This window comes from Streptomyces sp. NPDC051104, assembly GCF_040682835.1.
Classification (GTDB): Bacteria; Actinomycetota; Actinomycetes; order Streptomycetales; family Streptomycetaceae; genus Streptomyces; species Streptomyces cynarae.
Map to the genome: position 1 here is coordinate 140,946 of NZ_JBFBBS010000009.1, position 54,448 is coordinate 195,393.

At 72.2% G+C, this 54,448-nt stretch carries 54 protein-coding genes and 5 pseudogenes (1 of these 59 running past the window's edge); 30 read left to right on the forward strand and 29 right to left on the reverse strand.

Annotated elements, in window-relative coordinates; translation table 11 throughout:
- Positions 1–144 precede the first annotated feature (144 nt).
- From AB0N14_RS16265 to AB0N14_RS16285, 5 genes are all read right to left on the reverse strand, one after another.
- Entirely contained in the window at positions 145–1,065 is a 921-nt protein-coding gene (locus tag AB0N14_RS16265) for an aminoglycoside phosphotransferase family protein (protein ID WP_366026299.1), read from the reverse strand.
- A gap of 111 nt (positions 1,066–1,176) precedes the next feature.
- Complete coding sequence (locus AB0N14_RS16270) at positions 1,177–2,322, reverse strand: aminopeptidase P family protein (RefSeq protein WP_366026300.1); 1,146 nt, start codon at positions 2,320–2,322, stop codon at positions 1,177–1,179.
- 476 nt (positions 2,323–2,798) lie between these two features.
- Positions 2,799–5,003, reverse strand: coding sequence for a germacradienol/geosmin synthase Cyc2 (gene cyc2, locus AB0N14_RS16275; protein WP_366026301.1), 2,205 nt, complete (start codon positions 5,001–5,003; stop codon positions 2,799–2,801).
- Between the two features lie 616 nt (positions 5,004–5,619).
- Positions 5,620–6,768 (reverse strand): damage-control phosphatase ARMT1 family protein, encoded by a 1,149-nt coding sequence (locus AB0N14_RS16280; protein WP_366026302.1) that lies wholly within the window; start codon positions 6,766–6,768, stop codon positions 5,620–5,622.
- Positions 6,769–6,781: 13 nt separating this feature from the next.
- Positions 6,782–7,234, reverse strand: coding sequence for a hypothetical protein (locus AB0N14_RS16285; RefSeq protein WP_366026303.1), 453 nt, complete (start codon positions 7,232–7,234; stop codon positions 6,782–6,784).
- Positions 7,235–7,486: 252 nt separating this feature from the next.
- Between AB0N14_RS16285 and AB0N14_RS16290 the strand changes: the two genes are divergently transcribed.
- The gene (locus AB0N14_RS16290) at positions 7,487–8,413 is read left to right on the forward strand and encodes a lytic polysaccharide monooxygenase (protein ID WP_366026304.1); all 927 of its coding nucleotides are present in this window, start codon (positions 7,487–7,489) and stop codon (positions 8,411–8,413) included.
- A 47-nt stretch (positions 8,414–8,460) separates the two neighbouring features.
- Here AB0N14_RS16290 and AB0N14_RS16295 read toward each other — a convergent pair whose 3' ends face one another.
- Entirely contained in the window at positions 8,461–9,132 is a 672-nt protein-coding gene (locus AB0N14_RS16295) for a Tat pathway signal sequence domain protein (protein ID WP_366026305.1), read from the reverse strand.
- 646 nt (positions 9,133–9,778) lie between these two features.
- Between AB0N14_RS16295 and AB0N14_RS16300 the strand changes: the two genes are divergently transcribed.
- Positions 9,779–10,462: a DUF6230 family protein gene (locus AB0N14_RS16300; protein ID WP_366026306.1), complete on the forward strand. Its 684-nt coding sequence runs from the start codon at positions 9,779–9,781 to the stop codon at positions 10,460–10,462.
- Positions 10,459–10,878, forward strand: coding sequence for a DUF6114 domain-containing protein (locus tag AB0N14_RS16305; RefSeq protein ID WP_366026307.1), 420 nt, complete (start codon positions 10,459–10,461; stop codon positions 10,876–10,878). Before AB0N14_RS16300 ends, AB0N14_RS16305 begins: the two co-directional genes overlap by 4 nt.
- 119 nt (positions 10,879–10,997) lie before the next feature.
- Here the strand turns inward: AB0N14_RS16305 and AB0N14_RS16310 are convergent, their stop codons facing one another.
- The 3 genes from AB0N14_RS16310 to AB0N14_RS16320 form a co-directional block, all read right to left on the reverse strand.
- The gene (locus AB0N14_RS16310; RefSeq protein WP_366026418.1) at positions 10,998–11,801 is read right to left on the reverse strand and encodes a VOC family protein; all 804 of its coding nucleotides are present in this window, start codon (positions 11,799–11,801) and stop codon (positions 10,998–11,000) included.
- A gap of 186 nt (positions 11,802–11,987) precedes the next feature.
- Positions 11,988–12,473, reverse strand: a complete 486-nt coding sequence (locus AB0N14_RS16315) for a hypothetical protein (RefSeq protein WP_366026308.1) — start codon at positions 12,471–12,473, stop codon at positions 11,988–11,990.
- Between the two features lie 107 nt (positions 12,474–12,580).
- On the reverse strand, positions 12,581–13,123 hold the full coding sequence (locus AB0N14_RS16320) for an ATP-binding protein (RefSeq protein ID WP_366026309.1): 543 nt from the start codon (positions 13,121–13,123) through the stop codon (positions 12,581–12,583).
- Positions 13,124–13,404: 281 nt separating this feature from the next.
- Here AB0N14_RS16320 and AB0N14_RS16325 point away from each other — a divergent pair, with 281 nt between their 5' ends.
- From AB0N14_RS16325 to AB0N14_RS16335, 3 genes and pseudogenes are all read left to right on the forward strand, one after another.
- Positions 13,405–14,280, forward strand: coding sequence for a helix-turn-helix transcriptional regulator (locus tag AB0N14_RS16325; protein ID WP_366026311.1), 876 nt, complete (start codon positions 13,405–13,407; stop codon positions 14,278–14,280).
- Between the two features lie 3 nt (positions 14,281–14,283).
- Positions 14,284–14,520 (forward strand): DUF397 domain-containing protein, encoded by a 237-nt coding sequence (locus AB0N14_RS16330; protein WP_366026312.1) that lies wholly within the window; start codon positions 14,284–14,286, stop codon positions 14,518–14,520.
- A 134-nt stretch (positions 14,521–14,654) separates the two neighbouring features.
- A pseudogene (locus AB0N14_RS16335) lies at positions 14,655–15,460 on the forward strand (SAM-dependent methyltransferase).
- A gap of 296 nt (positions 15,461–15,756) precedes the next feature.
- Here AB0N14_RS16335 and AB0N14_RS16340 read toward each other — a convergent pair.
- Positions 15,757–16,719: an ABC transporter substrate-binding protein gene (locus AB0N14_RS16340; protein ID WP_366026313.1), complete on the reverse strand. Its 963-nt coding sequence runs from the start codon at positions 16,717–16,719 to the stop codon at positions 15,757–15,759.
- A gap of 539 nt (positions 16,720–17,258) precedes the next feature.
- On the opposite strand from AB0N14_RS16340, the pseudogene AB0N14_RS16345 reads away from it, so the two are divergent.
- A pseudogene (locus tag AB0N14_RS16345) lies at positions 17,259–17,360 on the forward strand (multi-component regulatory system-4); the annotation flags it as partial.
- A gap of 26 nt (positions 17,361–17,386) precedes the next feature.
- Positions 17,387–17,548 (forward strand): annotated as a pseudogene (locus AB0N14_RS16350) (ATP-binding protein); the annotation flags it as partial.
- Between the two features lie 58 nt (positions 17,549–17,606).
- Here AB0N14_RS16350 and AB0N14_RS16355 read toward each other — a convergent pair.
- Genes AB0N14_RS16355 through AB0N14_RS16365 form a run of 3 tightly spaced genes read right to left on the reverse strand, consistent with a single transcriptional unit; the run spans position 17,607 to position 20,109 of the window.
- A complete protein-coding gene (locus AB0N14_RS16355) occupies positions 17,607–18,275 on the reverse strand; it encodes an ABC transporter permease (RefSeq protein ID WP_366026314.1) in 669 nt (222 codons plus the stop codon).
- Entirely contained in the window at positions 18,272–18,982 is a 711-nt protein-coding gene (locus AB0N14_RS16360; protein ID WP_366026315.1) for an ABC transporter permease subunit, read from the reverse strand. The genes AB0N14_RS16355 and AB0N14_RS16360 overlap by 4 nt, the downstream gene beginning before the upstream one ends.
- Complete coding sequence (locus tag AB0N14_RS16365) at positions 18,979–20,109, reverse strand: ABC transporter ATP-binding protein (protein ID WP_366026316.1); 1,131 nt, start codon at positions 20,107–20,109, stop codon at positions 18,979–18,981. Before AB0N14_RS16365 ends, AB0N14_RS16360 begins: the two co-directional genes overlap by 4 nt.
- Before the next feature lie 198 nt (positions 20,110–20,307).
- On the opposite strand from AB0N14_RS16365, the gene AB0N14_RS16370 reads away from it, so the two are divergent.
- Positions 20,308–21,315 carry a cytochrome c oxidase assembly protein gene (locus tag AB0N14_RS16370; RefSeq protein WP_366026317.1) on the forward strand — a complete coding sequence of 336 codons (1,008 nt, stop codon included), beginning with the start codon at positions 20,308–20,310 and terminating at the stop codon, positions 21,313–21,315.
- A gap of 5 nt (positions 21,316–21,320) precedes the next feature.
- Here AB0N14_RS16370 and AB0N14_RS16375 read toward each other — a convergent pair whose 3' ends face one another.
- Positions 21,321–21,677, reverse strand: a complete 357-nt coding sequence (locus tag AB0N14_RS16375) for a hypothetical protein (RefSeq protein ID WP_366026318.1) — start codon at positions 21,675–21,677, stop codon at positions 21,321–21,323.
- A 128-nt stretch (positions 21,678–21,805) separates the two neighbouring features.
- On the opposite strand from AB0N14_RS16375, the gene AB0N14_RS16380 reads away from it, so the two are divergent.
- The gene (locus AB0N14_RS16380; protein ID WP_366026319.1) at positions 21,806–22,684 is read left to right on the forward strand and encodes a polysaccharide deacetylase family protein; all 879 of its coding nucleotides are present in this window, start codon (positions 21,806–21,808) and stop codon (positions 22,682–22,684) included.
- Positions 22,685–22,716: 32 nt separating this feature from the next.
- Here the strand turns inward: AB0N14_RS16380 and AB0N14_RS16385 are convergent, their stop codons facing one another.
- The 5 genes from AB0N14_RS16385 to AB0N14_RS16405 all read right to left on the reverse strand — a co-directional run bounded on the left by AB0N14_RS16385 (position 22,717) and on the right by AB0N14_RS16405 (position 27,625).
- On the reverse strand, positions 22,717–23,295 hold the full coding sequence (locus tag AB0N14_RS16385) for an ATP/GTP-binding protein (RefSeq protein WP_366026320.1): 579 nt from the start codon (positions 23,293–23,295) through the stop codon (positions 22,717–22,719).
- A complete protein-coding gene (locus AB0N14_RS16390; protein WP_200418350.1) occupies positions 23,282–23,638 on the reverse strand; it encodes a DUF742 domain-containing protein in 357 nt (118 codons plus the stop codon). Before AB0N14_RS16390 ends, AB0N14_RS16385 begins: the two co-directional genes overlap by 14 nt.
- A gap of 1 nt (position 23,639) precedes the next feature.
- Positions 23,640–24,065, reverse strand: a complete 426-nt coding sequence (locus AB0N14_RS16395; protein ID WP_366026321.1) for a roadblock/LC7 domain-containing protein — start codon at positions 24,063–24,065, stop codon at positions 23,640–23,642.
- An 11-nt stretch (positions 24,066–24,076) separates the two neighbouring features.
- The gene (locus AB0N14_RS16400) at positions 24,077–26,431 is read right to left on the reverse strand and encodes a nitrate- and nitrite sensing domain-containing protein (RefSeq protein ID WP_366026322.1); all 2,355 of its coding nucleotides are present in this window, start codon (positions 26,429–26,431) and stop codon (positions 24,077–24,079) included.
- 183 nt (positions 26,432–26,614) lie between these two features.
- Positions 26,615–27,625: a substrate-binding domain-containing protein gene (locus tag AB0N14_RS16405; RefSeq protein WP_366026323.1), complete on the reverse strand. Its 1,011-nt coding sequence runs from the start codon at positions 27,623–27,625 to the stop codon at positions 26,615–26,617.
- A 176-nt stretch (positions 27,626–27,801) separates the two neighbouring features.
- Here AB0N14_RS16405 and AB0N14_RS16410 point away from each other — a divergent pair, with 176 nt between their 5' ends.
- On the forward strand, positions 27,802–27,981 hold the full coding sequence (locus tag AB0N14_RS16410) for a hypothetical protein (protein WP_366026423.1): 180 nt from the start codon (positions 27,802–27,804) through the stop codon (positions 27,979–27,981).
- Positions 27,982–28,086: 105 nt separating this feature from the next.
- Positions 28,087–28,683, forward strand: a complete 597-nt coding sequence (locus tag AB0N14_RS16415; RefSeq protein ID WP_366026324.1) for an MASE1 domain-containing protein — start codon at positions 28,087–28,089, stop codon at positions 28,681–28,683.
- Here AB0N14_RS16415 and msrB read toward each other — a convergent pair.
- The 4 genes from msrB to AB0N14_RS16435 all read right to left on the reverse strand — a co-directional run bounded on the left by msrB (position 28,629) and on the right by AB0N14_RS16435 (position 32,060).
- On the reverse strand, positions 28,629–29,036 hold the full coding sequence (gene msrB, locus AB0N14_RS16420; protein WP_366026325.1) for a peptide-methionine (R)-S-oxide reductase MsrB: 408 nt from the start codon (positions 29,034–29,036) through the stop codon (positions 28,629–28,631). The genes AB0N14_RS16415 and msrB overlap by 55 nt on opposite strands.
- A 13-nt stretch (positions 29,037–29,049) precedes the next feature.
- Positions 29,050–30,444 carry a UDP-N-acetylmuramate--L-alanine ligase gene (murC, locus tag AB0N14_RS16425; RefSeq protein ID WP_366026326.1) on the reverse strand — a complete coding sequence of 465 codons (1,395 nt, stop codon included), beginning with the start codon at positions 30,442–30,444 and terminating at the stop codon, positions 29,050–29,052.
- A gap of 76 nt (positions 30,445–30,520) precedes the next feature.
- On the reverse strand, positions 30,521–30,994 hold the full coding sequence (locus tag AB0N14_RS16430; RefSeq protein WP_366026327.1) for an indole-3-glycerol phosphate synthase: 474 nt from the start codon (positions 30,992–30,994) through the stop codon (positions 30,521–30,523).
- Positions 30,995–31,196: 202 nt separating this feature from the next.
- A complete protein-coding gene (locus AB0N14_RS16435; protein WP_366026328.1) occupies positions 31,197–32,060 on the reverse strand; it encodes a pyrimidine reductase family protein in 864 nt (287 codons plus the stop codon).
- Between the two features lie 37 nt (positions 32,061–32,097).
- Here AB0N14_RS16435 and zapE point away from each other — a divergent pair, with 37 nt between their 5' ends.
- From zapE to AB0N14_RS16465, 6 genes are all read left to right on the forward strand, one after another.
- On the forward strand, positions 32,098–33,198 hold the full coding sequence (gene zapE, locus AB0N14_RS16440; RefSeq protein ID WP_366026329.1) for a cell division protein ZapE: 1,101 nt from the start codon (positions 32,098–32,100) through the stop codon (positions 33,196–33,198).
- A gap of 186 nt (positions 33,199–33,384) precedes the next feature.
- A complete protein-coding gene (locus AB0N14_RS16445) occupies positions 33,385–33,786 on the forward strand; it encodes a hypothetical protein (RefSeq protein WP_366026330.1) in 402 nt (133 codons plus the stop codon).
- 146 nt (positions 33,787–33,932) lie between these two features.
- Positions 33,933–34,514 (forward strand): carbonic anhydrase, encoded by a 582-nt coding sequence (locus AB0N14_RS16450; RefSeq protein WP_366026331.1) that lies wholly within the window; start codon positions 33,933–33,935, stop codon positions 34,512–34,514.
- 8 nt (positions 34,515–34,522) lie between these two features.
- A complete protein-coding gene (locus tag AB0N14_RS16455) occupies positions 34,523–36,007 on the forward strand; it encodes a SulP family inorganic anion transporter (protein WP_366026332.1) in 1,485 nt (494 codons plus the stop codon).
- 145 nt (positions 36,008–36,152) lie between these two features.
- Entirely contained in the window at positions 36,153–37,211 is a 1,059-nt protein-coding gene (locus AB0N14_RS16460) for an SPFH domain-containing protein (protein WP_366026333.1), read from the forward strand.
- A gap of 37 nt (positions 37,212–37,248) precedes the next feature.
- Entirely contained in the window at positions 37,249–38,136 is an 888-nt protein-coding gene (locus AB0N14_RS16465; RefSeq protein WP_366026334.1) for a PPK2 family polyphosphate kinase, read from the forward strand.
- A gap of 176 nt (positions 38,137–38,312) precedes the next feature.
- Here the strand turns inward: AB0N14_RS16465 and AB0N14_RS16470 are convergent.
- Positions 38,313–38,414, reverse strand: a pseudogene (locus AB0N14_RS16470) (polysaccharide deacetylase); the annotation flags it as partial.
- A 43-nt stretch (positions 38,415–38,457) separates the two neighbouring features.
- Here AB0N14_RS16470 and AB0N14_RS16475 point away from each other — a divergent pair.
- Entirely contained in the window at positions 38,458–38,658 is a 201-nt protein-coding gene (locus AB0N14_RS16475; RefSeq protein ID WP_366026335.1) for a hypothetical protein, read from the forward strand.
- Positions 38,659–38,719: 61 nt separating this feature from the next.
- Positions 38,720–39,439 (forward strand): aminoacyl-tRNA hydrolase, encoded by a 720-nt coding sequence (locus AB0N14_RS16480; RefSeq protein ID WP_366026336.1) that lies wholly within the window; start codon positions 38,720–38,722, stop codon positions 39,437–39,439.
- A gap of 34 nt (positions 39,440–39,473) precedes the next feature.
- On the opposite strand, the gene AB0N14_RS16485 is transcribed toward AB0N14_RS16480, so the two are convergent.
- On the reverse strand, positions 39,474–40,025 hold the full coding sequence (locus tag AB0N14_RS16485) for a YciI family protein (RefSeq protein ID WP_366026337.1): 552 nt from the start codon (positions 40,023–40,025) through the stop codon (positions 39,474–39,476).
- Between the two features lie 373 nt (positions 40,026–40,398).
- Here AB0N14_RS16485 and AB0N14_RS16490 point away from each other — a divergent pair, with 373 nt between their 5' ends.
- A complete protein-coding gene (locus AB0N14_RS16490) occupies positions 40,399–41,703 on the forward strand; it encodes a DUF692 domain-containing protein (RefSeq protein WP_366026338.1) in 1,305 nt (434 codons plus the stop codon).
- 299 nt (positions 41,704–42,002) lie between these two features.
- A complete protein-coding gene (locus AB0N14_RS16495; RefSeq protein ID WP_366026339.1) occupies positions 42,003–42,764 on the forward strand; it encodes a DUF4142 domain-containing protein in 762 nt (253 codons plus the stop codon).
- 45 nt (positions 42,765–42,809) lie between these two features.
- On the opposite strand, the gene hemQ is transcribed toward AB0N14_RS16495, so the two are convergent.
- A complete protein-coding gene (gene hemQ / locus AB0N14_RS16500) occupies positions 42,810–43,541 on the reverse strand; it encodes a hydrogen peroxide-dependent heme synthase (RefSeq protein ID WP_366026340.1) in 732 nt (243 codons plus the stop codon).
- A 4-nt stretch (positions 43,542–43,545) separates the two neighbouring features.
- The gene (gene hemG, locus AB0N14_RS16505) at positions 43,546–45,003 is read right to left on the reverse strand and encodes a protoporphyrinogen oxidase (protein ID WP_366026341.1); all 1,458 of its coding nucleotides are present in this window, start codon (positions 45,001–45,003) and stop codon (positions 43,546–43,548) included.
- Positions 45,004–45,161: 158 nt separating this feature from the next.
- On the opposite strand from hemG, the gene AB0N14_RS16510 reads away from it, so the two are divergent.
- Together AB0N14_RS16510 and AB0N14_RS16515 are read left to right on the forward strand one after the other, a co-directional pair.
- Positions 45,162–46,124: a DUF4349 domain-containing protein gene (locus AB0N14_RS16510; protein WP_366026342.1), complete on the forward strand. Its 963-nt coding sequence runs from the start codon at positions 45,162–45,164 to the stop codon at positions 46,122–46,124.
- A gap of 27 nt (positions 46,125–46,151) precedes the next feature.
- On the forward strand, positions 46,152–47,552 hold the full coding sequence (locus AB0N14_RS16515) for an FAD-dependent oxidoreductase (RefSeq protein WP_366026343.1): 1,401 nt from the start codon (positions 46,152–46,154) through the stop codon (positions 47,550–47,552).
- Positions 47,553–47,603: 51 nt separating this feature from the next.
- On the opposite strand, the gene AB0N14_RS16520 is transcribed toward AB0N14_RS16515, so the two are convergent.
- The gene (locus tag AB0N14_RS16520) at positions 47,604–47,945 is read right to left on the reverse strand and encodes a hypothetical protein (protein ID WP_366026344.1); all 342 of its coding nucleotides are present in this window, start codon (positions 47,943–47,945) and stop codon (positions 47,604–47,606) included.
- 124 nt (positions 47,946–48,069) lie between these two features.
- Here AB0N14_RS16520 and AB0N14_RS16525 point away from each other — a divergent pair, with 124 nt between their 5' ends.
- Positions 48,070–48,888, forward strand: coding sequence for a rhomboid family intramembrane serine protease (locus tag AB0N14_RS16525; protein WP_366026345.1), 819 nt, complete (start codon positions 48,070–48,072; stop codon positions 48,886–48,888).
- A 299-nt stretch (positions 48,889–49,187) separates the two neighbouring features.
- Entirely contained in the window at positions 49,188–49,481 is a 294-nt protein-coding gene (locus tag AB0N14_RS16530) for a hypothetical protein (protein WP_366026346.1), read from the forward strand.
- Positions 49,482–49,550: 69 nt separating this feature from the next.
- Here AB0N14_RS16530 and hemE read toward each other — a convergent pair whose 3' ends face one another.
- Entirely contained in the window at positions 49,551–50,618 is a 1,068-nt protein-coding gene (gene hemE, locus AB0N14_RS16535) for a uroporphyrinogen decarboxylase (protein ID WP_366026347.1), read from the reverse strand.
- Positions 50,619–50,852: 234 nt separating this feature from the next.
- Between hemE and AB0N14_RS16540 the strand changes: the two genes are divergently transcribed.
- From AB0N14_RS16540 to AB0N14_RS16555, 4 genes and pseudogenes are all read left to right on the forward strand, one after another.
- Entirely contained in the window at positions 50,853–51,518 is a 666-nt protein-coding gene (locus AB0N14_RS16540; RefSeq protein ID WP_366026348.1) for a DUF3000 domain-containing protein, read from the forward strand.
- 283 nt (positions 51,519–51,801) lie between these two features.
- The gene (locus AB0N14_RS16545) at positions 51,802–52,464 is read left to right on the forward strand and encodes a response regulator transcription factor (RefSeq protein ID WP_043444816.1); all 663 of its coding nucleotides are present in this window, start codon (positions 51,802–51,804) and stop codon (positions 52,462–52,464) included.
- Between the two features lie 272 nt (positions 52,465–52,736).
- Entirely contained in the window at positions 52,737–54,014 is a 1,278-nt protein-coding gene (locus AB0N14_RS16550; protein WP_366026349.1) for a ribonuclease D, read from the forward strand.
- Between the two features lie 257 nt (positions 54,015–54,271).
- Positions 54,272–54,448, forward strand: a pseudogene (locus AB0N14_RS16555) (Tn3 family transposase) (its annotated part continues 278 nt past the right edge of the window); the annotation flags it as partial.

Below are 54,448 nucleotides of genomic sequence, written 5' to 3' on the forward strand. Positions count from 1 at the left end.
CCGGCGCCCCCACGTTTTCCGCCCCGCGGCCCCGGGCGGCCGCCCGCCCCCGCCCGCGGGCTGGCCCGGGGCGGGGGCCCGGCCGCGGGGGCGCGGTGGCGGCACGGGCCTCCGCGCCCGCGCGGCCGGACGCCCCGCCGACGCCTACGGCGCCGCGTCCCCCGGCAGTTCCGTGACGCGTTCCAGCAGGATCGGCTCCCAGGCGCGGCGCAGGCGGGCCCGGAGGTCCGGCAGGGGGGTGTGGCCCCGGCCCTGGAGTCCCCCGGCCAGGTCGACGAGTGCGTCGCAGCGGGCCAGCCAGAGGCCGCGCAGGCAGGGGCGGGCGCCGTAGCCGGCGAGGGTGGCGGCGCGCACCGCGGCGGGGGCGCCGACGGCCGCGGCGAGTCCTGCGATGTCCTCGGCCGGGTCGCCGATCACCGCGTCGTTCCAGCCGAGGACACCGCGCACCCGCCCGTCGTCGCTGACGACGACGTGGTCCTCCCGCAGGTTGCGGTGCACCAGGACGGCCGCGCCGGGCTGGGGAGCGAGCTGGCGGGCGGCCGGGGCGGCGAACTGGGCGAGCCGGGCGGGGTCGAACTCGTCCCGCTCGGCGAGGCGCTCCGCGGCGTGCGCGGCGGCGGTGCGCACGGCCTCCAGGGAGCGGGGCGGGAAGCGTGGCACGCCGAGCGATTCGGCCTGCCGTACGGGTACCTCGCGCAGCCCCGAGAGCAGGGCCGCGAGGTCCGCCTCTCCGACCGCCGAGACGTCCCGTTCCCTTCCGGTCGAGCCGGGCAGCCGGGCGTCGAGGGTGTAGCCGAGGTCGGCGGCCCACTCCCCGTGCGCCACGCTCATCGGCACCGCCGTCCCGATGTGCGGCCGCACCAGGGCCCGCAGCCGTAGTTCACGACGCTGGCGGGCGGTGGCGTCCCGGTCGGCGGCCAGCCGCAGCACATGGCGCGTGCCGACCCACCAGGTGGCGTGCCCGCCCTCGGCGACGGGCGTCACGTCCGGTCCGTCGCCGTCGTGGAGCAGGGTGCGGACCAGTCGGCGTACGGTCTCCGCCGTCGGTGTCGGTGCCTCGGTCATGATCGCGCCGTTGTCGTCTCGGTGGGCCTGCTGCGGGTTCTGCTGCCGGGTCGGGCTGCCGTCGCGGCCTCGCGGTCGCGTCGGCGGGCGGCCACTGCCTCCTTCACTCCTTCAGTCGACCGTCGCCATCTCACGGGGCGTGTTGTTCAGGCGGCGTCCGCCGTCCTCGGTCACCGTCACGATGTCCTCGATACGGACCCCGAAGCGGCCGGGCAGATACACACCGGGCTCCACGGAGAAGCACATGCCGGGGACGAGGGGCTGCTCCTCCCCCTCGATCATGTACGGCGGCTCGTGCGTGGTGACGCCGATGCCGTGCCCGGTGCGGTGGATGAAGTACTCCCCGTACCCGGCGTCGGCGATGACCGCCCGGGCCGCCCGGTCGACGTCCTGGCAGGCCGCGCCGGGCCTGACCGCGCGGAAGCCCGCCTCCTGGGCGGCGCGCACCAGGTCGTGCACCCGGCGCTCCTCCTCGGTGGGTTCGCCGACGTGGACCGTGCGGGTGGTGTCGGAGCCGTAGCCGTGCTTGAGGCCGCCGAAGTCGAGGACGACCATGTCGCCGCGTTCGATGACGCGCTCGCCGGCCTCGTGGTGCGGGTCGGCGCCGTTGGGGCCCGAGGCGACGATGGTGAAGTCGACCTGGGAGTGGCCGAAGTGCCGTAGCAGATCGGCGAGGTCGGCGGCGACCTCCCGCTCCCGACGACCGGCGAAGGGGACCTTCCGGATCTCCTCGTACGTGGCGTCCGCGGCGGCGCCCGCGGCGGCCAGGCGGTCGAGTTCCGCGGCGTCCTTGACGGCCCGCAGCATCGGCAGGGCGCGGGTGAGCGCGACGTGGCCGGCGTCGGGCAGCCGTTCGCGCAGGCCGAGCAGGTGCAGGGCCCAGGCGTTGTCGCTGATGCCGTAGCGGCCGTGGACGGTCAGCAGGGAGGCGGCCGCCTCGTAGGGGTCCTTGCCATCGGTCCAGTCGCGCAGTGTCAGGGCGCTCCCGCCGGGCGCCCGGGCGGCGTCGGGCGCCTCCAGGGTGGGTACGACGAGGACGGGGTCGTGCCCGGTGCGCAGGACCAGCAGGGTGAGGCGTTCGGTCTCCACCGGGCGGTATCCCGTCAGCCACACCAGGTCGGGTCCGGGCGCGACGAGGACCCCGTCGAGCCCGGCCTCGGCGGCGGCGTCCGCGGCGCGCCGCATCCGGGCCGCGTAGTCCTCGGCGGTGAAGGGCGCGGGACCGTCCGTGTCGGGCGGTACGGGCGTGCCGGTCATCCATAACCTCCGCTGATCCGGGTCCTCCCAGGGTCTACGGGCAGCATCCTGCCCCTCCGCAGGGGCGGACGCGAGCCCATTGCGACCATGACGGCCCGCGGACCGGGCGGCGGATCCCGGCGCCGGCCGGGGACGGCGGTGGGCTGGCGTGAGGACGGCGGGGGCGCGGTGAGGTGACGGCGGGTGGCCGTCGGCGTGGCGCACGGTGAACGTGTGCGCCCGGCTCACGAACGGGTGAGCCGGTGGGCCGCCCCCGGGTCACCCCGAAGCTTGACGACCCACAGGCCGCGGACGACCCACAGGCCGCGGACGACCTACAGGCCGCGGTCGACCTACAGGTCGTGGGCACCCCGCGAGGTGCCCATGGATGCCTGACGGCCCCGCGCGCACCTCGACACGCCGGCGCGGCTCGCGCCCGCACCCCGCCCTGCGCGTGCCGGCGCGAGCCGCGGTGGACACAGCGGCCCGGCGTGCGGTCAGCGTGCCACCGGCGTCGTTCGCAGGGTGACGGCCGAAGCCAGGTCCGGGACGAAGCCGTGGAAGCGGCGGGCCAGGTCGTCGGCACCGTAGCGGTGGCAGTTGCGGTGCCAGTTCAGGATGGCCGCCATGTAGTTCCGCAGGTCGGCCACATAGCCGTCCATGACCTCGCGCGCCTCCTGGGAGAGTGCGAAGTCGCCGAACAGCACGGGCAGTTCGCGGGCGGCCACGTGCTGGAACTGCTCCATGCGCTGGTTCATCAGGTCGCCCACGATGCGCAGCGCCGTCGGGTAGTCGCAGCCGAAGAAGTTCTGCACCACGAGGAGCGCGTTGTGGATCTCGCCCTCGTACTGGATCTCCTTCTGGTACGAGAAGACGTCGTTGACGAGCATCGCGTAGTCGATGGCCGCGTTCTCCAGTGCGCGGACCGTACCGCTGCGGTACGCCTCGGGCGGGACCGCGGGGCCGTGGCCCATGCGGCAGAGGTTCTTCGTGAGGTCGGCGCCGAAGGTGGCGCGGCGCATCTCCAGGTAGTCGACGGGGTCCGGGATGCGGTTCTGGAGCTGGTTGGACAGCTCCCACAGCCAGCTCTCGGTCATGTCGTCCACGGCGGCGCGCAACGATCGCCGCTGCTCCGGGGTCATCCCGGCCGTGGTGCGCGCCCACAGGTCGATCAGGCCGCGTTCCATCCCGTTCGCGGGGACGGGGAACTCCTCGCCGTCGAGGGGCATGCACGACGACAGCCGCTCGGTGCACAGCCTGGCCGCGGCGAGGTCGCGGCGGTGGCCGAAGACGAGAGGGTAGTAGTCGTCGCCGTAGGTGCCCCAGGACAGCCACTGGGAGCTGAGGTCCAGCGCCTCGGGGGTCGCGTCCGGGTCGAGTCCTGACGCGCAGAGGGGCAGGTCGTACGCGGCCAGCTTGTCCTCGTCCCAGACGCCCTCCTGGAGCATGCCCATCCGGTGCATCCAGGGGGTGAGGCGACTGCGGGCGCCGGCCAGGTGCGGGCTGAGCTCGACGTCGTAGGGCATGCGGAGGTCGGGGATCAGCGAGGGCCCCACCTGCCGGAAGGGAAGGTGGGTGTACGCACGCAGCCTCCCCCACTGCCTGAAGGGCGTGGGAGGTGCCCCCATGGCCCCCGCGTCGGCGAGCAGCCCGCGCACGTCGGCGGCGGACGTGCCGAGGCCGGAGAGCCCGAAGGGGCGCTGCCGGGAGCGGGCGTTCTCGTTCATGTAGCGGCTGGAGCGCAGGTGCCATTCGTGGCCGCCGGACTGCCAGTCCTGCAGCCCCTTCGCGTACGCGGCGACGGCCGCGAGCTCGTCCGGGGTGAGACCCCTGTCCAGGGCCAGGGCGGGGACTTCCGTGAACGCGGTGTGCTCGAACTGGTGCAGACGTGAGGTGAGGATGTCGTTGACGGCGTCGGCCGCCTCCTGTGTGCCGCAGCCGAAGAAGGTCTCCAGGACGAGGACGCCGTTGCTGTTCTCACCCTCCTCCTCGACCTCGCGCTGGTAGGAGAAGAGGTCGTTGCGCAGGTGGACCGCGTCGGCGAACGTCTCCATGAGTACGCGCAGCGGGCGGGACGTCGCGACACGGTCGGGTACCTCGGCGGTGGCGTACTCGACGAGTCCCGCGGACCAGGGGGCGCCGCCCACCTTGCGGCGCATCTCGATGTACTCGACGGGGTTGGCGATCCGCCCTTCGTTGATGTTGGACAGCTCCCACAGGGATTCGTTGAGCAGGTGCTCGGTGGCGACGGCGAACCGCCTGCGCCAGTCGGAGGACATGGACGGCACCGTGCGTGCCCACAGGTCGGCAAGGCCCGCCTCCACCGGGTTCTCCGGGGCCGGTACCGCGGTGTTCAGGTCCAGGGGCATGAACAGCGGGAGGCGGTCCAGGTAGGCCTTGCCGCCCTCGCGGTCCTGGGTGCGCTTGAAGGTCTCCAGGAAGTGGTCGTCGAAGAAGAACACCCACACGTACCAGTCGGTGATCAGGGAGAGGGCCGGGGCGTCACAGTCGGGGTGGGTGTACGCGCACAGCAGCCCGTAGTCGTGCGCGTCGAGGTCGGACTGCTCCCAGATGCCGGAGCCCTCCAGCATGCCCATGGCGCGGGCCCACTGCGTGGAGTGGGCGCGCGCCTCGTCGACATGCGGGTTCAGCCGCGCGGGGTACGGCATGTAGAAGTGTGGGAGGTCGAACGGCTGCGTCATGGCCGGGTCCTGCCCGCGGGGTGTGGGAGGCATCCGTTCGGCGGGGTGTGATCACACCAACGCGTGAATCGGGGTGCGGTTCCCTGCGGGGCACGCTGGACTTGGTTCCGCCCCGCCGCCCCTGCGCCAGACGCCTGGATTCGGCGCGCCTTGTCCGGGTCCGGACCGCCCGGAGAGGCCGGCCGACAAGCAGCGGCTGACCGGCGTGGCGGGCAAGTGCCGGTACGCGGCGACCACCGCTCACCGGTCCAGAACCGCGTAACAGTCTGTGCTCAGTCGCGGCCCCCTTGCATGAGTCGGCCAAGGGCCGTGGCTGCTTGACGCAGCGCCTCCTCGGGGCAGCGCCCCTGCTCGACCAGCTCGCGACTGCCTTCGCCTCGCTCCGTCCTGCCCACGCCGCTCACCGGCCGACCGATACGGACGCCCACGCCGCTGCGCCGGCACTTCACGACGGCATCACGGACTCGTGAGCCGGGCCGATCCCCAGCCACCGGCATGGCCCGGGGACAGCCCCACCCTCGCGCGCCGGACGGCCATCACCCACCGCAGGTCACTGAGCAGTAAGAATCGAACACGACCGCAGCCGGCCCCGGCACCTCGGGGCTGGGTTCGGGGATCACGGCCTGACCTGGATCAGCGCGTGCGTGCCGCTCGTACGCCAGCGCTGTTCCTCCGCCGCGACCAGCGACGCCTCGGTCGCCGCGGTGAGGCCCACGATCACGTCGGACTTCAGGGTGCGCAGCGCCGCGACCGGGCCGGGGAAGTACGCCGTGGTGTCCGCGAACGGCGTCGTCGGCGGGTGGAGCCGGTCGCCCACCAGGCGGCGGTAGTTGAGGTCGCCCTTGAGGATCGTCAGGTCCGCCTCGGCGAACTGGGCACGCAGGTCGTCGGGCATGTCGGCGTACGGCAGCGGGGCGCAGGAGAACGGGTGCGCCCGGACCTCCAGGCGTCCGTCGGCCAGAGCGGTCCACAGGCGCTCCCCGGCGGCCGCCGCCTCGCCCTGTGCGGCGGTGAGGCGGCGTACGGCGTCCACGACGTCGGCGGTCGTGGCGTCGGAGATGTAGTAGGGATACGCCTTCACGTGCAGCAGGGCCCGCCGTACCCGGCCCTGGGCCAGCAGATGGTCCAGCAGGAGCAGGTCCGGGATCAGTTCCCGGCCCGCGTTGTCGGCGACCAGGCAGACCGTGTCGCAGGGCAGCAGGGACCACAACACGTCGCTGTCGTCGGCCACGAGCCCGGAAGCCGCCGCCGAGGCGCCGGGTGCGGACAGGCGGAAGCCGAGGTCCGCGCGGTTGCCCCAGAGCGAGCCCTGCAGCAGTGCCCGCGCCCGCGCGTCGGCCGGCTCGCCGGCCATCCGGTCCAGGGCCGCCAGTTCCTCGTCGGTCTCCGCGGAGTCGAGTTCGGCGAGTTTGAAGGGGCGGAACGGGTCGATGCCCTGCCAGGGATCCGGACCGAAGTAGCCGACCGCCTGGAGGAGGTGGCGGTAGAAGTAGCTCTCGGACCACAGGAAGGGCACCTCGAACCAGGACCGGCCCAGGTACTCCCGGGCGCCCCACTCCGCCCACCGCACGTCGTCCTCCGTGCCGAGGGGCTGGATGACGCCCTCGGTGGCGCTGGTCAGCAGCGCCTCCAGGGCGTGCCGCCGGTCGGGACCGTACGGGAAGGCGTCCCGCACCGCGCGGATCAGCGCGGGATGCCGTGCCGAGAGCACACCGTGCGGGAAGGAGCCCGGCTCGTCGGCGAGGATCACGGGGGCATCAGGCATGGTCTCGGGCTCCTCAGGGGCCGGCGGGGATCCCGGGCGGCAGGTCCACGTCCGTGAACCGCTCCTCGAGCTGCTTGTCGTAGCCGGCCTCGGTCCACACGAACTTCTTGAACTGCTCCGGCGTCAGCAGACCCTGCCACGGAGTGCCGCCGGGGCAGAACACCGACGCGCACCCGGCGCAGTGGTACGCCGGTCGCCACAGCGCCTCGGCGCGGGACTCGCCGGCGGTGACGAAGGCGCGTTCGCGGGCCTCGCGGCGGACCACGACGACCGTCCCGACCAGCAGCAGGACGGCGAGGAGCGATCCGCCGGCGGTGTAGAGGGGCTGGTGGTGCGCGACGCCGCTGTAGGCGAGGGCGGCACCGACGCCGACGATCAGCATGCCCTCCAGGAAGTGCACACAGCTGTCGAACCGTGACGGCGCGCCCGGCGACCGCGCCAGCCGGTCGGCGAGTCCGTCGCGCATGGACGCGTGATCGGCGCAGACCTCGGGGACCGCCCGTACGGCGGCCGAGCCACAGCACGGACATTTCACGTCAACCGCCCCTGGGGCCCTCTCCGTTGCCATGCGCCTACGCTAACCGGCGCGTCCACCCTCCCTCGCGCCGCCGGTCGGGCCGGCACGAGGCGCCGTACGTCTGAACAGGCGCCGTCGCATCCCCGTACTCCTCGATGCGGACCCCTCGCCCGCCGGACCCGACGCGCATGGAGACACCGGATGCCCGCTCACCGCACCGTCGCCGCGGCCGCCGTCGCCGTGGCGGCCACGCTGCTGCCCGCGACCCCGGCCCTCGCCCACGGCGCGCCCACGGATCCGGTCAGCCGGGTGGTCGCGTGCTCACCGGAGGGCGGCGAACGGGCGCGGACCGCCGCGTGCCGGGCGGCGATCGCGGCGAACGGCGCCCCGTTCACGGCCTGGGACAACCTGCGGGTGGCGGACGTGAACGGCAGGGACCGGCAGCTGATCCCCGACGGCCGGCTGTGCAGCGGAGGGCTGCCCGCGTACCAGGGCCTGGACCTGGCGCGCTCCGACTGGCCGTCGACCCGGCTCACGCCCGGGGCCACGCTGACGATGACGTACAGCTCGACGATCCCGCACACGGGCACGTTCAAACTGTTCCTGACCAGACGCGGCTACGACCCCGCGAAGCCGCTGACCTGGTCCGACCTCCCGACGAAGCCGTTCGCGGAGGTGACGGACCCGCCGCTGCGGAACGGCGCCTACCGGATCAGGGCGACGCTTCCGGCGGACCGCTCGGGGCACCACGTCCTGTACACGATCTGGCAGAACTCCAGCACGACGGACACCTACTACTCGTGCTCCGACGTGGTGTTCGCCGCGTCCGGCGGTTCGGGCGCCGGTACGGACAAGGGCGGGTCGAGCGGCACGCCGACACCGTCACCCAGCGCCCCGGCGACCACCGTGCCCGGTGCTCCGGCGACCACCGCGTCCGGCGTCCCGGCGACCACCGCGTCCGGCGTCCCGGCGACCACCGCGTCCGGCGTCCCGGCGACGACCGTACCCGGCACCCCGGCTGCGGCCGACGCGCCGCGCGAGGACGGTGGCCCCTCGGTGCCGTTGGCGGCGGGCGCGCTGCTCCTGGGGGGCGCCGCACTCGCCGTGCTGCGCCGCCGACGCGGCTGAGACGGCCGCCCCCGGTCCCGCCGGAAACCGGAGGCGGCCGTGGGCCGTCAGTTGACGGAGACCACCGGGCTGCCGGTCTGGCTGGTGTCGGTGACCGGGGCGTACTTCGCCGTGAAGTAGCCGTTGGCGAAGCACAGCGACGAGCCCGAGGTCTTGGTGAAGTGCTGGCCGGTGAAGGCGATGCTGTCGTCGGTGTTGCTCGCCGTGCCGGTCAGGCTCGGCGCTTGGTAGACGCAGGTGATCGTGCCGAGCAGGGTGCGCAGCTTGACCGTGGTCTGGACGGTGGAACCGGCGGCCGGGGTGACGGTGACGGTGCCGTCGGAGGCGACCGTGGTCGTGTAGGGCAGGTTGTCGACGGTGATGCTGCTGACGCCGAGGACGCCGGTGACGTTGCTGGTGCAGTTGCTGCTGTCGAAGCTGTGGCCGGTGAGCGACTCGGTGGCGGTGCCGGGGGCGGCCGGGTTGTCGGTGACGGTGGCGGTGAACGTCGACGAGGTGCAGGAGACACCGCTGGTGCCGGTGGCGCTGGAGTAGAGGGTGGCCGTGGTGCCGCTCGCGAGCGACGCGTTGAGGACGTCGCCGACGGCGACGGCGGTGCCGCCCGCGCCGCCGGTGGTGAGCACCGCGCCGTCCGCGGAGGCGGGGGACGACGTGGCCACGGCGAGGGCCGCGGCGGCGCCGGCGCCGGCGCCGGCGAGCAGGGATCGGGTGGTACGCATGGGGTGCTCTTTCCGAAGTGGGGGGTTGTGCCGGTGGTGGGTGGGTGCCGCTGCCGTCCCCTCACGCCTTCTCCGTACGTGACGGGACGGCAGCGGCGGCCGGGCCACCGGGGACGGTCCGTGGACAGGGCAAACCGGACGTGCCGGTGGCGCGGAAGGGTGACCGGATCGCTGGTGGATGTGAAGGATCCGTGCGGCGCACCGCGTGTGCGGAGGTGTCACCACACGCCCCGGAAGGCGGGGGCCGGGAGGGCGACGTGGGCCGCCGTGCGACGGATCCGGCGCCACGGATCCGCGGAAAACACGGGACGTTGTAGACCTGATCGATCGTCAACGTCAATACACCGAACATAAGTTGGCGTGTCGGCACGCGAGGCGCGCAGGTCGCGGCCACCGCACCGGAGGCGCCGACGACTGTGCCGGCCACCGGGCCGATCACCGGCACCACACAATCAACACGCTTCTGCCACAACTCCCTTGACCCCTGGATGTAACCCCCGGTAACTTCGGTGGTGGCCACTGCCGCACCACGAGTAAGCCCTTGCACACGCGGGAGATGTGAGGAGGCGTGCGCGGTAGCCGCTGTCCGCGCCAGGACACCGCGCCAGTGAAGCCCTATTCGCATTGACCATGCCCAGGAGCAGACATGGCCTCGTCCTCGGACGCCATGGCGTCCCCCGGTTCCACCCCCGAGCCCCCGGAAAGCGGTTCCGCCGCCGAGGGGTCACCCGCAAGACGCGGGCGAGTCCGCCTGCGCCGCGCCGCGGTGATGGCGGTGCCTGCCACCGCGATCGCCGCGGGACTCGCGATCATGACGGCCCAGGGAGCACTGGGCGTGCAGTTCGCGATCTCCGGTATGGCCTTCACGGTCACCGCCACCGACCTGAACGGCACCGGCTTCGAGCAGTTCGGCGGCCTCGACACACTGGACAAGGACAACCCGCTGAGAGACACCGTCGGTGACGAGGTGGCGGTCGTCACCTCCGTGATCAAGAACGCGACGCTCAACAAGCTGTGCCAGAGCGTCGACCTCGGCGGCTCATATCTGAAGATCACCGCGGGCGGCGGCAGGGACAAGGTCGTCGCCAGCGATCTGACCACCGACTCGACCCAGCTGACCGGTGACGCCGACTTCACCGACATCGAGATCGGCAACGACGCCGGCACGCTGAACAAAGCAGGGGTGAAGGGCCCCCACGGTGTCTTCAGCCAGCAGTCCGACACCGTGCACATCGCCAACCTGCGGCAGACCAACTACGCCACCACGGCGGGCACCTTCAAGCTGCCGGGGCTCAAGCTCAGCTTCAGCGACTCGGACTGCCCCTCATGACGAGCGGGCCGAGGGCCGCCTTCCGGCGGTGGCGGGCGAACCGGCCCTTCTGGGGCGGGCTGCTGCTCGCCCTGGGCGGGGCGGAGATCCTCCTCACCGAGAAGGCGTCGCCGAAGGTGGTCATGCACATCGGCATGCAGGGCGTCGCGGGATACCTGCTGCCGACCGTGATGGTGCTGTCCGGTCTGCTGATCCTCTTCAACCCCACCCAGCGCCTGTTCTACTCGCTCATCGGCATCCTGACGTCGCTGGGCACCTGGCTCACGTCCAACCTGGGCGGCTTCCTGATCGGCCTGCTGCTGGGCGCGGTGGGCAGCTGTCTGGCCTTCGGCTGGCTGCCGGACCAGGAGCCGCGCCGGGGCGTGCTGCGCCGCCGTCGCGACCAGGCCCCCACCGCCGGCTCGGCCGTGTCCTGACCCCTCACGCCCCTCGGCGGGCGGGCGGCCGCCCCGGTCCCACACCACAACGGGGCTCCCCTCCGGATCCCGCCCGCCGAGGCCGTACCACGAGCCGGCGTCCCCCGCGCGGTCGCCGGTCAGCGTTCCCGCTGCCTCGCGGTGACCGTGAAGCGCGCGCCGTCCGGGTCGGCCAGCACCGCCTCGCCGGCGCCCTCCTCCCACTGCAGCACGGACCCGCCGTGCGCGCGGGCCGCCAGGACGCAGGCGGTGACGTCGTCGACCGTGAAGTGGATCTGCCAGTGCGGGCGGATCGTGGGATCGGGTGCCGCCTCCACCGCCCCCGAGTGGATCCGCGCGATCACCACTCCGCTGCTGCGCAGCACGACCTCGTCGCCGTCGTAGTGGACCTCGCAGCAGCCGGGGCGCGCCGCGGCCCACTCCAGGACCTCGCCGTAGAAGATGGCGGCGTCGAAGGCGTCACGCGTGTGCAGCCTTATGAAGGTGGGCGCGGCGGCGCGCCACTCCTCCCAGTCCGTGATGAGCGGACCCTCCCAGATGCCGAACACGGCCCCGTCGCGGTCCGCGAGCAGGGCCGCCCGGCCCGGCGGGAGGGCGAGCGGTCCCACGGCCGTCGTCCCGCCGCGCTCCCGGCAGCGGGCCGCGGCGTCGTCGGCGCTGTCGACCGCGAAGTACACGGTCCAGGCCACGGCCATCTGCCACATCGAGGCGACGGCGGCGATCCCGGCGACGGGCACCCCGTCCGCGAGCGCCACCCGGAACCGGTCGCCGAGTCTGTTCGGCCGCCACTTCCAGCCGAGGACTGCCTGGTAGAACTCCTCCGCGCCCTCCAGGTCGCGGGTGGCCAGACTCACCCAGCACGGTGCGCCGAACACCGACTGACTGGTTACTTCCCCCTTGCCACGTGTCTCGTTCTTCTCCATGACCACACCGCCCGGTACGTTTTCCACGACTCCGCCTTCGGGCGCCTGAGCCGGCGCCGGGCACCTCCTGCGTCGTTCGCTGAGGGCCTCCGGGTACCCCGATCGCACCCTTGCAAGGATGCGCCACCGAACGCCGGGTTTCATCCTGAGACGGGGCAGCCGGGGCGCCTGAGGCCCGGAACCGCCTCAGGCGCCCACACCCAGCGACCAATGCGGGCTGCTGCCGACCAGGCGGCAGGCGAGGAAGTACAGCGGTATGGGGGGCGTGTACGGAGAGTCACCGTCCGGTCGGTGGAGCAGCCGGGGCCGGCCGGGGCGGGGGCCGCTCCACGAGGGGTCGCGGCGGCGTGCGTCCGCCGCCGCCGCGCCCGGTCCCACGCGCGCGTCGACGGCGTAGCTCGTCGTCGGCGGCCAGGTGACTCCTATGTCGGAGCCCGCGGGAACGATCCACCACCAGCGCAGGTCGTCGGCGAAGACGCAGCCGACGCGGGGCAGGCATTTCATGATGCGTTCACCGTGGCCCCCGGGGATGCCCACGGCGTCGTACCCGAGGGGGGCGGCCAGCTCCCCGGGGAGGGGCAGGCGGTCGGGCGGCTCGGGCGGGAGGGACGTGTGCGGGGTCGGGGAGGAAGCCGGACGGGACAGCGGGTCGAAGACGGGCGGTCGTTCCATGCGATGGGGATCCTTGTTGATCATTTGCCTCCGGGGCGCCTGAGCCGGTGCTGAGAGGCCGACCGTGCTCAGCCCTCCTTACGTCGGGCCTCCGCGCGATCGGCTTCTCAGCACCGGCGCGCCCCTTCGGCTTGGGCGGCCGGGTGGGGGTCGGGCCTGAGCGTGTGCGGGAGCTGGAGCGGGTCGATGGCGACGGTCTCGCCGGGTTCGGGTGCCAGATCGGCCCGGACGATGCGGCCGGAGCCGTCCGGGGCGTCCCGCACGCCCCAGTCGCCGCTGAGCATGCCGACCAGCATCAGCCCGCGGCCGTTCTGGTCGTCCGGCCCGGGCCGGCGCCGGGTCGGGAGCGTGCCGCCGCGGTTCTCGTCCTCGACCTCGATGCGCAGCCGGTGGCCGTCGGTACGGATCCGGCAGATGATCCGGTCACCGGCGGTGCGCTTGACCGCGTTGGTGACCAGCTCCGAGGTCACCAGCACGGCGTTGTCGGTCGTGCAGTCCCCGGTGCCCCAGTGGCCGAGCAGCCGCCGGAGGCTTGTGCGGGCCAGGCCGACGGCGGCGGGGACCGCCGGGAGGTCGAAGACACCCGTTCTCGGGTGTGCCGCGCCCGCGGGCAGGCGGGCCACGGACTGGGGGAGGGAGGGCGGAGCCATCGCCGTTCGCCTTTCGTCTGCCTGGGGACCTGGCCGGTACCCACCGCCTTCCGGCGACGGCGCGATCCTCGCGCCGCAGAGCCGAAGCAGCCCCGTCTCCCCCAACTGAGCTGCTCAGCACCATGGTTTCACCGCCCTCGGGCGGTATGAACACTGTGGCATCCGGCAACAACGCACCGCAACCAGCAAGTTGAAAATTGCAATTCGTGAGGTGCATCCTGCTCCTATCGGCGGAAGATCGTGACAGACTGCGACCGTGCATCCCGTGCGAGGGGGTAGGCGTGACCGCGGAAACCGACTGGGGCGGCGCCCCCACCGTTCTGCGCATGATCCTCGGCCGGCAGTTGGAAGAGCTGCGCACACGGGCCGGTCTGACATACGAGCAGGCCGCCGAGGCGATCGGGGTCAGCCACTCCACGATCCGCCGTATGGAGGCCGCCAAGGTGGCCCGGCTACGGATCGCGGACGTCGAGAAGCTGCTGCAGACGTACGGCGTCACGGACCGGCAGGAGATCGACACGTTCCTGAAGTCGGTCCGCGAGGCCAAAAAGCGCGGCTGGTGGCACACCTACCGCGATGTGCTGCCGGACTGGTTCGCCGCGTACCTCAGCCTGGAGCAGGCCGCCTTGCAGATCCGCGCGTACGAGGCCGAGTTCGTGCCCGGCCTGCTGCAGACGGAGGACTACGCGCGCGCCCTGCTGAGCGCCGGCAACCCGCACGCCCCGGCCGAGGCGACCGAGCGCCGGGTGGCGCTGCGCATGCGGCGCCAGGAGCTGCTGTCGCGGCCCTCGCCGCCGCACGTGTGGGTGGTGATGGACGAGACGGTGCTGCGCTGGCCGGTCGGCGGCCCGAAGGTGATGCGCGCCCAGATCGACCATCTGATCGCGATGAACGCCCTCCCCCATGTCACCTTGCAGGTCATGCCGTTCGGCAACGGCCCGCACCCGGCCATGCGCGCAGGTGCGTTCCACCTCTTCCGGTTCCGGGCGCCCGAGCTGCCGGACATCGCCTATCTGAGCGGTCTCGTGGGCGCCGTCTACCTGGACAAGGCGGACGACGTCGTGGTCTACCGCGAGGCCCTGGACCGGTTGGGCGCCCAGTCCGCGCCCGCGAAGAAGACCGAGGCCGTCCTCGGCGCGATCCGCAAGGAGTTGTGAGAAGTGCAGGACCCGATACGCACCTGTATGCCGTCCCACGCCCTCGGCGCCCGCGGCTGGTCCAAGCCCTGGAGCGACGACGCGGGCGGCGCCTGTGTGGAGGCGAAGAAACTGGCCGACGGCAGCGTGGCTCTGCGGCAGTCCACGGACCCCGACGGCCCGGCGCTGGTGCTCGGCCGCACCGAGATGGCGGGCTTCCTGGCGAGCGTGAAGGCGGGCGAGGCCGACTTCCTGCTGTGACGCGCGGCCGCACGCCGCTGCCGATCCTCTTTTATCTCTGCGTCCTGTGTGTTCGTCTCTGCGTCCTCAGCAGAGCCTTCCCTCCCACCCCACGACCGAGACCCCACAACCGAGACCCGGAAGAGGAGACGGCGTTGCCCGACAACGGATGGCCTGCCGACCGCATCGACACCGAGAGCGCGCACTCGGCGCGCATCTACGACTACATCCTGGGCGGCAAGGACTACTACCCCCCCGACAAGGAGGCGGGCGACGCCATGGCACGGGAGTGGCCCGCCCTGCCCATCCACATGCGTGCCAACCGGGACTGGATGAACCGGGCGGTGCGCCGGCTCGCCGAGGAGGCGGGCATACGCACATCGGCACCGGCATCCCCACCTCCCCCAAGCTGCACGAGATCGCCCAGTCGGTGGCGCCCGAGTCACGGGTGGTGTACGTCGACAACGACCCCATCGTGCTCACCCTGTCCCAGGGGCTGCTGGCCAGCGCGCCCGAGGGGAAGACGTCGTACATCGAGGCCGACTTCCGCGACCCCGAGGCCATCCTGGGTGCCCCCGAGTTCCGGGAGACCCTGGATCTCGGCAGGCCGGTCGCCCTCACTGTCATCGCGATCGTCCACTTCATGCTGGACGAGGACGACGCGGTGGGGATCGTACGGCGGTTGCTCGAACCGCTGCCGTCCGGAAGCTACCTGGCGATGACCATCGGGACCGCCGAGTTCGCGCCCGAGGAGGTGGGCCGGGTGGCACGGGAGTACGCGGCCCGCAACATGCCGATGCGGCTGCGGACGATCGACGAGGCCCACGAGTTCTTCGAGGGGCTTCAGTTGGTGGAGCCGGGGATCGTCCAGGTGCACAAGTGGCACCCGGACGGCACGGGGGAACAGGGTGTTCGGGACGAGGACATCGCGATGTACGGGGCGATCGCCCGTAAGCCGTAGCTCACGGCACCGCGCCCCCTGTCGAGGCCGTTCGGCTACGACTCCGCGTGCAAGGCAGGAGTTCGGCCGCCGCCGTCATGTCCGCCGCCAGGGGGCGATCGTCCGTGCCGTCCCGGCAGGACGGCGTCGGCCGTCCGTCGTGAAGGCCGGTACGGCGGGCGGGGTGGAGCGCAGGCGCAACCCCCGTACGTCGACGATCAGTTCCGCGACCAGGACCGTACGACGACGCGGGTGCCCGCCCCGGAGGGGGCGGGCACCCGCGTCGGCCGTCCGCGGTGGTGTCCACGGCGTGGACGTCAGTCCAGGCCTGCCGACTTCAGCCAGGCCTTGGCGACGTCGAGCGGGTCCTTGTTCTGGAGCTGCACCTGGGTGTCCAGGTCCAGCAGGGCCGCCGTGTCGAGCTTGGCCGAGACCGCGTTGAGCGCGTCGACGCCCTTCTGGTCGAGCCCGCTCTTGTAGACGAGCGGCTGCACGTTCTCGAACCCGAAGAGGTTCTTCGGGTCCTGCAGGACGACGAACTTCTCCTTAATGATGATCGGGTCCGTGGTGAAGATGTCGGCCACCTGCACGGTGTTCTTCTTCAGCGCCGCCTGGGTGAGCGGGCCGCCCGCGTCGAGCGCCTTGAAGGACTTGAACTGCAGGCCGTAGACGCTCTTCAGGCCGAGCAGGCCCTGCTGCCGGGTCTGGAACTCCGGCGAGGCGCCGATCACCAGGTCCTTGGCGGTGTCCTTGAGGTCGGCGATGGAGGACTTCTCGGTGAGGTTGTACTTCTTCGCCGTGTCCTGGTTGACGGTGACGGAGTCCTTGTCCTGCGCGGGCGCCGGTTCCAGGAGCGTCAGCTTGGAGTCCAGCTCGGCGTTGATGGCGGCCGTGGTGGCGGCGACCGTCTTCGGGGCGGCGTTCTTGTCGAGGTAGGCCAGCAGCGCGCCGCTGTACTCGGGCAGGACCGTGATGGAGCCGTTCTTCAGCAGGCCGTACGTCGTCTCGCGACTGCCGATGTTGGGCTTGTAGGTGACCTTGACGCCCTTGGCCTTCAGGGCCTCGCCGTAGACGTCGGCGAGCAGGATGCTCTCGGAGAAGTTGTTGGAGCCGACGACGACCGTGTCGCCGCTCGCCTTGCCGCCCTGGAGCGGGTCGTCGGACTTGGTGTCGGAGGACGAGGAACACCCCGCGAGCAGTGCCGCCGTGGCGGCGAGGGCGACGGTGGCCGCGCCGGGGAGTCTCCTGCTGGACGTGCTGGTGTTCGCGGTAGAAGTCACGGTTCCCGTTCCGGGCTCGGGTGTTGGGCAGGGCGGGGCAGAACTGTGCGGCGTGCGGGCACCGCACTGTGCGATCCAATCCAGCCGGTTCTCGGTCAGTCAAGAGAATTCCGATCACCGATTGACCTCGAAGCATGGCTGGTTACGGACGTCCGGTTGTGAAGAGGCGGCGGACGGACGGAGGTGGAACCGGGCGTTCTTGTAACGGATTCTTGACGTGGGACCACGGAAAGCGGTCACCAAGAGGCGGTAGCCTCCCGGAAGTTGGCGACGGGTTCCAGTGTGGGCCGACAACGGCGTGCCGGGCCGCCTTGTGCCGTTTCCCGCCGACCCATGCCGGTTTCCCGCGTGCCCCGACCGATTCATTACGGCCACGTGAAATCTTCGCGCCCGCAGACGCCTTCGAAGGAGGCTTGGTGTCCACGAACGAGGTGGACACGCCGGCCTGTCCGGCGCCGTCGCCCCCGGAGGGCGGCCCAAGCGGCTTCGCCGGCCGGTGGCCGTTCAGGCGCAAGCTCAACGTCCTCGTCGGCGTACCGCCGCACGCCGACGTCACGCACGACGCATCCGTTCTGCGCAGGGTTATCGATGGCCTCCGCGCCGTCCCCGACTCCCGGGGGGAACTTCGTGACACCGACTGAACCGGTCGCCGGCGGCACGGTCGTACGCCTTCGACGGGAGGGTGGAGTACGACGTCGACCAGGTCCGCTGGGCGCTCGATGTCTCCGACCACGTCCCGGTCATCGTGTTCGACGCCCGCGAGCGCGGCTCGGTCCGCGACGCGCTGCTCGTCGTCCTGGAGCTGGCGCCGGCCCGTTCGGAGGGCTGACGCACGGCGCGCGAGGGCCCGGGGAGCCCCACGTTCCCCGGGCCCTCGCGCGTGTCGTTCAGGCGCTCCTGCGCACTCCCGGCGACACCGCGGCCCGCGACACCGCCCAGAACACCGTGAGCGTCGCGAGCGCCAGCACGGCCACCAGGGTGGCCCCGCCCACGACCTTCTCGTAGTCGCGCTGGTAGAGCCCGTCCACGATGTAGCGGCCGAGGCCGCCGAGGCTGACGTACGCGGCGATGGTGGCCGTCGAGACGATCTGGATGGCCGCCGAGCGCAGACCGCTGAGGATCAGCGGCAGCGCCACGGGCGCCTCGACCTGGAACAGGATCCTGGGCTCGCTCATGCCCATGCCCCGCGCGGCGTCCACCGGTGAGGGGTCGACGGAGCGCACGGCCTCGTACGTGGTCACCAGGATCGGCGGCACGGCCAGCACCACCAGCGGGATCATGACCGGCAGCAGTCCGAGGCCGAGCAGCACGAACATCAGGACCAGCAGACCGAAGCTGGGCAGTGCGCGGGCGGCGGTGGCGACGAACGCGAGGACGTTGCCGCCACGCCCGGTGTGGCCGGTGAGCAGACCCACCGGCAGCCCGATGGCGGCGGCGATGGCGAGGGCCGTCAGGGAGTACTGGACGTGTTCGAGCAGGCGTTGCGGGATGCCGTCGTAGCCGTGCCAGTGGGCGCTGTCGCTGAAGAACGCGTTGACGAAGTTGAGGACGTTCACCGGGCCGCGTCCTTGAGGGCGAGTGCGGACGGTTCGGGCCGTGCGGCGGCCTTCCGCCTCCTGCCGGTGCCGCGCGGCATCCACGGCGTCAGCAGGAGGCGTACCAAAACGAGGAGGGCGTCGACGAGGATCGCGAGGACGGCCGTGGTGACCACGGAGTTCACCGCGAGGACGGGCCGGTGGTAGAACATCGCGTCGGCGAGGAGGTTGCCGAGCGCGCCCTGGTTGCCGATGAGGGCGCCGACGCTGACCAGGCTGATGCTGGAGACGGTGGCAACCCTGAGGCCTGCCAGGATGGCTGGCGCGGCGATCGGCAACTGCACCTGGAGGTAGCGGCGTACGGGCCCGATGCCCATGGCGGTGGCCGCCGCCAGCGTCTCCTGCGGCACCGAGCGGACACCGTCCACGATCGCCGGTACCAGCACCACCAGGCTGTACACGGCCAGCGGGATCATCACGGTGAGCTCGCTCTGGCCAGTGTAGTCGATGAGGACGACGAAGAACGCCAGCGACGGGATGGCGTACAGGACCGTCGTCACACCGAGGACGGGCGGGTACAGCCAGCGGAACCGCACGCACAACTGGGCGATCGGCAGGGCGGCGACCAGGCCGGCGAGGACCGGCAGCAGGGCCTCCCTCAGGTGCAGTCCGATCAGCCCCAGCCAGCTGTGCTGGAGGTCGCTCGGGATGTCGAAGAACCCGTTCATCCGGCGACCTTCGTGTCGCTGACGCCCTCGGCGTGGGCGCTGCGTATCGCCTCGGCGATGGTCGCCTGCGAGACCACGCCGGCCACCCGGCCGCTGTCGTCCACCGCGACGGCCCACCCGGTGGGTGAGAGCACGGCGCCGTCGAGCGCGGCGCGCAGCGAGTCCTTGCCGTGGGCGAACGGCCGCCCGTACGGCAGCAGTCGCTCCGGCGCGATGTCACCGGCGGTCAGTTCGCCCGCCTCGCTCCAGCCGAGAGGTCTGCCGTCGAGGTCGGTGACCAGCAGATACGGCACCTCGGGCGTGACGCGGGAGGCGATCTGCTCGGCGGTGGAGCCGACGGCGACGATCGGGGCCTTCTGCAACTGAAGGGCCTCGGAGGTGAAGAACGACAGCCGCCGGATGCCGCGGTCCGTGCCGAGGAAGTCCTCCACGAAGGCGTCGGCGGGGGACGACAGCAGTTCGGCGGGCGGTGCGAACTGGGCGAGCCGGCCGCCGGTGCGCAGGACGGCGACCATGGTGCCGAGCCGGATCGCCTCGTCGATGTCATGGGTGACGAAGACGATGGTCTTGCCCAACTCGTCCTGGATCCTGAGCAGTTCCTCCTGCAGGCCCTTGCGGACGATCGGGTCGACGGCGGAGAACGGCTCGTCCATCAGCAGCACCGGCGGGTCGGCGGCGAGTGCCCGGGCCACGCCGACGCGCTGCTGCTGTCCGCCGGAGAGCTGGTAGGGGTACCGCTTGGCGAGGGAGGCGTCGAGCCCGACCCGTTCCATCAGCTCCCGGGCCCGGTCGCGGGCGCGGTCCTTGCTCCAGCCGAGCAGCCGGGGCACGGTGGCGATGTTGTCGACGATGGTGCGGTGCGGGAACAGCCCGGCGTTCTGGATCACGTACCCCATGGACCGGCGCAGGACGTTGACCGGCTGCTTGCCGATGTCGACGCCGTCGAGGGTGATCGTGCCCTCGCTCGGCTCGACCATCCGGTTGATCATGCGCAGGGTCGTGGTCTTGCCGCAGCCCGAGGGGCCGACGAGGACGGTGATCGAGTGGCCCGGTATCTCCAGAGACAGCCCGTCGACCGCCACCGTGCCGTCCGGATACCGCTTCGTGACTGAATCTATCCGTATCAAAACGCCGAATGCCCTTCGGGTGTGGCGGAGAGCGGCCTCAACTCGGCCGATGTCGCACGGGCCGTTGCGGGGAGAGTGTAGACGGCGTGTGTTGCGGCACCGTGGCGCGTGCGACGGGACCTCGAGGGAGCCGCCGGGGCAGGGCCCAGGTGAATCCTTGGCTTGCGGGTTTGCGCAAATCCGCAGGCGAGGGAGAGCATGACCGGCATGCCGCTGAACGAGATGGCCATGACGACAGCGAGCCTGCCGGAGCTCACCACGGGACGGCTGCTGTCCTCGTGGCACCTAGACGTCCCGGCGCTCCTCCTGGTCCTCCTCCTCGGCACGCTCTACGGGTGGGGCGTCCTGAGGCTGAGACGCCGGGGCCAGCCCTGGCCCGTGGCCCGCACCGCCACTTTCGCCCTGCTGGGCCTCGGCACGCTCGTCGTGGCGACCATGTCCGCGCTCGCGGTGTACGACCACGCGCTGTTCTGGCCCGCCGCGGTGCAGAACATCCTGCTCGACCTGATCGCTCCCCTCGGCCTGGCGCTCGGCGACCCGCTGCACCTCGCGGTCCGCGCCCTGCCCGAGCGTGCCTCGGGGCGGGTGCGGCGTGCGATGACCGGGCGGGTGGTGCGACTGCTCACCTTCCCTCTGGTCAGCACGGCCCTGGTACTCACCACCGAGCTGACGGTGTACTTCACGCCGTACTTCGCGACCGCCCTGCGCCTCGGCTGGCTGCACGAGCTGATGTATCTCCACCTGCTGCTGGCCGGGACCCTTTTCGTCGTGCCGGTCCTCACCCACGAGGGGGCGCTGCCCGCCTGGTGCACCCACCCGGTGCGCGCGGCGCTGGTGTTCGTGGACGGGATCATCGACGCGGTACCGGGGATCGTGGTGATGACCCACGGCACGCTGATCGCCGGTGCCTGGTACCTGCGCCACGCCCCGCCGTGGGATCCGGACGTGCACCACGACCAGCAGCTCGGCGGCGGCGCGATGGTCAGCATCGCGGAACTCGTGGCGCTGCCCTTCCTGCTCGCGATCCTGGTGCAGTGGGCGCGCACCGAACGCGCCCAGGCCGTCGCGCTGGACCGCCGCCTGGAGACGGAGCTGGTCCCCGCGGCCCCCGCCCCCGGGCAGACGGCCGACGAGGACCGCGTACGCCCCTGGTGGGAGACCGAGGACAACGAGGTGGCCCAGCGCATCCGCCGGCAGCGGAACTGACGCGCTCACCGGGAGGCTCGGGCGAGGCCGAACCAGCCGAGGACGGTCTGCACGAGCAGGATCGTGGACATGGTGGCCACGCCGACGACCACGGCGGTGGCGGTGATGCGGTAGCGGGGCCCGTTGGCGGCCGGTCCGAGCACGGTGCGGCGGTTGGTCAGCACCAGCAGGGAGACCAGGACGACCGGGCTGATCAGGCCCTGCAGGACCTGGGTGCCGATCAGCAGCCGGATGACGTCGATCGGGGTCATGGCCAGGGTGGAGCCCAGGACGATCCGTGCGGTGAACAGGCCGAGGGAGAGCGGGGCGTCGCGGAAGCCACCGCCGCCGCGATCGGCGGAACCGGCCCACCATCGTGCCACCGGGCGACATGACCGGATTGTTGGGGAGCCCTTACCGGTGCCTTCCCGGTCGTGGATCTTCGGCCCCGTACGGTTGCGGTGGTGCGGCGGCTGTCCGTCGCCGACCATTCGACCAGGTGGGAGTGTGGATGACGACCGGTCGCCGGGCCGTGCTGGCCGCCATGGCGTCCAGTGTGCTCGCCGGATGCGCGGGCCGGAAGAGCACGAGTAGCGGCGGGACGCCCACGTCCGGCCCGCCCGGTGCGCCCGCACCGAACGCCACGGCCACCCCGACGCCCGCCCCTTCGGCGACGGCACCGGCGGTGACCCGTGCCGAGATCGTGGCCCGCTACGGGCATGCCGTGCCGCACACCTGGGGCTTCGAGGCCCCGGGGGTGGTGCACGCGCTGCCGAAGGGGAAGCGTGAGATCGCGCTGACCTTCGACGCCTGCGGCGGCCCGGGCGGCAGCGGCTACGACAGGGCGCTGATCGACTTCCTGCGCAGCCGGGAGGTACCGGCGACCCTGTTCATCAACTCCCGCTGGATCGACGCCAACCTGGCCCTCTTCCGCCGGCTGGCCGCCGAACCGCTGTTCGAGATCGCCAACCACGGCACCCGGCACCGCCCGCTGTCGGTCACCGGGCGCTCCGCCTACGGCATCCCCGGTACCCGGGACGCCGGCGAGGTGTACGACGAGATCGCCGGCAACCGGGCCGAGCTCACCCGGCTGCTGGGCGCCCCGCCGCGCTTCTTCCGGTCCGGTACCGCGTACTGCGACGACGTCGCGGCACGGATCGTCAGCGACCTGGGGGAACGCTTCGCGAGTTTCTCGGTCAACGGCGACGGCGGCGCCACCTTCACCCCCGAGCAGGTGCGCACCACCGTCGGGTCCGCGCCCGGCGGCTCCATCGTCATCTGCCACATGAACCACCCCGAGGGCGGCACCGCCCCGGGCATCGCCGCCGCCGTACCGCGGCTGCTGGCGAGCGGTCACACCTTCGTCCGCCTGTCGGACGCGCTGGACTGACGGAGCGTCGGGGCCCTCCCTCAGGGCCTGGGTCACACCACGGAGGCGATCAACTGGTCGATCAGGGCGATGAGGACGTCCCGGCACGACTCGCGCTCCCGTGCGTCGCACAGCAGCACCTGGACGTGCTCGGGCAGCGCCAGGGCCTCCCGGATCTCCTCGGGCGGGTACGGGTGCTGCCCGTGGAAGCCGTTGACGGCGACGACGAAGGGGATGCCGCGGCGTTCGAAGAAGTCGATGGCGGCGAAGCTGGACTCCGGGCGGCGGACGTCGATCAGGACCACGGCGCCGAGCGCGCCGATCGCCAGGTCGTTCCACATGAACCAGAACCGCTGCTGACCGGGCGTGCCGAAGAGGTACAGCACGAGGTCCCGGCCGATCGTGATGCGGCCGAAGTCCAGGGCCACCGTGGTGGCCCGTTTCTCCTCGATGCCGACGAGGTCGTCGACGTCCAGCCCTGCGGCGGTCAGCGGTTCCTCGGTGCGCAGCGGGACGATCTCGCTGACCGACCCCACCATGGTGGTCTTGCCGACGCCGAAGCCCCCGGCGATGAGGATCTTCACCGTGTCGGGGGCCGGCGCCGGAGGGGTGGCGGTGTCAGAGCCGGCCAAGGCCGTCCCTCACTTTCTGCAGCAGTTGAAGGTCCGGAGTGCGGGAGACGGGATGCGGCGGGCGGATGGTGATCCGGCCCGCCTCCAGCAGATCGCACAGCATGATCACGACCACGCTCACCGGCAGATCGAGATGGGCGGCGAGTTCCGCCACGGCGATCGGCTCCGCGCACCGCTTCAGGATCCGCGCGTGCTCGGGCTGGAGCCGGGGCGCCCACGCGGGCGGCGGGTCCACCGCCGTCACCGTCGTGATGAGGGTGAAGTCGGCGCGGCTGGGCCGGGTCCGTCCGCCGGTCAGCGTGAACGGCCTGACCAGCCGGCCCGCCGCGTCGCCTCCGCTCACCTCACTCGCCGCTGTCGGACACGCCGACGCCCGCACGCGGTGCCGCACTCAGGTGCTCGCCGATCTTCTTCACCAGCATGTTCATCTGGTACGCCACCACACCCACGTCGGCGCCCGGGCCGGTGAGGACGGCGAGGTGGGCGCCGGGCCCGGCCTGGGTGAGGATCAGGTAGCTGTGGGCCATCTCGATGAGCGCCTGGCGCACGGGGCCGCCGCGGAAGTCCGTGCTGACGCCCTTGCTGAGGCTCATCAGGCCGGACGCGGTCGCCGCGAGTCGTTCGGCGTCGTCGCGGACGAATCCGGTGGAGTGGCTGACGACCAGTCCGTCCTCGGAGAGCACCACCGCGTGGGCGACCCCGGCGACCCGGTCCACGAGTGAGGTGAGCAACTGGTCGAGCTGGCTGTGCGTGGCGGGGGAGCGTGTCATGTCGGTGTCCTTCACGAGCGGTCGGCGAGCGGTGTGGACGTCGGTGCGGCCTCGGGTGCGTCGGCCACGGCGGGCTCCTCCTGGTCGTACTGCTCCAGGGTGCCCTCGTCACGCGCCCGGAGCGTGCCGCGCTGGAAGCCGGCGAGGGAGGAGGCGGCGCGTTCCGCGGTGAACTCGTCGAGCACGCCGTCCCCCTCGGCGGGCGCGGCCTCCTCGAGCAGCTCGGCGGCCAGACTCGTCTGCGGCACCCGGCGCGGCAGCGGGGGAAGCCCTCCCGCGCGCCCGGCTTCATCGGTGTGCACGGCGCCTTCCCTCGGGGTGGACTCCCGGCGCCGGGCGTCGGCCGCGGGAGCGGTCCCGGTGGTGCGGGCCGCCGGGCGGGCGTGCCCGGGTTTCCGTACGGGCTCGGCGTCAGGTGCCTGTGGGGACCCGGGGGACTCGCGCACCACGATGTCGTGCGGGACGAGCACGATCGCCGTGGTCCCGCCGTACGGCGACGGGCGCAGCGTCACGGCGATGCCGTGGCGGGTGGCGAGGCGGGCGATCACGAACATGCCGAGCCTGAGGTCGTCGGCGAGGGCCACCACGTCGAACTGCGGAGCCACCGCCAACTGGGCGTTGAGCTGGGCGTAGTCGTCCTCGGACATACCGAGGCCGCGGTCCTCGATCTCGATGGCGAGGCCCTTGGCGACCAGCGCGGCCCGCACCTCGACGGGGCTCGGGGCGGGCGAGTACACGGTCGCGTTGTCGATGAGTTCGGCCAGCAGGTGGATCAGGTCGGCCACCGCGGGCGGGGACAGGTACACGTCCTCGTCGGCGTGCACCTCCACCCGCTGGTACTCGGCGACCTCGCCGACGGCGCTGCGCACGATGTCGATCAGCGCCACCGGTTCGGTCCAGCTGCGCCGGGGCTGCTCACCGCTGATGATGACGAGGTTCTCCTCGTAGCGGCGCAACTGGCTCGCGGTGGAGTCCAGTTCGTACAGCCCCTTGAGGACGTCCGGGTCCTGGTGCTGCCTCTCCAGCGCGTCCAGCTTGCTGAGCTGGAGGTTCACCAGGTTCTGGCTCTGCCGGGCGATGCCGAGGATCACCTTCTGGAAACCGCGCCGGGTCTCGGCGAGTTCGACGGCGGTGTGCACGGCGGTACGCTGGGCGGTGTTGAACGCCTGGGCCACCTGGCCGAGTTCGTCGCGCCCGTAGTCGAGCGGTGGCGTCGCGGACTCCACGTCGACCTTCTCGCCCCGCTCGAGCCGGGCCACCACGTCGGGCAGCCGCTCCTCGGCCAGAGACAGCGTGGCGAGCCTGAGCCCACGCAGCCGCCGGGACAGGGAGCGGGTGATCCGCCAGGACATGCCGACGCACAGCAGGAGGGCGGCGAGCCCTCCCGCGCTCAGCGAGCCGGCCTTGAGAAGCAGGCCGTGCGCTGTGGCGGCGCTGCGGTCGAGCAGCTGCGCCGTCTGCTGCCGGATCAGCGCCGCGTACTGGTCGGCGAGCGTGTTCATCGCGGTGCTCCACCGCTGCCGGACGTCCGGCAGTGCGATCCCACGCGTGCCGGACGCCGTCCGGGCCGCGAGCACCTGGTCCTCGACGTTCTGCAGGGTCGCCCACTCGGGCGACTGCAGGATCCGCTCGGCCTGTGTCTTCATGCTCCCCTGGAGCGAGGGCACGATCTGGTCCTGGACCAGCCAGCGGCGGGCGTGGACCAGCTGCATGAGCTGGTCCCACGACGCCTCGTCCATGTGCCGCGACGGCCAGGCCAGGGCGAGCTCCGCGTCCTCCTGGGAGGCCAGCTCCGCGGCGTGCTCCAGTGCGACGAGCGGGCCGGCCTGCGAGGTGAGGTCGCCGTCGTCGACCTGGGAGAGCTCCTGGAATGCCTGGATCTGCCGGCCGATGATCGCGGTGTACTGGTCCAGCGCCTGCTGGGCGGTGATGTCCGTGGGACGGTCCACCTGGCCGCGGTAGTACTCCAGGCTGCCCACCGAGGCGACGACGGAGTACATCGGGTCCTTGATGCGGGAGGCAGCCCGTTTGATCGCGTCGGCCTGCCCGGTGAGCTGCGCCACCGCCGCGTCCGTCGCCCTGCGCTGCGCGTCCAGGGCGGCGCGGGAGCCGTGCGGGGAGGCCAGCCACGCCGCGGACATCTGCCGCTCCCGCTGAAGGGCGAGCGCCGCCTCGGTGCCCATGGCGCCGGTGGACCGGCTCAGTTCCGTCTGCGCGCGCAGCCGCAGCCCCTCCGAGAACATCTGGGTGGTGGTCACACCCCAGACGGCGGCGAGCGTGACGCTGGGGACCAGGGCCAGGAGGATCAGGGAGAGGCGTATGGAGCCGAGACGGCGCCGGATAGGTGTCGGTGTCCGTCGAGACATCGTGGTCCTAGAGCGGTCCATGGGGAACGGGGAAGGGGGACGGACGCGAGGGGTGAGCGCGTGTCCGGTGCGACACAGGGGTGCGCAGGATGTTATCCGTCCGTGTGACCTGGCGCACCGACAGGGAGCGTATCGTTTCGGCGTTTCTCGGGACCAGCGCCTGCTGGGGCACCGGGTGCCCGCTCAGCGGGTGCCGCCCGCCGCGAACTTCGCCACCGAGGTGATGTTCGCCTTGGTCACGAAGGCCGGGCCGGTGAGCACCGGGGCGGTGCCGCCGCCGCTGACGTTGCCGTTGGTCTTGTAGAGCCACAGCGAGTCCACGGCGAGGTAGCCCTGGAGGTAGGGCTGTTGGTCCACGGCGAACTGCACGTCCCCGTTCTGCACGGCCTCGACCAGGTCGGTGTTGAGGTCGAAGGTGGCGACGCGCGCCTTGCTCCCCGCCTGCTGCACCGACTTGACCGCGGCGAGCGCGAACTGCGCGCCCAGCGTGACCACTTCGTCGATGGTCGGGTCCTGCCGCAGCTGGGCGGCGACGGCGCCGGTGACGGCGTTCAGGTCGGTGCCGTCCACGTAGAGCAGGTCGCTCTGGCCGGCGAAGGCCTTCTTCACACCGGCGCAGCGCGCTTCCAGGGCGACGTTGCCGCGCTCGTGGATGACGCACAGGGCGTGCTTGGCGTGGAGGTCGTCCAGCTTGTCGCCGACGGCGCGGCCCGCGACGCTCTCGTCCTGGCCGAAGTACTCGAGCACACCCTCGGAACGCCAGGCGTCGATCCCGGAGTTGAGTCCCACGACCGGGATGCCCGCCGCCCTGGCGTCGGCGATCGCTCCCCTCATCGCGTCCGGCTTGGCCAGTGTCAGCGCGATGCCGTCGACCCGGTCCTTGACCGCGTCCCGCACCAACTCCGCCTGTCCCGCAGGGTCGGGGTCGCCCGCGTACGTCAACTCCGCGCCGTCCTTGGCCGCGGCCGCCTCGGCGCCCTTGCGGACCAGCTCCCAGAAGGCGTCGTCCTTGGCTCCGTGGGTGACCAGGGCGACCTTGAGCCGGCCGGGGCCGGACGCCTTCGCGTCGGCGTCGGATCCGGCGCCGCCGAAGCCGGAGCAGCCGGCCAGCAGCAGGCAGGCGGCGAGGGCGGCGGTCAGGGCGGTGCCGAGCGGGGTTCTGCGGGACCTGCGCGGAAGGGGAGGGGTCTTCATGGGGGTGCGGCACCTCGCTGTGCAGCCGAGCCAGAGGACGGCGGTCGTACGGGAAGAGCGGAGTGAGCCGGGGGGGTACCGGCTCGGTGGCTCGCGCTGTGCCGGAGCCAATCGCGGGTGACCGCCCGTGGTCAAGTGAGCGACCGCCGGTAGTCGGCTGTTGCTGCCGCATTGTGATGATCTCCGCGACGCCGGACCCGGACCGCGGCCCAGAGTGTCTGGACGAGTTCGCCGGTCTCGCCACCGCCCACGCCGGCCTGCCCCTGAAGGACTTCGTCCACACCCTCGCCGACCACGGCCCCAGCGACGGCCACGACGACATGGCCATCCTCGCCCTGCGCACCCCGGCCCTCTGAGGAACATCCGGAGCAGCCGCACTGCTTCGCCCGGTGACCGCATGGTGGATGGCGAGCGGCCGACGGACGATGGACTACGGGGCCGAGCCGATGGGGAGACGCCCGATGTCCGTCGCGCGGCACGAAAGGCTCCGGCGCGGTGCAGCGACCGCCCTGGAGATCTGCGTCATCGCCGCGCTGTACTACGCCTCGGGCAGGCTGGGGCTGCTCCAGCAACTGGTGCGCGGCCAGGTCACCCCGCTGTGGCCGCCGACCGGGATCGCCGTCGCCGGGCTGCTGCTCCTCGGGCCCCGGATGTGGCCTGGGATCGCACTGGGCGCGTTTGCGATCAACATCTCTCTCGGGCCGTCGATCCCCGCCGTGCTCGCGATCGTCGCCGGGAACAGGCTCGCGCCGTTGTGCTCGTACGCACTGCTTCGCCGCGCCGGGCTCCGTCCCGAGATGGACCGGCTGCGGGACGCGCCGGCACTGGTGTTCCTCGGGGCCTTCACCCGGAGGATGCCGGGAAGGCGACGAGGCCCGACCGCGAGGAGATGGGAACCGGGGACGACGAGCGCCCCCGGAACCTCCGCGGCCCCTCGGCAGCCCACGCGGCGGGACGGGACCGCTGGGGCCACCGCCCCCGCCCCTCTTGACCACCGGCCCGGTCAGTCGCCGTCGGGGATCAGGCGCAAGGAGATCGAATTGATGCAGTACCGCTGATCCGTCGGCGTCGGATACCCCTCGCCCTCGAAGACGTGCCCGAGGTGCGAGCCGCAGCGGGCGCACCGCACCTCCGTGCGGATCATCCCGTGGGAGCGGTCCTCCAGGATCTCCACCGCGTCGGTGTCCTTCGGGTCGTAGAAGGACGGCCAACCGCAGTGGGACTCGAACTTCGTGCCGGAGGTGAAGAGTTCGGCGCCGCAGGCGCGGCAGGAGTACACACCCTTGGTCTTGGTGTCCGTGTACTCACCGGTGAAGGCGGGCTCGGTGCCGGCCTGGCGCAGGACCGCGTACTCCGCCGGGGTCAGCTCCGCGCGCCACTGCTCGTCCGGTTTGTCGACGTCGTACGACATGAAGGCCAACCCCTTAACTGTGTGCGAGACGGTCCAGGATCCGCGGGCCGAGGTCCGTGACGTCGCCCGCGCCCATGGTGAGAACGAGATCACCCGGCTTCGCCATTCCCGCGACGACCGCGGGGGCCTCCGCCTTGTCGTGGACGGCCTGCACGTCCGCGCCCGCCGCCCGCGCCGCCTCGATGATCAGTTCGCTGGTCACGCCCGGGATGGGGTCCTCGCGGGCCGGGTAGATGTCGAGCACCACGGAGGCGTCCGCGAGCGCCAGCGCCTGGCCCATCTCCTTGCCCAGTTCCTGGGTGCGGGAGAACAGGTGGGGCTGGAAGACCACCAGGATGCGGGACTCGCCGACCGCCGCCCGCATCGCCTCCAGGTCCGCGGTCATCTCGGTGGGGTGGTGGGCGTAGGAGTCGACGACCTGGACGCCGGCCTGCTCGCCCTTCAGCTGCAGGCGGCGCTTCACACCCGTGTACGCGGCCAGGGCCGGGGCCAGCTCCGCCGCCGGAATGCCGAGCGCCACGCCCGCCGCCAGGGCCGCGACCGCGTTGAGCGCGTAGTGACGGCCGGGGACGGAGACCGTGAAGGTGAGCTCCTGGCCGTCGAGGAGGACCGTGACCTCGCTCTTCAGACCCTGGGGGACGACCGACAGGACCCGTACGTCGGCGTCCTCGGCCTCTCCGTACGTCACCACCGTCACGTCGCACGCCGTGACGCGCCGCGTCAGCTCGCGTGCACCTTCGTGGTCCGCCGAGATCACCAGGGTGCCGCCCTCGGCGATGCGGTCCACGAACGTCTCGAAGGACTCGTAGATCTCCTCCATCGACGCGTAGTTCGCGTGGTGGTCGAGTTCGACGTTGAGGACGATGGCGACCTCGGGGGCGTACTTGTGGAAGCTGCGGTCCGATTCGTCCGCCTCCGCCACGAAGATGTCGCCCTCGCCGTGCACGGCGTTCGAGCCGGGGGCGTCCAGGTCGCCGCCGATCGCGTACGACGGCTTCAGGCCCAGCTCGGTGAGGGACACCGCGAGCATCGACGTGGTGGTCGTCTTGCCGTGGGTGCCGGCGACCGCGATCGGGCGCAGGCCCTCCATCAGGGCCGCGAGGGCGTCGGAGCGGTGGACCACCGGGATGCCCAGCTCGGCCGCGCGGGCCAGCTCCGGGTTGTCCTCCCGGATCGCCGAGGAGACGACGACACAGCTCGCGTCGTCGGCGAGGTGCCCGGCCGCGTGCCCGATGTGCACCGTCGCGCCCAGCGCGCGCAGGGCCTCGGCGGTCGGCGAGTCCTTGGCGTCGCTGCCCGCCACCCTGGCCCCGCGCTGCGCGAGGATCTTCGCGATGCCCGACATTCCGGCGCCGCCGATGCCGATGAAGTGCGGTCGGTCCATGGCGGTGGGGAGGCCGGGTGCCATGCGTGTCTCCTGAGTGCTGGTACGGCGGACGTTCAGCGACACACCCTAGTGCGTCACGTGAGGGTCCCGGTGACGCTCACGCCTTGCTGTGCGAGAACAGCTTGAGCACCGGCACGCCCACCTTGTGCCGTGCCCTGGACGCCCAGTCGCGGTGGAAGAACTCCTCCACGTAGTGCGGGTCGGTCAGCACGATCACCTCGTCCGCGCCGACCTCGCCGACCCGGTCCTTGAGCGCGTCCAGCGGGTGGTCCTCGATGAGGCGCCCCTCCGCCTCGCTGCCCGCCGCGCGCAGCGCCGCCAGGGACACATCCAGGGCCTGCCGCCCCAGCTCGGCGGCGTCCTTGCCCTCCGGTGTCTCCCGTTCGTGCGCCGCCTCGTCCAGCTCGCCCAGGGCGATGTCGTCGATGGCCCGCAGCAGGCGGTCCGCCTGGTCGCCGCGGGGTTGCAGCAGGACGTGGAAGGAGACCGGCTCGTCACCGTGCAAAGTGGTGACGAATTCCACGTCGGCGGACGTGAGGGCCTTCTCGATCATCAGTACGCTCGTGAACACGACAGGCGCCCTTCTCCTCCATGGACCGCGGGCCTTTCCCGGTGGGCCGTCACGGCCCTTGCGGAAACCATCCTGCCCCGGCACCGGCACGGGATCCGCGAGAACTAGTGTGCCCACCGAACACTGAATGGAACGGGTGATTCCGCGCCGTCGCCGCAAATCGGGACCTTCGACCACGAAACGCCTCGTACGCTCCTGTCCCTCAGGTCCGGCGGTACCGGCTGAACAGGAACCCCTCCTCCTCCAGCAACGACGCCAGCGCGAAGCGCTTGGGCACCGTGAGCGAGGGACCTCCGGCGATCCGCTGCGCGTCGCCCGCCGTGAGCATCGGGGAGACGGTCAGGCACAGCTCGTCCAGCACCCCGGAGACGACCAGCTGGCCCAGCAGGCGTGGCCCGCCCTCGGTGAGCAGCCGGGTCATGCCGAGCTCCGCGAGGGCGCGTACGGCGCGCACCGGGTCCACGCCCATGCCGTCGCCGGCGATCACCACCCGGGCGCCCGCCTTCTCGGCCGCCGCCACCCGGTCCGGGGCCGCCGCAGCCCCGGTGAGCACCAGCGTGGGCACCAGGGGCGAGGTGAACAGGGGCCAGGAGAAGTCCAGCTCCAGGCTGGAGCTGACCACGGCGATGGCGGGCACCGGGCCCTGTCCGGCCGCCTCCCGCATCGCCGCGAAGGCCTCACGCTCGCGTGCCGGACGGTACCCCTCCTGCCGTACCGTTTCGGCGCCCACGATCACCACGTCCGCGAGCCCCCGCAGCGTGCCGAAGATCCGCATGTCGGCAGCGCTGGAGATCGGGTGGGACCGCCCTTCGTGCTGTGCGGCACCGTCCAGCGTGGAGACCATGTTGGCCCGCAGCCAGGGCTCCCGGCCGCCGGGCGGGGGCTCCGGATAGGCGTAGGCCGCGGCGAGCTCCTCCAGCGACCACTCGCGCTCGACGGAGCCGCCCACCGCGCCGGCGCCCGGCGCCTCCCCGGTGTCCGGCGCCTCCCCGGTGTCCGGGGCCGGAACACCCGGCCTGGCCGCTGTCTCGTCTGTTTCGTCGGTCACAGGGAACAGGCGTCGCATGTCGTGCAGTGTGGCACGACACGTACAGTGGGGAAGCGTGTCGTCCTCCACCGCCGCCTCCCGGACCGAACCGATAGCCGACGCGGCCCCGCTGTCGCTGTGCGCACGCGAGCCGCACGTCCCCGCCGACCGGCTCGTCGCCGAGATGGTGCCGCCGCCGCGCTTCGACTCGGTCCGCTTCTCGACATACATCCCGGACCCGAACCAGCCCAGCCAGAGCGAGGCCGTCCGTGTCCTCGAGGGCTTCGCGACCGGGCTCGGCGGGACGCAGTCCACTGGCAGGCGGGGGTTCCTCGGGTTCGGCAGGAGCAAGGCCCCCAAGACGCCCGCGGGCCCCCGCGGCGTCTACCTCGACGGCGGCTACGGCGTCGGCAAGACCCACCTGCTCGCCTCCCTGTGGCACGCCACCCCGGCCGAGCCCTCGCTCAAGGCCTTCGGCACCTTCGTGGAGCTGACGAACCTGGTCGGCGCGCTCGGCTTCCAGCAGACCGTGCAGACGCTCTCCGGCCACCGCCTGCTGTGCATCGACGAGTTCGAGTTGGACGACCCCGGTGACACCGTCCTCGTCTCCACCCTGCTCGGCAAGCTCGTCGAGGCGGGCGTGGCGCTCGCCGCCACCTCCAACACCCTGCCGGGCAAGCTCGGCGAGGGCCGCTTCGCCGCGGCCGACTTCCTGCGCGAGATCCAGGGCCTGTCCGCCCACTTCCGCACGCTGCGCATCGACGGCGAGGACTACCGCCACCGCGGGCTGCCCGAGGCGCCGGCGCCGTACACCGACGCGCAGGTGACGAAGGCGGCGTACGCCACCGCGGGCGCCTCGCTCGACGCCTTCCCGGAGCTGCTCGACCACCTCGCGCGCGTGCACCCCAGCCGGTACGGCGCGCTGACCGACGGTCTGAAGGCGGTGTGCCTGACGGACGTCCGGCCGGTGCCCGACCAGTCGACGGCCCTGCGGCTCGTCGTGCTCGCGGACCGGCTCTACGATTGCGAGGTGCCGGTGCTCGCCTCCGGGCTGCCGTTCGACCAGCTGTTCAGCGAGGAGATGCTGAAGGGCGGTTACCGCAAGAAGTACTTCCGCGCCATCTCCCGCCTCACCGCGCTCGCACGCGACGCCGCGAGCCTCGTTCAGGACCAGTAGCACCACGGCCCGTTCACGCGTAGCAGACTCAAACTGACTTGCGTCAGCGACGACTTCAGGCCACGCTCACCTCGATTTTTGGGCTTTCCTTTACCTGAAACCTGAAGTTAACCCTGCAAAGGCGGTTGCCGGGTTAACGTGTTGGCCAGACACCTTCGGCGGACGCTGGCAAGGGGAAGGAGGCGCATGGTACGCCGTGTGACGGTCCGGTTCGTGCTCACGATCCTCTCCGCCGTCCTGCTCGCCCTGCAGCTCTTCGCACCCACCGCGTCCTTCGCCGCCTCCGCGCACCAGGCCCATGTGAGGGCCGTCGAAGCCCCGGAGGCGGTCACCGTCAAGCGCGCCGACGAGACGGACGAGGTCGTCACCTGCGGCGACCACGGACATCCGGTCGGCCCCACCGGTCCGCTGCGCACTCGTGACCGGCACCGCGCGGCGGCGGACTCCGCTCCGGAGACCTCCGCTCTCGTAGCGCCGGCACGCGACGTCACGGCCGTGCGGCCACCGGCCGCCTCTCCCGCCGCGCTGCGCATATCCAGATCCTCGATCGCTCCCACCGCTGCGGCACTCCAGGTGTTCCGCTGCTGAGCCCTTCGCCCGGTGCGGGCTGACACGACCTCCCCTCACCACGCCACGTTGGCCGAGCGCGTCGACGTGGGTCGTGTCGCCGTACCCGCATCTGCCATGTTTCGTACACCGACGCGCCATTCAGGGCGCGCCAGGAGGAACTGACAATGCAGCCCCTCATCGACAACGCCCGTGCGCACGGTCAGCGCCCGGAGGACTTCGCGCGGCTGGCCGAGGGCCAGTCCCCGCAGGTGTTGTTCATCACCTGCTCCGACTCCCGGGTCGTGCCCGCGCTGATCACCGGAGCCCGGCCCGGTGAACTGTTCGAACTGCGCACCGCGGGCAACTTCGTGCCTCCGTACGCCTCCGAGCACCCCACCAGCGAGGCGGCCACCATCGAGTACGCCGTGGAGATCCTCGGCGTCCAGGACGTCGTGGTCTGCGGCCACTCCCACTGCGGAGCCGTCGGCGCGCTGGTGCGCGGCGACGACCTGACCGCCGTACCGGCCGTGCGCGACTGGCTCGCGCACGCCGCGCCCGAGCCTCGGTCGTCCGCCGCGGACGACCCGACGGTCGCGGAGGCCGTGCAGAACCACGTGCTCGCGCAGCTGCTGCGCCTGCGTTCCTACCCGTGCATCGAGCAGCGCCTGAAGTCGGGTCAGCTGCGCCTGCACGGCTGGTACTACGAGGTCCACACCGGATCGGTGCACGAACACCGCACCGACACCGACACGTTCGAGGCCCTGTGAGCGGCGCCATGACCAAGTTCCCCTTCCTCAAGCAGGACTTCGCCGCTTCCCTCGTCGTCTTCCTGGTCGCGCTCCCGCTCTGCGTGGGCGTGGCCGTCGCCTCCGGCGTCCCGGCAGAGCTCGGACTTGTCACCGGGATCGTGGGCGGCGTCATCACCGGGCTGATGCCCGGCAGCAGCCTTCAGGTGTCCGGTCCCGCCGCGGGCCTGACCGTGCTGGTCTTCGAGGCCGTCAGCGAGTTCGGGCTGCCGGCGCTCGGTGTGATCGTGCTGGCCGCCGGACTGCTCCAGCTCGCCATGGGCGCCCTGAAGCTGGGCCGGTGGTTCCGGGCGATCTCCATATCCGTCGTCGAGGGCATGCTCTGCGGCATCGGTCTGGTGATCATCGCCGGACAGGTCTACTCGGCGGCCGGCCTGAAGGCCCCGGCCTCCGGCATCGACAAGATCGTGCGCCTGCCGGGTGCTCTCGTGGACGCCCTCGGCAGCACCACGGCGCTCACCTCGCTGGCCGTCGGCGCGGGCACCATCGCCGTGGTCGTGCTGTGGAAGAAGCTGCCGAAGAAGGCGCAGGCCGTGCCGGGCGCCCTGGCGGCGGTGCTCCTGGCCACGCTCGCCTCGCTGGCCTTCTCCCTGCCCGTCGCCACGGTCGAGGTGGAGGGCCTGCTCGGCGTCATCCAGCCGCCCGGCTCCGGTGCCTTCGGCCAGCTCGCCCACCCGGCCATCTACGGCACCGTCCTGGCGTTCACGCTGATCGCCTCGGCGGAGAGCCTGTTCAGCGCCGCCGCCGTGGACCGCCTGCACGACGGCCCGCGCACCCAGTACGACAAGGAACTGATGGCCCAGGGCGCGGGCAACACGGTGTGCGGCCTGCTCGGCGCGCTGCCGATGACCGCGGTGATCGTGCGCAGCTCCGCCAACGTCCACGCGGGCGCGAAGACCAAGGCGTCGCGTGTCCTGCACGGCGCGTGGCTGCTGCTGTTCGCGGCGCTGCTGCCCTCCGCCCTGGCGCTGATCCCGCTGCCCGCCCTCGCCGGCATCCTCGTGCACGCGGGCTGGAAGCTGATCCCGTTCGGGCAGATCGCCTCGCTGTGGCGGACGCACCGGGGCGAGGCGCTGATCCTCGTGGTCACCGCCGTCGCGATCGTCGCGGTGAACATGTTCGAGGGCGTGCTGATCGGACTGGCCATGTCGATCGTCAAGACGGCCTGGGAGGCCTCGAAGGCCAAGCTCGAGGTCATCGACAAGGGCGCCGGCCCGATCCAGGCGTACCTGTCGGGCAACGCGACGTTCCTGCGGCTGCCGAAGATCCTGGACACCCTGGAGGCGCTGCCGCAGGACCGCCCGGTCGAGCTGGACCTGTCCGGGCTGCACCACCTGGACCACGCCTGCCGTACGGCCCTGGAGAACTGGGCGGAGCGGCACAGCGTGGCCGGGACGGAGCCGGTGCGGATGACGTCCGGCACGGAGCCGTTGCAGGTGGCGTCCGGCACCTGACGACGCGGGGCCGCCCGGCCCCCCGACCCCGTGGGGCCCGCCGGTGGTGCACCGGCGGGCCCTCGGTTGTGCCTCGCCTGGTGGGCTTCGACGGAACTATCGTGGCAAGTGCACACATACCGGGCCTCTCGACCAGGGGGTCGTCATGATCCAGGAGCTGGTGGGTGCCCTTGTCGGGGCTGGAGTCGCGGGACTCGTGGGCCTCGCCTCGGCGGCGCGGGTCGTCAAGCAGTACGAGCGCGGGGTGGTCTTCCGCTTCGGGCGGCTCCTCGGCGCGCCCCGGCCGCCGGGCTTCACCCTGATCGTTCCCATGATGGACCGGCTGCAGAAGGTCAACATGCAGATCGTGACGCTGCCGATCCCCGGGCAGGAGGGCATCACCCGGGACAACGTGACGGTGCGCGTGGACGCCGTCGTCTACTTCAAGGTGGTCGACCCGGCGAACGCGCTGATCCAGGTCGAGGACTACCGGTTCGCGGTGTCGCAGATGGCGCAGACCTCGCTGCGCTCGATCATCGGCAAGAGCGACCTGGACGACCTGCTCTCCAACCGGGAGAAGCTCAACCAGGGGCTGGAGCTGATGATCGACAGCCCGGCCATCGGCTGGGGCGTGCAGATCGACCGGGTCGAGATCAAGGACGTGTCCCTTCCCGACACGATGAAGCGGTCGATGGCCCGCCAGGCGGAGGCGGACCGCGAACGCCGGGCGCGCATCATCAACGCGGACGCGGAGCTCCAGGCCTCCAAGAAGCTGGCGGAGGCCGCCGGAGTGATGTCAGACCAGCCCGCCGCGCTCCAGCTGCGGCTGCTGCAGACGGTGGTGGCGGTCGCCGCCGAGAAGAACTCGACGCTGGTACTGCCGTTCCCGGTGGAGCTGCTCAGGTTCCTGGAGCGGGCGGCACAGCAGCACGAGGCGCAGCCGGCGGCATACGGTGCCCGCACCCCCTCGCCGACGGCCACCCAGGCGCCACCGGCGGTCACGGCCGGACAGGCGGCACCGGATGACTCCGCGGCCACCCGGACACCCCAGGCCGAGGCCGCTCCTCCGCCGACGGGGGAGCCCGCGCCCGACCTCCCGGAGGAGAAGACCCGCGGCCTCCCGGAGGTGAAGACCCGCGACCTCCCGGAGGAGACCACCCGCGACCTCCCGGAGGAAGCGACCCGCACACTCTCGTCCGAGAACGCGGTGACGCCTCCGTTCTAGAGCCCGGAGGCGTGCGGCCGTCCATCAAGGGTGCGCCATGGCGAAGAAGCGCGACGACTCCCCGCTGCGTGACCTGCTCCGCCTCCCCGTCGGCGAGCCCGTCGACCTGAGCTCCCACGACACGGGCGCGACGCCCGGCGCCCCCGGCGACAAGGCCGCCGGGCTCGCGGCCACCGCCCGTCTGGGCAAGGACCTGGCGGGCCTGCAGGAACGCCTCTGGGCCGCGGCGACCGCCGGGGACCGCCGCCGGATCCTGCTGGTGCTCCAGGGCATGGACACCAGCGGCAAGGGCGGCACGGTCAAGCACGTCATCGGCCTGTTCAACCCGGCGGGCTGCCGCATCCACGCGTTCAAGGCGCCGACGCCCGAGGAGCGGCGGCACGACTTCCTCTGGCGTGTGGTGAAGGCGCTCCCGCGCCCCGGCGAGATCGGCATCTTCGACCGCTCGCACTATGAGGACGTGCTGATCGCCAAGGTCCGCTCGCTGGCAGCGTACGACAAGATCGAGAGCCGCTACGACCGGATCAACGGGTTCGAGACGTCCCTCACGGACGACGGGGTGACGATCATCAAGTGCTTCCTGCACATCTCCTACGAGGAACAGCGGCGCCGCCTGCTCAAACGTCTCGACACGCCGCAAAAGCGGTGGAAGTTCGCCCCCGGCGACCTCGACGAACGGGCCCTGTGGCCGGCCTACCAGCGGGCGTACGAGACGGCCCTGACCCGTTGCGCCACCCTGGCCGCGCCCTGGTACCTGGTCCCGGCCGACCACAAGTGGTACCGCAACTGGGCCGTCAGCAGGCTCCTTTTGGAACACCTGCGCGAGCTGGATCCTCGGTACCCGGCGGCGGACTTCGACGTGGGCGAGTACCGCGAACTGCTGGCGCGGGGCGCGGTCGGGCCGCGGTCCCGGCCGGGCGGGTGACACGACGGACCACTACGACCGAGATCACCAAGTACATCCCCTTTTGATCGCAATCGCCACCTTACGTTCGTACGGTGATCCCTCTTGTGCGACGTATCGCCTGCCTTGCCGCCCTCTGTGCCCTCGGCGCCGCGCTCGCCGCCTGCGGAGCCGACGACGCTCCCCGGCGCCCCACCCTTCTCGGGCAGGACCGGCAGGCCGTAGCAGCTCCGGGTGAAGGAGTAGTGGCTGTAGGAGTGGTTGCCGTCAAGGTCTCCGAGCTGATCGAGGCCGCGGGCCGGCGCCGGTAGGGACCGCGCCAGGTGTGCCTACGCTGGGGGCATGAGCGATGACCGCGACATGACCGGCCACTGCGACACGGGCACCTCGCAACCGGGGCCGGCGCCCGAGGCGGGCGGCCCGCCCTTCGCCGAGTGCGTGCTGTGCCGCCGGCCGACGGAGTACCCGGAGTCGTACAAGGGGATCACGCTGTGCCCCGTCTGCGAATGGCAGGAGGCCCAGCGCACGGCCTGCTCCGGGTGAGCAGGCAGGCCCCCACCCGCCACCGGAATCCCCCGATCTTCCGCCTGGCAGACTGGACGCCGTGAGCAGTGACCAGACCCGCCAGGACAGCCCGTTCCGTTCCGAGCGCACCGTGCGCGACGAGGCGCCGCAGTTCGTGCTGCCGCTCGTCGTGCGCATCGAGCGCGCCGCTCCCCCGGCCCGCACGGACGCACTTCAGACGGCGGCGCGTGCCGTGCTCGCGATCCTGAGCGACGAGCGTTCGCTGGGCGAGGGCCAGTGGGCGCGGGCGATGCGGGCCTGGCAGGACGCGCGGATCCGCAAGGTGGTGCGGCGGGCGCGCGGCGCGGAGTGGCGGCGGGCCGAGGCGCTGCCGGGTATCACGGTCACCGGCAAGTCGGCGGAGGTCCGGGTCCTCCCTCCGGTCCCGCTGGACGGCTGGCCGAAGGACCTGGCCCGGCTGCAGGTCTCCGGCACGGACCTCGAGGACCCGGAGCCGCCGATGGAGGCCGACCCGACGGCGCCCGTGCTGTGGCTGAATCCGGACCTGGAGATGTCGGCGGGCAAGGCGATGGCCCAGGCGGGCCACGGCGCCCAACTGGCCTGGTGGGCCCTGCCGGAGGAGGAGCGAGCGGCCTGGCGCGACGCCGGCTTTCCCCTCGCCGTCCGCACGGCTCCCCCGTCGCGCTGGCAGGAACTCACCCAGTCGGGCCTGCCGTTGGTACGCGACGCGGGCTTCACGGAGATCGCCCCGGGCAGCTGCACGGTGGTGGCGGACCATCCGGCGCTGCGGGGCGACTGACCGCCGAGAACTGGCTGACGGCCCGCGGGCCGCACTACGAACGCCGCCCTCCGAACTCCCAGTCGTGGACCTCGATGTCGGCGTACCGGTCCGCGGTCAGCACGGCGCGTGCCGTCTCCGGGTCCGGGGCTCGGACCAGCACCGCCGCGCCCAGCCAAGCGGCGCCGTCGTCGGACAGCAGTGGCCCGTACGCGATCAGCTCGTCCCGGTCGGGCGGCAGGACGAGGTCGGCGGCCTGCCCCGAGCCGAGGCCGAGCACCAGGTACCGGTTGCCACCGGCCCGGCCGCCGGGGAAATCCCACATGGTGCGCCCCAGCAGGTTGCGCCACCGGCGCAGCAGCACGTCCCGGTACACGCCTGCCTGGTAGTTGGGCTCGTCGAATGCGAACGTGCGGGCCGCAGTGGGATCCGGCAGGTCGACGATGTGCACGCTGCCGGTGGGCGTGCCGCCGCCGACGGCGAAGGTCGGGCCGCGAGCGATCATCTCCTTCCCGTACCGGTCCATGTAGGACCAGTGCCGTTCCAGTAGCTCGTCACGTAACGCGACGGAGTCGGGCCGATCGCGGTGGTAGCAGAAGAACTCCATGACCGCGGACTCTTCCCCGACGTGGGGCAACAACGCAACTGGCTTCGGCGGCGAGGCGACCCGCAGGGCGCGAGCCAGCCGGGTGCGGCGGGCGCGGTCCGCGGGCTCCCGGTCAGGCCGCCTCGTGCGGGAGCCGCCAGTTGGCCGGGCCGGTCGCCCCGCTCGCCACCTGCACCGACACGGTCACCGGTACCGAAGCAACGGGGTCGGCCCAGCCGATCATCCAGGATGACGGCGCCGGTCGGCGGGAACCTCAAATGTTGCTCTGAACGTCCCCGGTCAGGGGTTCGGAGCCGACAGCCGGGGCCATGACTCCGTCACCGCGACAGCGGGCGGTCCACGGGTACGGGCGGGCCGGGCGAGGGAGGGGACGATGGAGCGACTGGGTACGGGCATCGGGTGGCGGCCGGAGATCGCCGACACGGTGGAGCGCATGCCGGGCCTCGACTGGGTCGAGGTCGTGGCCGAGAACGTGTGTCCCGGGCACCTCCCCGAGTCACTGCTACGGCTGCGCGAGCGCGGCGTCACCGTCGTCCCGCACGGTGTGTCCCTCGGCCTCGGCGGCGCGGACCGCCCCGACGAGGCCCGGCTGGCCGCACTCGCCGAGCGGGCCGAGGCCCTGGGCGCGCCGCTCGTCACCGAGCACATCGCGTTCGTACGGGCGGGCGGGCCGCGGACGGCGTCGCCGCTGCTGGAAGCCGGGCACCTGCTGCCTGTGCCGCGCACCCGGGACGCGCTGAAGGTCCTGTCCGAGAACGTACGGATCGCGCAGGAGGCGCTGCCCGTGCCGCTCGCCGTGGAGAACATCGCGGCGTTGATCTCCTGGCCGGACGAGGAGATGACCGAGGGGCAGTTCCTGTACGAGCTGGTGGAGCGGACCGGCGTACGGCTGCTGATCGACGTCGCCAACCTCCACACCAACCACGTCAACCGGGGCGAGGACCCGGCGAAGGCGCTCGACGAACTGCCCGTCGAGGCGATCGCGTACGTCCATGTCGCGGGCGGCTACGAGCGCGACGGCGTCTGGCACGACAGCCACGCCCACCCGGTCCCACCACCGGTCCTGGACATCCTGGCGGACCTGGCGTCCCGTACCGCGCCACCGGGCGTCCTGCTGGAACGCGACGAGAACTTCCCGGAACCGGCGGAGCTGGAGCGGGAGTTGGCCGTCATCCGGGAGACGGTCGAGAAGGCCGCGCCCGGCCCGGGGACGCGTACGCCCCGGGCAACGGCAGCGAGCGGGCGTCAGGGTGACGGCACCGAAGCGGCCCGGCAGCGGCTCGGGCTCGCTCAGGCCGCGCTGCTGTCCTGTCTCGTCGCCGGCACTCCCGTGCCCGAGGGGTTCGACCGGGTGCGGCTCGGGGTGCAGGCGCGGGCCCTCGCCGCCAAGCGGGCCGGTGTCGTGGCCAAGGTCGCGCCCGAGTTGCCCGGCATCCTCGGGGAGGGGTACCGGTCCGCCTTCCTCGGCTACGCCCAGCGGCACCCGATGACCGGCGGCTACCGGCGCGACGCCCTCGACTTCGCCGAGCACCTCCTGCTCACCGGGCGGCCGGAGGACGACGAGGCGCGGCGCCGGCTGCGCGCGTGGTGGCTGGAGCGTTCGGGCCCCACGCCACCGTCCCGGCATCCTGCCGCCCGTGTGCTCCGCGCCACGCGCCGGGTCCTGCTGCGGAACTGAAGCGCACTTCCCGCAGGGGCGCTGCCCGCCTCCGCCCGCCGCGTATCACTCCGGCGGGCGTTCCGGAGGTCGTCCGCGGGGAATGTGCCGTGGTTAACACAACAGTCGCGCCCTTCGGGGAGAGCGGTTGCTTGCCGCGATTCGTTCTGCAATGCCCGGTCTTGCGACTGCGGCATTCAGTGCGCGATGCCCGGTTTACAGCCGCTTCGTCTGGTACGGCAGTTGGCGTGTACGGCGCAGTAATATGCCAACTCGCACCCGAAGCGCACTAGCGTGCGGTGCCGCAAGCAGGAGGCACCATGAGATCCAGACCCGTCCGAGGCCGCGGCGTCCTCAGCGGCACCGGGATCCTCATCATCTTGCTCGCGGGGACCCTCGCCGCGCTGGTCTTCCCGGTCTGGTCCTACGCGGACCGCGCCGGCACCGGCGTGGACACTCTGAACGCCGAGTCCGTGTCGACCCGGTACGGTCCGCTGTCCGCACTGGACCGCGACTTCATCACCAAGGTCCGGCTGGCCGGGCTGTGGGAACTGCCCGCGGGACAGGAGGCCGAGCAGAAGGGCACCACCGAGGCCGTCCGCACCGCGGGCGAGCACCTGGTGCGGGGCCACACCTTCCTGGACGCCCGGGTCCGCGATGTCGCCGCGCGGCTCGGCCTCGCCCTGCCCAACCAGCCGAACGCCCAGCAGCGCCAGTGGCTCGACACCCTCGACGCCGCCCAGGGCGAGGAGTACGACCGCGACTTCGCCAACCTGCTCCGCCGGGCCCACGGCAAGGTCTTCACCGTCGTCGCCCAGGTCCGCGCCACGACCCGGAACTCGCTCGTGCGCGCCCTCGCCGACGACGCGAACGCGACGGTCCTGGACCACATCAAGGTCCTGGAGGCCACCGGTTACGTCGACTTCGACGCGCTGGCGCAGGACGCGGCCACCTCGAGCCCGCCCCCGCTCACCCACTCCCCCGCGCCTCCCGGGCCCACGGACGACCCCGGCACACCGGTCCCGGTGACCCCGTCGCCGACGTACACACTGCCTCCGGCCGCGTCGAGCCCACCGCCGTGACCCACCGACGGGGGCGCGGCCGGCCGCGCGCCCGTCGGAGTGCGCTCAGGCGAGCCCGGCCACCAGCTCCGCCACCGACTTCCTGCGCCCCGTGAAGAAGGGCACCTCCTCGCGGACGTGCATCCGTGCCTCCGAGCCGCGCAAGTGGCGCATGAGGTCGACTATCCGGTAGAGCTCGTCGGCCTCGAAGGCCAGGATCCACTCGTAGTCACCGAGGGAGAACGACGCGACCGTGTTGGCCCGCACGTCCGGGTAGCCGCGGGCCATCTTGCCGTGGTCCGCGAGCATGCGGCGGCGGTCCTCGTCCGGCAGCAGATACCAGTCGTAGGAACGCACGAACGGGTAGACGCTGAGGTAGTTGCGCGGCGTCTCGTCGGCGAGGAACGCCGGGATGTGCGAGCGGTTGAACTCGGCCGGGCGGTGCAGCGCCATGTTCGACCACACCGGGGCGAGCGCCCGACCCAGCTTCGTGCGGCGGAAGAGGTTGTACGCGTCCTGGAGCTGGTCGCTCGTCTCGGCGTGCCACCAGATCATGAGATCGGCGTCGGCGCGCAGGCCGGACACGTCGTACGTGCCGCGGATGGTCACGTCCTTGGCGGCGAGCTGGTCGAACAGCTCCTGGACCTCGTCGGCGTACCCGGCGCGGTCCTCGGGCAGCACGTCCTTCAGCTTGAAGACGGACCACAGCGTGTAGCGGATGACCTCGTTGAGGTCCTTGGCCAGCTTGCCCTTGTTCGGGATCCTGCCGGACTCGGTGGTGGGGGCGTCGTCACTCATGCACCTATTCTCCCGCTCCGCCGTGCAGGCTCTGCACCGGGTTGGCGGTGAGCTCCTCGACACCGCGCAGGTCACCGCCCAGCTGATCAACGGCCGCGTGCGCGCTCGCGATGCACGCCGGGATGCCGACCCCGTCGTACACCGCGCCGCACACCGCGAGCGCCGGCAGCTTCGCGACGTGCGCGCGGATGCGGGCCACGCGCGCGTGGTGACCGACCGGGTACTGGGGCAGGCCGTCGGTCCAGCGGGTGACGCGCGTCTCGATCGGGGCGGCGTCCAGGCCGGTCGCCTCGTGCAGGTCGTGCCGTGAGACGGCCACGAGCTCGGCGTCCTCGCGGCGCAGGATCTCCGTCTCGCCGTACCGCCCCACGGACGTCCTCAGGACCAGCACGTCCGGGTCCTCCTCGGCGATCCAGCCCCACTTCCGGGAGGCGAACGTCGACGCCTTGATCGTGCGTCCGTCGACGGGCGGCACGAGGAAGCCGCTGCCCTCGGGGAGGGTGACCTCGGCGCGGCGGTAGGCGAGGGTGACCAGGGCCATGGAGGCGTACTCGACGGTGCGCAGTTCGGCGGCCGCGTCCGGGGACTCGGCGGCCAGCAGCCGAGCGGCCACGGCGGCGGGCGCCGCGATCACCACCGCGTCCGCCCTCTCCGCACGGTCCCCGACGACGACCTCCCACCCCTCGGACGTGCGGCGCAGTCCGTCCGCCGCGGTCCTCAGCCGGATCTCACCGCCCCGCGAGCGCACCGACTCGGCGACCGCGAGCGGCAGTTGGCCGACGCCTCCCTCGATCCCCATGAAGACCGGTCCGGTCTGCTGCGCCGTGGCGGCCTTCGCCTGGATCTCGCGGACCGCTTCCGTCAGCGAGTCGTGCGCCTTGGCGGCCTCGAAGAGCTGCGGGACCGCCGAGCGCAGGGAGATGCGGTACGCGTCGCCCGCGTACACCCCGCCGAGGAGCGGCTCCACCAGGCGGTCGACGACCTCGCGGCCGAGGCGCGCCGCCACGTACTCCCCCACCGCCACGTCGTCGCCGATCTCCGTGCGCGGCAGCTCCGCGTCCCGCTCGATCCGGGCGAGGCCCTCGTCGGACAGGACGCCGGACAGCGCGGAAGCCGTGCCGGGGACGCCCATGACGTGCCCCTTCGGCATGGGCCGCAGGGCGCCGCGGGTCCAGATCGAGGCGGTCGCCGTGGCGGGCGGCTGGAGGCGGTCCGTGAGGCCCACCTCCCGGGCGAGCGCCACCGCCTCGGGCCGCCGGGCCAGCATCGACTCGGCCCCGAGGTCGACCCGCACGCCCGCGATCCCGCCGGGCAGCAGCTTGCCGCCGACCCGGTCGGACGCCTCCAGGACCGTGACCCGTGCGCCCCGGTCCAGCAGCCGGTGGGCGGCGGCCAGACCCGCGATCCCGCCCCCGATGACGACGACATGCCCCGCGCCCCCGCGGGCCGCCACTGCGCTCATGTCCCCAGCCTCTCAGACCCCACTGACAGCCCGGAGGGCGCCCGGTGTCCCCGCCGAGTCCCGACCGTGACCGCATCGGGACCGGATCCGGCCAACGTTCCGCGGGGGCCCGGAGTCGAAGAAGCGTCCGTCACGACGACTTCCGGGGGTTCGACCGCATGCACACTCAACGCTTCCCACGCCCGGTGCGGGTACTGGCCGCGACGCTGCTCGCCGCCGCGCTCGCGCTCGCGGGCTGCAGCGCCGACGACACCGGCGCGTCGAGCGACAGCAAGGCCGGGGCCGCCTCGGGCGCGCAGCGGCAGGGCGCCGCCGACAGCGGCACGGGCGGCGGCTCGACGGCACGCGGCAGCACGCCGAAGCTCACCGCGAACGCCATCATCCGTACGGCTTCGCTGACCGTGCAGGTCAAGGACGTGCCCAAGGCCCTCGACGAGGCGCGTACGACCGTCGAGAACGCGGGCGGGTTCGTCGGCGACGAGAGCACCACCCGCGACACCGAGGGCAACGAACGCACCCGGCTCGTGCTGCGCGTCCCCACCGAGAAGTACGACCAGGTCCTCAACGCGCTCCAGGGCGCGGGAAAGCTCATCGAGCGCACCGCCAAGGCCGAGGACGTCACCGACCAGGTCGTCGACGTCGAGAGCCGCATCAGGTCGCAGCGCGCCAGCGTGGCACGGGTGCGGGAGCTGATGGACCGGGCGACGAAGCTCAGTGACGTGGTCGCCCTGGAAGGGGAGTTGAGCTCCCGCGAGGCCGACCTCGAGGCCCTGCTCGCCCGGCAGGCGTCCCTGAAGGACCGCACCAGCCTGGCCACCATCACGCTCTCGCTGTCCGAGACCCCGGTTCAGAGGGCGGCGAAGGACGACCGGCCCGGTTTCCTGGACGCCCTGGCGGGCGGCTGGCACGTCTTCGTCACGCTCCTGCGGTGGATCGCCCTGGCGTTCGGCGCCGCCCTCCCCTTCCTGGTGCTCGCGGCCGTCGTGGTGCTGCTCTGGACCCGGGTGGTACGCCCCCGGCTGCCGCGCCGCCCGGACCCGGTGCCGGCGGCGACCGCCCTCGGCCCGCTCCCCGTGGCCCGCACGGCGCCGGAGCACGAAAACCGGGGCGAGCGGGACTGAGATGCCCCCTGCCCGTAGCGTGTTCGCATGAACATGAGCGGTACGAGCCGTCCACGGGAGCGCCTGGTCGTCATCGGCGGCGATGCGGCGGGCATGTCCGCCGCATCGCAGGCGCGCCGCCTCAAGGGCCCCGACGAACTGGAGATCGTGGCGTTCGAACGCGGCCACTTCTCCTCGTTCTCGGCGTGCGGCATCCCGTACTGGGTGGGTGGCGACGTCGCCACCAGGGACGAGCTGATCGCCCGTACGCCCGAGGAGCACCGGGCGCGCGGCATCGACCTGCGCATGCGGACGGAGGTCACGGAGATCGACGTGGCGGGCGGCCGGGTCCGCGCCCGGAACGTCGACTCCGGGGCCGAGGCGTGGACGTCGTACGACAAGCTGGTGATCGCGACCGGGGCCCGCCCGGTCCGCCCCGACCTGCCCGGCGCCGACTCGCCCGGGGTGCACGGGGTGCAGACCCTGGACGACGGCCAGGCCCTCCTGGACGCCCTCGCCGCCACGAAGGGGCGCCGGGCGGTGGTCGTCGGCGCGGGCTACATCGGCGTGGAGATGGCCGAGGCGATGATCAACCGTGGCTACGAGGTCACCGTCGTCAACCGCGGCAGCGAACCCATGACCACGCTCGACCCGGACATGGGCCGGCTGGTGCACCGGGCCATGGAGGGCCTCGGCATCACCATGGTGGACAACGCCGAGGTCACCAAGATCCTCACCGATGACGACGGCGGGGTCCGCGCGGTCGGCACGCAGGACGCCGAGTACCCGGCGGACGTGGTGGTCCTCGGGATCGGCGTACAGCCCCAGACGGCCCCGGCGCGGGACGCGGGGCTGCCGCTCGGCGACCACGGCGGGCTGCTCACCGACCTCGCGATGCGGGTGCGCGGTCACGAGAACATCTGGGCCGGCGGCGACTGCGTCGAGGTCCTCGACCTGGTCTCCGGCCGTGAGCGGCACATTCCGCTGGGCACGCACGCCAACAAGCACGGGCAGGTCATCGGCACCAATGTGGGCGGCGGCTACGCCACGTTCCCGGGCGTCGTCGGCACGGCCGTGAGCAAGGTCTGCGACCTGGAGATCGCCCGCACCGGGCTGCGCGAGAAGGACGCGCGGCGGGCCGGGCTGCGGTACGAGACGGTCACGATCGAGTCGACGAGCCGCGCGGGTTACTACCCGAACGCGGCCCTCATGACGGTCAAGATGCTCGCCGAACGCCGCACGGGCCGCCTGCTGGGCGTCCAGATCGTCGGCAGGGAGGGCGCGGCGAAACGCGTGGACATCGCGGCGGTGGCGCTGACGGCGCGGATGACGGTGGAGGAGGTGACGGCCCTGGACCTGGGCTACGCCCCGCCGTTCTCACCGGTGTGGGACCCGATCCTGGTGGCGGCCCGCAAGGCGGCAGCGGCGGTGCGGAAGAACACGGGGTGAGGCGCGCCCCCGTAGGGGCGCAGGTCGCGACCTCTTCGCGATGGGGGCCCGTCAAGCCGTCTCGTGCTGACCCATCCCGTTGATGCGCTCGATCGCCTGCCGGGCCTGCTCGGTCGGCGGCCGTGACGGCAACGAGGACACGGACGCGCTGGAGGCCACCGGGGGCGGCTGTGGCTGAGCCATCGGCTTCGCATGCGCGGCAGCGCCCCGCGAGGACCGCAGCCGGTGGCTGACCGCCTCGTCGAGGGTCACGGGCCGCTGCATCTGGGTCGCGAGCCGGGCGGCCTCCTGGCCGAGCCGCGCGACGTCCTCCCAGGGCAGCTGGATCACCAGCGCGAGCTCGGCCTCGCCGTCGGGCAGGGCGTGTATCGGAGGAGTAACTCGGTCGTTCATCGCCTGTTCCTCACGTCGTCCCCGCGACACGCTTCCCCGCACCGCGGGCGGTTGAGGAGACATACGCAGCCGCGGACCGCCGCGTTCACCGATTCCCCCGGCCGATCCAGGGCAGTACTTCCTTGTGGTCATCCCCGTCCATGATGTGAACCCGGTGCGCCGTACGCCCTATGTGACGTACGCGCTGATCGCGGCCAATGTCGCCGTCTTCCTGTTCACCCCCGGCCTGGCGGGCTCCGTGGCAGGGCAGAGCGACCTGTCCCAGTTCTGCCACCTCCAGGCGTTCCTGGACCACTACGCCGCGGTGCCGCGCGAGTTGATCCACGACCAGCTGCCGCGGCTCGTGCCCACGGGCGCGGTCCAGGTCGGCCCGCACGGGCCCGGCTGTGTGGTGGCCCCGCCGGGCTACGACAAGTCGCCGCCGGCGTCGGTGTTCACCGCGATGTTCCTGCACGGCAGCTGGCTGCATCTGCTCGGCAACATGCTCTTCCTGCTGATCTTCGGCAACAACGTCGAGGACCGCCTGGGACACATCCGCTTCGCGCTGTTCTACGTCGCGTGCGGGTACGCGGCGGGGTACGGCTACGCGTACCTCAACGCGAGCTCGAGCGACCCGCTGATCGGCGCGTCGGGCGCCATCGCGGGCGTGCTCGGCGCGTACCTGGTGCTCTATCCCAGGGTGCGGGTGTGGATCCTCGTGCCGTTCCTGCTGTTCCTGCCGCTGCGGCTGCCCGCGTGGATCGTGCTCGGCTTCTGGTTCGTGCTGCAGGCGGTCTACTCGTCCGGGAACGGTGTCTCCTCGGCCGGGACCGTGGCCTACGCGGCCCATGTGGTCGGCTTCATCGCGGGCATGATCCTGGCTCTCCCCCTGCGCAAGGGCACCCCGCCGCCACCCGAACCGCGCGGCCTGCTGTGGGGCAGGCAGGCCCGCCACACCTGGTGACGACGGCGGGGCCGCGCCGCGAGGCGTTTCGCCCGCGCACTCCACGGAACCCGATACGTCCGACAGGCATGTCATCGGGAGGCATGATGGGCGACCCACGCGAACGTGAACGCAAGCGGCAGTCGCCGCTCGAGCGGGAGACCGGGGAGCCGGACGTCCACCCCGAGGAGCAGGGGCGGTCGAAGCCCGACACGTCCGGTGGCCCCCCGACCAAGGCCACCGACGCACGGAAGGAAACCGATGAGGGTTCCGATTGAGCCGCGGTCGTCACGGCCGCCCGTCCGACTGGAGGAGGTCTGATGTCCGACCGGCGGACGGAGCACGCCGCCCCGGCCCCGGGCATGCGCAGCGGCGCCGGAGACACGGACGACGCGGGAGCACGCGGCTGGCCCGAGCGCACGGAGACCACCGAGTCCGAAGAGGACCAGGCCGCTGGTGCGACCTCGTTCGAAGACACCGCGGACGCCCGTCACGCTGCCGACGAGGACACCTCCGCGGAGGCGTTCACCACGCGGGACGAGGACGACCGCGGCCGTCTCGCACCGGAGTTCCAGGAGCCCGAAGGGGCCGGGGAGGAGTCCTCCGGCGACTGAGGGAGCCCGCGCCGCTGCCGCCCTGTGCGGCGCCCTCGGCGCGGGTCATCGATCGTTCGCCCGCCCAGGTCAGCGGGCCGTCTGCGTGTGGACGTACTGCACGAGCCGGGTCAGCGCGTCCGGGTCGGTGGTCGGCATGACCCCGTGGCCGAGGTTGAAGACGTGGCCCTCCAGGTCCGCGGCCGCGTCGAGGACCTCGCGGGTCTTGGCCTCGACGGCCTCGGTGGTGGCGAACAGGACCGTCGGGTCGAGGTTGCCCTGCAGCGCCTTGCCGGGGCCGACCCGGCGGGCGGCCTCGTCCAGCGGGACCCGCCAGTCGACGCCGACCACGTCCGCACCGGCCTCGCCCATGAGCTTCAGCAGCTCGCCGGTGCCGACGCCGAAGTGGATGCGCGGGACGCCGTACCCGGCGACGGCCTCGAAGACCTTCGCCGAGGCGGGCAGCGCCGAACTGCGGTAGTCGGCGGGTGCCAGCGCGCCGGCCCAGGAGTCGAACAGCTGCACCGCCGAGGCGCCCGCCTCGATCTGCACCTTCAGGAAGGCGGTGGTGATGTCCGCGAGGCGGTCCAGCAGGTCGGCCCACAGCTCCGGGTCGCCGTACATCATCGCCTTGGCGTTCTCGTACGTGCGGGACGGGCCGCCCTCGACGAGATAGCTGGCGAGGGTGAACGGTGCGCCCGCGAAGCCGATCAGCGGGGTGCCGCCCAGCTCGCGGGTGAGCAGGCCGATCGCCTCGGTGACGTAGGAGACGTCCTCGGGGGTCAGGTCGCGCAGCCGGGCGAGGTCGGCGCGGGTGCGGATCGGCTGCTCGACGACCGGGCCGACGCCGGGCTTGATGTCGAGGTCGAGACCGATGGCCTTCAGCGGTACGACGATGTCGCTGTAGTAGATCGCCGCGTCCACGTTGTGCCGGCGCACCGGCTGCAGCGTGATCTCCGCGACCAGCTCGGGCCGCATGCAGGACTCGAGCATGGGGATGCCCTCGCGCACCTTGCGGTACTCGGGCAGCGAGCGCCCGGCCTGCCGCATGAACCACACCGGCGTGTGCGGCACGGGCTCGCGTCGGCACGCCCTGAGAAAGGCGGAGTCGTACGTCGCTGTCGGCTGGCCCGCGGCGGGGCGGTCATTGACACTCACGCAAAAAGTCTCGCACGCCACCGGAGCGATTCGGCCTCGGGGCGGGAGCGCCCTCGGAGGGGCGCGGGGCTGTGTCCGCGCGCGGCTGAGCCGCGTCGGCGCGCCACATTCCCAAGGACCGGCCGCCCTACGACAGGAACCAGCCACGACCAACCCGCGCACGGCAGCCGAACCCCCGGCGGCAACGGGTGTCTCTCCAAGCGGACGCGCTTTCTTCCCCTTAATCTTCCCCGCATGGCTGCGGCTCAGGAACGACTGACGGACGGCGACGGCGGAATGGACGACGCGGAGGGGGAGGGCGATGCGATGGACACGGCTCCTCTGCCCTTCCGCGCCGCGGTCGACGCCCTGAAGGCCGCACGCCTGCGGCCGGAGATCGAGATCGAGCCGTCGCGCCCGCCGCAGCGGCTCGCCCCCCACACGTACGCGCTGGAGGCCGCCGTGGTCGCCGACGAGGAGGACCTCGCCGACGGGCGCCTCGTCCTGCTGCACGACCCGGCCGGACACGAGGCCTGGCAGGGCACCTTCCGCCTGGTGACGCTGGTGCGCGCGGAACTGGAGCCGGAGATGGCGGCGGACCCGCTGCTGCCCGACGTGTGCTGGTCCTGGCTGACCGGCGCGCTCCAGGCCCGCGGGCTGGCGTACGGCGAGCCGAGCGGGACGGTTACGCGCGCGAGCTCGCACTACTTCGGCGGTCTCGCCACCCGTCCGGCCGCCTCCCAGATCGAGATCCGGGCCTCGTGGACGCCCCGGGAGGGCATCGGAGACGTCCCGGACACCGCGGCGCACCTGGCCTCCTGGTGCGACCTGCTGTGCCAGGTGGCGGGCCTGCCCCCGGCGGGGCCGGGCGATGCCTCGGTGGTGACGCTGCCGCAGCGTCGCGGGCCGCAGCCCCGCTGACCCCGGCGCGCCCACCGGCGCTGTCAATGTCGCCTTGACCTTCCTTGCCATCTCTTTGTCGATACGGCCACTTTCGGCCTCGTATTGACCATGGACCGAACCGAGTCGATCCCCAGATGATCGCTCGTGCGTCCGAATTGCACGGATTGTTACTCACCAAATCGTGATCATTCTCTAAAGGAGCACGAGTTTGGTGCCGAAGACGACTGTGACCTTCAAAGCACGGTTCGTCCCGGCCGCTTCCCCGAGCCGGCCCCGTCCCCGCACCCATCCAGGAGGCCTGGTGTCCGTTCTCCTCGAGCAGCCCGCAAGCCTGGTCGCCTACCGCCCCAACAAGCCGACCGCCATGGTCGTCGTGGCCGACCCGCGCGTTCGTTCCACCGTCACCCGCCATCTCTGGGCGCTCGGAGTGCGCGACGTCATCGAGGCGTCGTCCATCGCAGAGGCCCGTCCTCGTATCGGCAACCCGCGCGACATCTGCGTCGCCGACGTCCACCTCCCCGACGGCTCCGGTCTGACCCTCCTGTCGGAGACCCGGGCCGCGGGCTGGCCCAACGGTCTGGCCCTGTCCGCCGCCGACGACATCGGCGCGGTCCGCAACGCCCTCGCGGGCGGAGTCAAGGGCTATGTCGTCACCGGCACCCGCACCAACATCGGGCTCCCCACCCGGCCCGGTGCCGCCCCCATCGGCGCCGCCGCCGCGCGCCTGCACCGCCGCCCCCCGGGTGCCCCGAGCCACCCGGGCGGCTACCGCGAGCTGTCCGGCCGCGAGGTGGAGGTGCTGCGTCTGGTCGCTGAAGGGCAGTCGAACAAGGCGATCGGCGTCTCGATGGGCCTGTCCGCACTCACCGTGAAGAGCCACCTGGCCCGCATCGCCCGCAAGCTCGGCACCGGCGACCGTGCCGGGATGGTGGCGGTGGCCCTGCGGACCGGCATCATCCACTGACCCCTCCCCCTGACCACCAGCCCCCTGACTCCCTGACTTCCCACCCCTCCTCCGCCCCCCGGTCCGCGTCCGCACCGAGCCGCCGCCGAGCCGCGTCCTGGGAACTGGAGGCGCGCCCGGGACACCCGCCGTCCCGCGCCGCACAACCGGCACCGCGCCGTCGTGCGGACACGAACGACCCATATGACACATGACTGATTTACGACCCCCCATCGCCCGTCGACGGAACGTTCCGTCGACGGGCGTAGTCGACACACAGATACCCTTGACAGGTGACCGACGCCCAAGAGACCGCAGCAGACAGCCCACTGCGAACCACCGGAGGCGCCCCTCCGGACGACGTCGAAACGGCGCCGATCCCGTTGCTCGAGCCGCGAGACGGCATTCCGCCCGTGATCGTCGACGAGGCCTCCCTCGCCGAGGTGATCGCCGCCTTCGCCGCCGGCACCGGCCCCGTCGCGGTCGATGCCGAGCGCGCGTCCGGCTACCGGTACGGCCAGCGCGCCTACCTCGTGCAGCTGCGCCGCGAGGGCGCCGGCACCGCGCTGATCGACCCGGTGACCTGCCCTGACCTGTCGGCCCTGGGCGAGGCGATCTCCGACGCCGAGTGGGTACTGCACGCCGCCACCCAGGACCTGCCCTGCCTGCGCGAGATAGGCATGGTGCCCACCCGCCTGTTCGACACCGAGCTGGCCGGACGCCTCGCCGGGTTCCCGCGGGTGGGACTCGGCGCCATGGTGGAGAGCGTCCTCAGCTTCATCCTGGAGAAGGGCCACTCCGCCGTCGACTGGTCGACGCGGCCCCTGCCCGAGCCCTGGCTGCGCTATGCCGCCCTCGACGTCGAACTGCTCGTGGACCTGCGGGACGCCCTGGAGAAGGAACTCGAGCGGCAGGGGAAGCTGGAGTGGGCCCGTCAGGAGTTCGACGCGATCGCCTCCGCGCCGCCGCCCGAGCCGCGCAAGGACCCCTGGCGCCGTACGTCCGGAATGCACAAGGTGCGCCGCCGCCGGCAGATGGCGGCCGTCCGGGAGCTGTGGCAGACCCGGGACCGGATCGCGCAGCGCCGGGACGTCTCGCCGGGCAAGGTGCTCGGGGACGCCGCGATCGTCGAGGCGGCCCTCGCCCTGCCGCCGAACGCGCATGCCCTGGCCGCGCTGAACGGCTTCGGGCACCGCATGGGGCGGCGGCAGCTGGAGCAGTGGCAGGCCGCGATCGATCGCGCCAAGGCGCTGCCGGAGGCGGAGCTGCCGCATCCGGGGCAGCCGGTGACGGGTCCGCCGCCGCCGCGGGCCTGGGCCGACAAGGATCCGGTGGCGGCCGCCCGGCTGTCCGCTGCGCGGGCCGCGGTGTCGGCCTTGGCCGAGCAGCTCACCATGCCCCAGGAGAATCTGATCTCCCCGGACACCGTGCGGCGCCTGTGCTGGGAGCCGCCGAAGCCGGTGGACGCGGAGTCCGTGGCCTCCGCGCTGGCCGGGTGCGGGGCGAGGGCTTGGCAAGTTGAGCAGGTCACCCCGGTGCTGGTGAAGGCGCTGTCCGTGACGGGCGCCTAGTCGCCGTAGCGGCTTTGTCGTACGGCGGGTGGGGGGCGTCTTCGGTGGGGGGCGTCTTCGGTGGGGGGCGCCCGCGCGGCGGAGCCGCATGGCGACCCCCCAGCCGGTGCCGACGCGGCGCAGCCGCATGTTGACACGGCGGCGTCCCGTGTCATGCCGCGCAGCCGCATGTGGACACGCGGGGTCCCATGTCGACGCCCGCATCACGCATGCTGACACAGGGGAGCCGCATGGCGACACTGCGCAGCTGATGATGAGGCGCCGCGGAGTACGGGCGGATCGCCAAGACCGAGCACCTGCTGCGCGTGGTCGACCCGGTTGACGACACCTACCGGCGGCAGATGAACCGGCAGCTCACCGAGCAGGAATCCCGCCACAAGCTCGCCCGGGACGTGTGCCACGGCAAGCGCGCACCATCCACCAGGCGTACCGGG

What these genes read in the sequence shown, in the direction of transcription:
- AB0N14_RS16265 (WP_366026299.1), bottom strand. Translation starts at nt 1,065, where the DNA reads ATGACCGAGGCACCGACACCGACGGCGGAGACCGTACGCCGACTGGTC.
- AB0N14_RS16270 (WP_366026300.1), bottom strand. Translation starts at nt 2,322, where the DNA reads ATGACCGGCACGCCCGTACCGCCCGACACGGACGGTCCCGCGCCCTTC.
- cyc2 (WP_366026301.1), bottom strand. Translation starts at nt 5,003, where the DNA reads ATGACGCAGCCGTTCGACCTCCCACACTTCTACATGCCGTACCCCGCG.
- AB0N14_RS16280 (WP_366026302.1), bottom strand. Translation starts at nt 6,768, where the DNA reads ATGCCTGATGCCCCCGTGATCCTCGCCGACGAGCCGGGCTCCTTCCCG.
- AB0N14_RS16285 (WP_366026303.1), bottom strand. Translation starts at nt 7,234, where the DNA reads ATGCGCGACGGACTCGCCGACCGGCTGGCGCGGTCGCCGGGCGCGCCG.
- AB0N14_RS16290 (WP_366026304.1), top strand. Translation starts at nt 7,487, where the DNA reads ATGCCCGCTCACCGCACCGTCGCCGCGGCCGCCGTCGCCGTGGCGGCC.
- AB0N14_RS16295 (WP_366026305.1), bottom strand. Translation starts at nt 9,132, where the DNA reads ATGCGTACCACCCGATCCCTGCTCGCCGGCGCCGGCGCCGGCGCCGCC.
- AB0N14_RS16300 (WP_366026306.1), top strand. Translation starts at nt 9,779, where the DNA reads ATGGCCTCGTCCTCGGACGCCATGGCGTCCCCCGGTTCCACCCCCGAG.
- AB0N14_RS16305 (WP_366026307.1), top strand. Translation starts at nt 10,459, where the DNA reads ATGACGAGCGGGCCGAGGGCCGCCTTCCGGCGGTGGCGGGCGAACCGG.
- AB0N14_RS16310 (WP_366026418.1), bottom strand. Translation starts at nt 11,801, where the DNA reads ATGGAGAAGAACGAGACACGTGGCAAGGGGGAAGTAACCAGTCAGTCG.
- AB0N14_RS16315 (WP_366026308.1), bottom strand. Translation starts at nt 12,473, where the DNA reads ATGGAACGACCGCCCGTCTTCGACCCGCTGTCCCGTCCGGCTTCCTCC.
- AB0N14_RS16320 (WP_366026309.1), bottom strand. Translation starts at nt 13,123, where the DNA reads ATGGCTCCGCCCTCCCTCCCCCAGTCCGTGGCCCGCCTGCCCGCGGGC.
- AB0N14_RS16360 (WP_366026315.1), bottom strand. Translation starts at nt 18,982, where the DNA reads ATGAACGGGTTCTTCGACATCCCGAGCGACCTCCAGCACAGCTGGCTG.
- AB0N14_RS16370 (WP_366026317.1), top strand. Translation starts at nt 20,308, where the DNA reads ATGACCGGCATGCCGCTGAACGAGATGGCCATGACGACAGCGAGCCTG.
- AB0N14_RS16380 (WP_366026319.1), top strand. Translation starts at nt 21,806, where the DNA reads ATGACGACCGGTCGCCGGGCCGTGCTGGCCGCCATGGCGTCCAGTGTG.
- AB0N14_RS16395 (WP_366026321.1), bottom strand. Translation starts at nt 24,065, where the DNA reads ATGACACGCTCCCCCGCCACGCACAGCCAGCTCGACCAGTTGCTCACC.
- AB0N14_RS16400 (WP_366026322.1), bottom strand. Translation starts at nt 26,431, where the DNA reads ATGTCTCGACGGACACCGACACCTATCCGGCGCCGTCTCGGCTCCATA.
- AB0N14_RS16405 (WP_366026323.1), bottom strand. Translation starts at nt 27,625, where the DNA reads ATGAAGACCCCTCCCCTTCCGCGCAGGTCCCGCAGAACCCCGCTCGGC.
- AB0N14_RS16410 (WP_366026423.1), top strand. Translation starts at nt 27,802, where the DNA reads ATGATCTCCGCGACGCCGGACCCGGACCGCGGCCCAGAGTGTCTGGAC.
- AB0N14_RS16415 (WP_366026324.1), top strand. Translation starts at nt 28,087, where the DNA reads ATGTCCGTCGCGCGGCACGAAAGGCTCCGGCGCGGTGCAGCGACCGCC.
- msrB (WP_366026325.1), bottom strand. Translation starts at nt 29,036, where the DNA reads ATGTCGTACGACGTCGACAAACCGGACGAGCAGTGGCGCGCGGAGCTG.
- murC (WP_366026326.1), bottom strand. Translation starts at nt 30,444, where the DNA reads ATGGCACCCGGCCTCCCCACCGCCATGGACCGACCGCACTTCATCGGC.
- AB0N14_RS16435 (WP_366026328.1), bottom strand. Translation starts at nt 32,060, where the DNA reads ATGCGACGCCTGTTCCCTGTGACCGACGAAACAGACGAGACAGCGGCC.
- AB0N14_RS16445 (WP_366026330.1), top strand. Translation starts at nt 33,385, where the DNA reads ATGGTACGCCGTGTGACGGTCCGGTTCGTGCTCACGATCCTCTCCGCC.
- AB0N14_RS16450 (WP_366026331.1), top strand. Translation starts at nt 33,933, where the DNA reads ATGCAGCCCCTCATCGACAACGCCCGTGCGCACGGTCAGCGCCCGGAG.
- AB0N14_RS16455 (WP_366026332.1), top strand. Translation starts at nt 34,523, where the DNA reads ATGACCAAGTTCCCCTTCCTCAAGCAGGACTTCGCCGCTTCCCTCGTC.
- AB0N14_RS16460 (WP_366026333.1), top strand. Translation starts at nt 36,153, where the DNA reads ATGATCCAGGAGCTGGTGGGTGCCCTTGTCGGGGCTGGAGTCGCGGGA.
- AB0N14_RS16465 (WP_366026334.1), top strand. Translation starts at nt 37,249, where the DNA reads ATGGCGAAGAAGCGCGACGACTCCCCGCTGCGTGACCTGCTCCGCCTC.
- AB0N14_RS16475 (WP_366026335.1), top strand. Translation starts at nt 38,458, where the DNA reads ATGAGCGATGACCGCGACATGACCGGCCACTGCGACACGGGCACCTCG.
- AB0N14_RS16485 (WP_366026337.1), bottom strand. Translation starts at nt 40,025, where the DNA reads ATGGAGTTCTTCTGCTACCACCGCGATCGGCCCGACTCCGTCGCGTTA.
- AB0N14_RS16490 (WP_366026338.1), top strand. Translation starts at nt 40,399, where the DNA reads ATGGAGCGACTGGGTACGGGCATCGGGTGGCGGCCGGAGATCGCCGAC.
- AB0N14_RS16495 (WP_366026339.1), top strand. Translation starts at nt 42,003, where the DNA reads ATGAGATCCAGACCCGTCCGAGGCCGCGGCGTCCTCAGCGGCACCGGG.
- hemQ (WP_366026340.1), bottom strand. Translation starts at nt 43,541, where the DNA reads ATGAGTGACGACGCCCCCACCACCGAGTCCGGCAGGATCCCGAACAAG.
- hemG (WP_366026341.1), bottom strand. Translation starts at nt 45,003, where the DNA reads ATGAGCGCAGTGGCGGCCCGCGGGGGCGCGGGGCATGTCGTCGTCATC.
- AB0N14_RS16510 (WP_366026342.1), top strand. Translation starts at nt 45,162, where the DNA reads ATGCACACTCAACGCTTCCCACGCCCGGTGCGGGTACTGGCCGCGACG.
- AB0N14_RS16515 (WP_366026343.1), top strand. Translation starts at nt 46,152, where the DNA reads ATGAACATGAGCGGTACGAGCCGTCCACGGGAGCGCCTGGTCGTCATC.
- AB0N14_RS16520 (WP_366026344.1), bottom strand. Translation starts at nt 47,945, where the DNA reads ATGAACGACCGAGTTACTCCTCCGATACACGCCCTGCCCGACGGCGAG.
- AB0N14_RS16530 (WP_366026346.1), top strand. Translation starts at nt 49,188, where the DNA reads ATGTCCGACCGGCGGACGGAGCACGCCGCCCCGGCCCCGGGCATGCGC.
- AB0N14_RS16540 (WP_366026348.1), top strand. Translation starts at nt 50,853, where the DNA reads ATGGCTGCGGCTCAGGAACGACTGACGGACGGCGACGGCGGAATGGAC.